The sequence below is a fragment of the Robertmurraya beringensis genome (assembly GCF_042433785.1).
Lineage (GTDB): Bacteria > Bacillota > Bacilli > Bacillales > Cytobacillaceae > Robertmurraya_A > Robertmurraya_A beringensis.
In genome coordinates, this window is the sequence record NZ_JBHLUU010000005.1 from 1 (window position 1) to 57,671 (window position 57,671).

Below are 57,671 nucleotides of genomic sequence, written 5' to 3' on the forward strand. Positions count from 1 at the left end.
CATGTGATGGACCGTGGCTATGTGGATTACAAAAAAATGGACCATTGGGTGGAAAACCGGATTCCATTCGCCATGCGTATCCAAGCTGGGCATAAGGCGAACATGATAAAATCCTATGAAGTTCCCGCTGGCAGTAGGGTTAAGCTAGACGCCTTAGTCGTCATGGGGAGTAGTTTTAGATCCATGGAACAGCCCCTTCGTCTTGTGGAATTCACGGATGAAGAAGGGAAAGAGTACCGTGTAGTAACCAATCGGTGGGATTTGAAAGCTGAAGAAGTAACTGAATTGTACCGGCACCGTTGGATGATTGAACTATTTTTTAAGTGGATGAAACAACATCTACGCCTAGTTAAACTACAAAGTACCCAACCTCAAGGAATCTGGAACCAGATTTTCTTTGCTATGGCGGCGTACTGTGTCACTTTATATGTTAGGTTAGTTGAGAATAATAAGAAGACCACCTGGAAAGTGCTCACCCTTCTTCGCATCCATGCCGAAAGGACATGGGAAAGTTTTCTCAATGAGTTACACCGGTTACCACAAAGAACATCTAAAGGAAGACAAAAGAGCCATCACCCGCCAAATGAAATTGAACTTCATGATGCAGGTGTGGCAATTGTAAAACAGGTGGGGGTAAGTACTAGTTCAATGGCAAAATATAAAAAACAAAGAAAATAACATCCATTTTTTGGATAACTGGGTTCAAATATAACCCCCTTCACTTTTTGGCTCAAAGTCGAAAAATACATCTGTAAAAATTATACATAAAATCCATAAAAAGTAAATCCATTGTATCCTTGTGGATATTTTTGCAATGGTAATGGAAAATCTCCCCTTATTTACCCCGAAAACGGGCTCCATTTTGCGTCTAACCGGAAAAACTCCGCTTATTCAATGGTGGGTTTTACTTTTCCATATATCAATAAGACCTAAAGGAGCAGTCGTTTTTATTTATAAAAAACTCTTGCATTATTTATAGGTATTTTGTAAGATAAGAATCCGTCCTCATTACTAGTGTATTAGTTAATGAGGATGTTTAAAAAATATTTGAAAACAGAAGTTGACTTCTGCGAATCAAGATGATATAGTAATACATGTAGCCGACAACAACGACTTGAAATTAACTTTTGAAAAAAGTTTTTCGTAGAAGTTGACAACGGTGAAAAGATATAGTAAGATGATCAAGTGCTTAATTGAACCTTGAAAACTGAACAAGACAACAACAAACGTCAACGTTAATTCTAAGTTTTAACTTTTTAAGAGCTAATCTTACTCTTTATTGGAGAGTTTGATCCTGGCTCAGGACGAACGCTGGCGGCGTGCCTAATACATGCAAGTCGAGCGGACAAGGAGGAAGCTTGCTTCCTCCTTGTTAGCGGCGGACGGGTGAGTAACACGTGGGCAACCTGCCTATGAGACTGGGATAACTCCGGGAAACCGGGGCTAATACCGGATAATTCTTTTCTACACATGTAGAAAAGCTAAAAGATGGTTTCGGCTATCACTCATAGATGGGCCCGCGGCGCATTAGCTAGTTGGTGAGGTAACGGCTCACCAAGGCGACGATGCGTAGCCGACCTGAGAGGGTGATCGGCCACACTGGGACTGAGACNACATAAAAAGTAAATCCATTGTATCCTTGTGGATATTTTTGCAACGCTAGTGGAGAAATTCCGTCTATTGACTCAAAAAACGTGAAAATGAGGGATTTTGGTCAGCTTAATCGGAAATTCTCCACTTATACACCCTAAAAATAAGCTCCATTCTGTATTTAACCGGAAAAACTCCGGTTATTTGTATTTCGCTTATACGCTATTTATTTAAGTGCATTGATATACAGAAAACCTCATCAGAAATAAAGAAAGTTTGATTTGTAAGAAAAGTATAAATTAGAAAATTTTTATGCTTGATGGCTAGTGAATAAATTGATAGAATATAAGAAATAAAAAGACTATGTGTAACTGGCGAAACGCGGATAACCGCGAGGGAGCACATGGTGTCGTAGCCGTTCGCCTGGGCAGAGGTAAGGGTTATAACCCTTGCCTCTTTTTGTTCAAATTTATAATAAAAAAGGAGAAACAATATGAGCCCAATTACATTAAAAAAAGTGAACCAAATTAAAACATTAAATAATATTGCAGAAAGCGGGTTAAAAGTCTTCCGTAAGGATAACTTTGCAGTCGACAATGACTGTGAAAATCCGGATGCGATCATTGCTCGTAGCTTTAATATGCATTCAATGGATTTCGGTAGTAATTTAAAAGCAATTGCAAGAGCTGGAGCAGGTGTTAATAATATTCCTGTCGACAAATGCACAGAGCAAGGAATTGTTGTTTTTAATACACCTGGAGCAAATGCAAATGCCGTTAAAGAGATGGTTTTAACTACAATAATGGCTTCATCAAGAAATCTTTTTGCTGGTGTGTCATGGACAAAGACCTTAGAAGGTGAAGGGGACCAAGTTCCAAAGCTTGTGGAAGCTGGGAAAAAGCAATTTGTAGGTAAAGAGATTAAGGGTAAAACTTTAGGGGTTATCGGATTAGGTGCCATTGGAGCACTTGTAGCGAACGATGCCATTGCTTTAGACATGGATGTAATTGGATTCGACCCATTCATTTCTGTTGATACTGCTTGGAATTTATCACGTACAGTCCAACGTGCTTTAACCATTGAAGAATTATTTGCAAACGCTGATTATATTACCGTGCACACACCGTTAACGGATGATACAAAAGGAATGTTTAATCAAGCTACATTCAGTATTATGAAACCAGGTGTTCATATTCTAAACTTCTCACGTGGAGAACTAGTGAACGAAATAGATTTGGCAGTTGCACTTGAAGAAGGAATCGTGGGTCAATACATCACAGATTTCCCTAATGAAAATGTACTGAAAATGGAAAACACCATTTGTGTTCCACACCTTGGTGCATCAACAGCAGAATCTGAGGAAAATTGTGCGATTATGGCGGGGCGCCAAATAAAGGACTTTCTTGAGACTGGAAATATTAAAAACTCAGTGAATTTTCCAAACGCTACTCTTCCATATTCAGGTAAACAACGTGTAGCAGCTTTCCACAAAAATATTCCTGGAATGGTTGGAAAGATCACCTCAGCTCTATCAAGCTATGACTTAAACATTGCAGATATGGTGAACAGAAGTAGAGGGGAATATGCCTATACAATGATCGATATTGATAACAATGTAACGAGTGATATTATTCCTCAGTTAGAAGAAAAAATCGGCTTGATTGAAGGTATTGTTACGGTACGTTTTATTTAAATCCTGTTTACAAAAGATGATACAAATCTATGTATCATCTTTTTTTTTGAATAATATCCATTTAAGTTTCATTTAAGTTAGATCGTGTAAAGTGTAATAGATAGTAGTCAAAGGAGGTTTGCCAATTGAATAAAAAACTAGGAAGGGTCCTTATTATCATTTTACCTATTATAAACCTTGGATTTTTGAGTAAAATCATCTATAACCTAGACAATGACAATATCGTAGAAGCTATATCAGCAGCAGCAGAAAGAGGCGTTTCTATTAGAATCATAGCGGATGGGGAAAATACAGAAAACAAAGATAGTAAAGAAATTTTCGATGATTTAGAAGCCCTAAATATACCGATAAAAATTAATACAGATGAAAAAATGCATATAAAACTAACGATATCAGATAACCAAAACGTCGTAACAGGATCCTTTAACTAAACAAAAGACTCTGCAGAAGATAACCAGGAAGTCCTCTTAACCGTAAGTGATTCGGAATTAGCTTCATCAATGAGTGATACATTTAATGAAATGTGGGATAGTGGTGATTTGGAGGAGTGGTAGAAGTAAGGAAAATAAAGTAGTTAAACACCTCTATACCATTCGTATAGAGGTGTTTTTATATTATTGATACCTGTCCCTAAAAGAAGTATCTGCAATCGTTTCTACACTAAATTCACCGTTGCTATACTTTATTACAGAAACACTGCAATTATCATGGTGCGGATAATCACTCATTTTTGTTAATTGCATTAAATAGTTGCCGATTGTCACTCCATGTGAGAAAACGAGTATATTTCCGCCTTCATTTTTGTGCTTGTCGATGATTTCTTTAACGACTGAGGTTGTTCGTGTATAAAGCTGGGAGTAGCTTTCTCCTTCTGGTGCAGCCATATTTAGGTCGTTAAGGGTAAATAATTGTTGGAGTATATTTCCGTACCGCTCGGTGATTTCTGATTCTAATAGTGATTCTAAAACACCAAAGTTCATTTCTTTCAGGCGTGGATCTGTCTTAGTTGGAAGCTTTCGGTGACCAACTGCATACTTGGCTGTATCAATGACCCGTTGGCTTTCACTAGTATACACCGCAGTAAATTCAATATCATCTAGTCCCATTCCTACAGACTTAGCTTGAGTGATTCCGCGTTCAGTAAGCGGGGAATCACAAAACCCTTGCATACGTTTTTCTATATTATATTGAGTCTCACCATGACGTACAAAATAAAGCTTTACTTCTTTTTCAGAGGACAATCTATAACACCTACTTTTTATTGTATTATTGCTTTGTTACCAAGAATTTTACCATACCTACTGAAGAATTGTTAATTTATATAAGGAGAAGGGAAATTTACACCTTTTGGGTTAATTTTTGTACAATAAACATATAATCGTCCTGTCCTAGTTTACTTTCAACTAATACTAAACTTAAAGTTCTTATGTGCTTATATTGACTTACAGTTAGGAGTGAAGAGCTATGCTAAAGTTAATAAAAAACGGAGAGGTCTATGCCCCAAACTATCTTGGTGTAAGGGATATCCTCATTGCTGACGATAAAATTGCTTTTATAGAGGAGCAAATAAACAATCCTACTTCTTTTGTCCCTATCGAAGTGATTGACGCATCTGGTCAACTTATCGTGCCTGGATTTATTGATTCTCATGTTCATATTATTGGTGGTGGAGGAGAAGGTGGATTCAAGACAAGAACCCCAGAAATTATGTTATCTGATATAACGATGTCAGGTGTAACTACCCTTGTTGGTGTACTTGGCACGGATGGTACAACCAGGAGGATGGAAAGCCTTTTAGCAAAGGCACGGGCACTAGATGAAGAAGGTGTTACCTGTTATATCCATACGGGTTCTTATCAAGTACCAGTTAAAACATTAACCTCTAAAATTGAAGACGACCTTATTTTAATCGACAAAATAATAGGTGTTGGAGAAATTGCCATTTCTGATCATCGATCCTCACAGCCTACATTTGAGGAAATAGTAAAAATTGCTACAGCAGCTAGAAATGGCGGGATATTATCTGGGAAAGCAGGGCTTGTAGAAATACATGTAGGGGATGGAGTGGGAAAACTATCATTGCTAGAAGAGATAATTGAGAAAACAGAAATTCCTGCGAGACATTTCCACCCTACTCATATTAATCGTAATAAAGAATTATTTGCTGCAGGGATTACATATGCAAAAAAGGGCGGGTATGTCGACCTGACGACTAGTACCATTCCTCAATTTTTAGAAGAAGGGGAAGTGAAATGTTCGACAGGTTTAAGATTAATGCTCGAAAATGACATCCCTATTAGTAGTATTACTTTTTCATCAGATGGGCAGGCAAGTCTTCCTTATTTTGATGAAATGGGTGAATTTAAAGGGCTAAAAGTGGGGAAAACGGATTCGTTATTCCGGGAGGTAAGGGATGCAGTCTTAAATGAGAAAATCCCTCTAGAGCAAGCAATTACAGTGATTACATCAAATCCAGCCCAAGTTCTCAAACTTTCTCAAAAAGGGAATATTCAAAAAGGGAAGGATGCGGACCTTGTAATTTTAGATAAAGAAACATTAACGATTCAAACGGTCATTGCAAAGGGTCAAATAATGTTGGCCCAAGGCTCTCCTTTAGTGAAAGGGACATTTGAATGAATCCCACAAGTAAAACCTGTACCTAAGTAGGTGCGGGTTTTTTGTTTTCTCAATTTATGTATTCTATACTTTTAAATTCCCAAATAAGTCAATACCTAGAGCAGAAGGAATGGCTTCACGTTCCTCCCTTATTAGCTCACCCCCTATTGTTTACAAAAATCGTATACATGTTTACTTAACGTAAACAACTTGTATACTTTTGTGTTTACATGTATACAAACCCGTATACAACCCGGTCTAATCGTATGTATACGCGTTTGTAGTGGTTGTTTACAACTATGTATACAAAAAGCCATTTGTTTACAAGCTGTTTACAGGTTTACAATTTCATTTCTTTTCAGCAAGGTTCATTGAATAATCTAGTATTTTCCTATACGCTTTAATAGAAAGATACATAGAAATAATCAGCAACTATGAACTATAAATCTATTAAACGAGAAGGGATGATCTATTATGTCAAACTCTAGAATTGCAGCAGTAGATGTTGGAAATGACTCGATTAAAGCGATCTTTGGGGAGAGGGAATATGAAATTAATATGCCTAATATTGTTGCCAGGGATACGGAAGATCGACCGGTCATTGGAATAGAGGAACTGGATAGTAAAAATCCCTTTGATGGCATCCACATTAAAGTGCATTCTCCTGCTCTAAAAGACAATAATGCCATTTACCGAGTAGGCCATCTTGCAACGAAAAGCAACAATGCAACAGAATTAGATCCTGGAAGTAGCAAATCAGAAGAAGACCAAACATTGGTCATGCTTTTTGCTACCTTGGCAATGGATGCGGTGAAAGAAGAGAATTCGGGTATTTTTCCTAGATCCAAACAAGTGATTGATGCCAATTACACGCTTGGTACGGGTCTTCCACTACGTGAAGTAAAGGAAGGAAAGGATGCGGGATACCGTTCGAAATTAGTCGGTTCTGTGCACCAAGTAGAATTTCTTGTCACACCTAAGTATCAAGGGTTAAAAGTAAATATTAAATTTAATGAAGTGAAAATATATCCAGAAGGTTTTGCAGCTTATATTAATCTTGTGATGGATACCCAGCTAAAGATTATTAATAAGGATTTAATTGATAAAAGAATTCTTATTCAGGACATCGGAGGACTATCCACGGATATTGCAGTGATTAAAAATCGTAATGTTGATGATGATAAGGCACAAGGGTTCAATCTAGGCGTTTCTGAATCTCTAGAAGCCATAAGAGAGGAAATAAGAACAAAGCACGGGGTGGAGTTAGATAGTCGTCGTGATGTTGTTGAAATTATTACTAGAAAGAATGATCGCAATCACATTATGGTGAAAGGCAGCCGTACGAGTGTTCATGACATAACAGATCGGATTTTACTAGAGCTAGCAAAAAAACAATACCGTTTGTTAAGGAATATTTGGCAAAAGAACTCTCAAACGGAAATCTGTTATTTTGTTGGTGGCGGTGCACATGTATTAAAGGACTATATTAAGACACTAAATAATAATTTAGATGGCTATAATATTGAATTTTTTGAAGATGAAAAAGAGAGTATTTGGATGATGGCTAATGCCTATTATAAGCTTATTACGGATTATGTAAGGAAAGTCGAGAAGCCAAAGAAAGCCCAAGAACCCGTTAAGAATTCATAGGTGATCATATGAAAAAATTAGCTTCCAATGAAGTGAAGAGGGGCCAAGCAATCTCCTTTCGAATTCCATCTGATACACCTGATCATTTATTAAAGTATTTACAAAAGTTGAAGGAAACCGAAAGAAGAAATTTTTCTAGTAAAATAGCGGAGTTTGTCATGCAGGGAGTTAGCCAGTCTTCGTCTAAGGAGCAGGAAACAATCACGATTCCCATTCCTCATAAATTAAGCAAATCCCAACGAAACTGGTTAAAGCATGAGCATTCAGAGGCTTTGCTTGGAAGTATCATGTACCAACTTTTAACAGATCCTGTTCGAGCCACCGCTTTGCTAGCGTCCTTGAATAGTAATGCTCTTGATATATCGGATGCCTTATATTTACAGGAAGAGGTATCTGATCTTGATGAACATTTGAATGATCCAATTCCTGAAATAGCTGTTTCAAAAGAGCCCGAGGCGTCAGAAGACGATTTGGATGCCTTTAGTTGGGAAAGTATCAGCCAGGAAGAACCAGAAGCAACGGACGAGGACCAAGATTACGAAAATGACCTTGATAGTCTCTTAGGTGACTTTCTCTCAAAAATGAATAAATAGTCATACCATATCCCTTTATCTATATCTAGATGAAGGGATTATTTATTATCCTAAAAAAATTTCCCAGGAAGTATTAACAACCTTTTGCCACTCGAATGATTATATATATCTTGTAATATACTTACTTTGTGTATTAAGATTTCATAATTAATAAGGTCATTGTTTGTATGGAGGAGATACAAGTGAAGCCATTTTTGATTATTACTCAAGTTCTTTATGTCCTATCTTTACTGCCTTGGTTTGTTATTTGGGGTATGTCTTTTATGAGCTTTGATGCTGGCATAGGTCTCTATAATTCTTTATTTGTCATCACTATTACCTTATATCCAGTTGCAGTCATTGTTGGCTCGATTCTTTCTTGGGTATTCCATCGAAAAAGAAAGAATCTTGCTGTTATTTTTAATTTGGTTCCGCTGGTATGGGTCATTGCCTTTGCTGTATTTATGTTATGGGTGTAATAAAACGAGAAGGACGATCATGATGAGGGATGTGCTCATGATCGTCCTTTCGTTCGTTCATCGTATTTGTCCGTTACCAGACATTATAAATTTCACCGTTGTTAAGGCAGGTAAACCCATTGGTCCGCGAGCATGTAATTTTTGAGTGGATATTCCTATCTCTGCTCCAAATCCAAGTGCTCCGCCATCTGTAAACCGTGTGGATGCATTGTGGTATAGGGCGGAAGCATCTACTAAACTCATAAACTTTTTCGCTGTTTCTTTGTTCTCAGTTACAATTGCTTCAGAGTGCTTGGTTCCGTATGTTTCAATATGGTCAATGGCTTCTTCGACGTTATTAACGGTTTTGATGGCTAAATCTAAGCTTAAATACTCGTTTGCCCAATCTTTCTCTGTTGCTGGGACCGCATTGGGAATATAAGTTTGAGCCATTTCATCGCCATGAACAGTAATACCATGTTTATTAAAAATATCAACGAGATGACTCTTGTTTTTGATAAGCCAGTCTTTATGAATAATAGCTGTCTCTAACGCATTACATACAGCAGGACGGTCCGTTTTCGCATTAATGAGTATGTTTAATGCTTTATCAACATCTGCTTCAACATCAATGTATAAGTGGCAGTTTCCAACTCCAGTTTCGAGTACAGGAATGGTTGCTTGATTTACGACCGCATTTATAAGAGAAGCACCACCTCTAGGGATGAGTACATCAATATGTTCCTTCATAGTGAAAAGCTGCTGAGTAGCTTCGCGAGTTGTACTTGCAATGAATTGAACGGCTTCTTTTGGGACCAATGTGTGATCTAGTGCTTCATGCATGACTTGAACGATTGCTTGGTTTGATGATAAAGCAGATGATCCGCCTTTTAATACAATGGAATTACCTGATTTAAGGGCAAGACCGGTGGCATCAACGGTTACATTAGGACGTGCTTCATAGATCATCCCAATAACACCTAATGGAACAGATACCTTTTCAACCAATAAACCATTAGCTAATGTCCAACTTGATAGAATTTTCCCTGTTGGATCTTCTAGTGTAGCTACTTGTCTGAGACCTTCAGCAAATTCCGATATTCTTTCTTTAGAGAGGGCCAGGCGATCCATGTAGGCGGCGTCATAGCCTTTGGCTCGACCCGTATCTAAATCAAGCTGATTTGCCTCTAAAATCACGTTTGTCTTTTTTTCTAATGCATCGGCTAAAACATGTAATACTTCATTTTTTTCTGCAGTTGATAGTTGGCTAAGGACTTTTGCTGCTTTTTTAGCAGCAATGGCTTGCGCTTCGACACTTGTAAATTCTGTAGTTACTGACATATAACTCCTCCTTTTATATGACCACAGGTAGGGATAGTTCTAATTCGCAAACAAAGTGTTCGATTGGAACAACCTCATCATTACTCAATTCTTCACCTATAGAATTCATTATTCGTTCAAGTTCTTCCGTTGAATAATTCACTACACCTAATCCCACTCTTTCGCCCTGGTGGTCTAAGATTCGAATAACAGAACCTTTTTCAAACCGTCCATTCACCTTCTCAATATGGGAGGATAGAATGCTCTGTTTACATTCAACAATAGAGAGTTTTCCGTGTTCGTTGATGAAAATCTCTCCCTTTGGACCGGAGTGAAAGGCAATCCATTGTTTCTTTTGATCTAAATTAACCGTCTCGGTAGAAACTTCGAAATATGTTCCTTTGGCGGTACCTTGAACAGCATCATTTAGTATATTTGAAATGGTGGCTTTACCAAGAAACGTACGAATACCTGAAGCCATAGCAATTTTCACAGCATCAATCTTCGACTTCATGCCTCCTGTTCCAACCACACTTCCGGATCCACCTGCACCTTGTTCAATTTCAGGTGTGATTTCGTATACTTTTTCTAAAAGTTTGGCCTGTTCATTTTTGCGGGGATCTGAATCGTATAGTCCTTCGATATCAGATAAAATAATCAATTGGTCAGCTTCAATTAAACCAGCCACTTTAGCTGATAATGTATCGTTATCACCAAACTTTAACCTGTCGACTGTGACAGTGTCGTTTTCATTAACAATAGGTATAATTCCTCGTTCTAATAATACGTTTAGTGTGTTTCGAACATTGTGATAGTGAGTTTCATCAGAAAAATCACTACGTGTAATTAATATCTGTGAGGCGATATACCCGTGGGATAAGAAAATCTCTGAATAGGCTTCAATTAGTAGTCCTTGCCCAATAGAGGCTGCCGCTTGTTTCTCTGGGAGAGATGTGGGGCGGTTAATGCAGCCTAGTTTACGATACCCAGCCGCCACAGCTCCGGAGGATACAAATACGATTTCATGTCCAGTATCCTTTAAAAGAGCAATCTCATCCGCTAATTTTTCAAGTTTCCGACGACTAATTTCTCCATGTCGACTGGTTAGAGAACTGCTTCCTACTTTAATTACAACCCGTTTCCTGTTTTCAAGGGTCGTCATTTTATCACTCCTGATACAAATTTATCTTTCCTTACTTATTTGTAGTGGATCTAACTAAGAGACTTTCTTTAATCTGCTCGCTGATTTCTTTTGAACGTTTAGCAGCAAACTCAACCGCTTTAGCTATTGCTATTCCTCCACCATTCAGATCTAATGCCTGTAGGCCAGCAGCAGTGGTGCCATTAGGGGAGGTCACTTTTTCTCTCAAAACGGCAGGTGTTTCATCTTGTTCCTGAACCATTCTTGCAGCACCGACAATCGTTTGAGCGATAATTTGCCTGGTGGTTTGTATGTCAAAGCCAGCTTTGGCACCTTGTAATTCCATATGCTCCATTAAATAATAAAAATAGGCTGGGCCACTTCCCGCAAGTCCTGTGAAAATATCCATATTCTTCTCATCAATCTGAAAGACCGAACCGATGCAATTGAGTAACTCTTTCGTTTCATAGACATGAATTTCTGTTGTTTTATGACCTGGGGATATGGCAGTAGTGGATTCACCGATTGCACTTGATGTATTCGGCATCACTCGAACTACTTGCTGGTCATCATGAAGGTTTTGTTCTAGGTATGTTGTTGTAATTCCAGCTAAAATGGATAAAATAAGTTGGTTTGATTTAATTTGGTGTTTTAAATAGTGTAATGCTTGATCCACATCTTTTGGCTTCATGGCCAAAATAAAAATATCTATTTGGTCAAACGGTAAATATTCAAGTTTTATCCCTCTAATTCCATACTTTGATTCAAGTGCAGTTAGCTTTTGAGCATTTGAACGGTTTGTAGCAATAATGTTTTCTGGTGGAATCCTTTCTGATTGAACTAAACCAGCAATCATTGCTTCAGCCATAGAACCTGCACCGATAAAGGCAACTTTCTTATTGTGTAGCATCTCATCTCTCCAATTTTGTTCGTATTTTTGTTCGTAATTTATCTCAGAATTTAATACTAACACGGTGGTTTCCATATTCAAGGGGTTCAAGAAATGTTAGGAGCATTTCTTCCAATTAGTTAGTGTAAGCGTTAATATATGGAGTTGTAGCCTCGAGAAAGCCTCTCAGCATGATATAACGCGTGTCAGTCGTAAATATCAAGATTTTTCTGATATATCAGGGTAAGTTATAACTAAATAAACGAACAAGAAAAAGCTCTCAAGAGAACATTCTCTCCTGAGAGCTTTGATTTTAATATACTCTTTGAATTCTTCCTTCAGACTTGTAGTCGATAGGGGAAGTTAATGATTTAACAAACTTTACGGTCGCGTCTAAATCCACATCTCCCACTTCCATATCGGTAGAAAGCTTTCCAATGCTTGTACTGATATTGCCGTACATATAGTTGTTTACAACTACACTATACTCTTTTGCTGGGTCAATTGGGGTTCCGTCTGGTAAAGTAATGTCCACGACTTTTCCTATTTTTGCCGAATCGTCATATGTGTACGTATACTTGAATCCAGAGATATGATAGTCAAGACCTCTTGTTGTAATTTGTTCATCTAGGATGACACGTAAATCGGCACCACTTAGATTCACTTTGTTCAGGACATTACCAAAAGGCTGAATAGCGAATAGATCACCATATGTGACTTCACCTGCTTCAAGCGGAGAGCGAACCCCACCACCGTTCATTAATGCAAAGTCAGAATCCATGGCCTCTTTCATTCCATCGGCGATTAAGTTACCTAGAGGCAAATCACTATTTTGGCTAGCAACCGTTGGATATCCTTTTTCAAGGGTAGTAAGAGATTGTCCAACCACCTGTGCTTTAATAGGTTCTACCTTTTCTTTGTACTTTTCCATGATGGCAGCAACTTCTGGATCTGGAGTGTACTTATCTTGGTAAACCGTTTTAATTTCAGCTGATTTTTTGAAAATATCTCCTGTGAAAGGGTCGATTTCTAGGTCGACATCAGAGAAAGCAGAGCCGTAAGAATATGCTTGTACAATTAACTTATTGTCTACAACACGATTCACATACTTATGATTGTGAGCGGCAAAAATGATATCAACCTCATCATTTACTTGTTCTGCAATTTTACTGGCATCATATGCATCTGTGTATCCTTCTTGTTCCGCAGGGTTATGGGCAAGAACAACAATCGCTTCTATATCTTGTGCTTTTAATTCAGCTGTGTACTTGTTAATGGCTGCTACTTCATCTGTAATTTGGAGAGTTTCATTGCCTTTTCTAACAATCATAGAAGGAGTTTCTTGAGTAACAACCCCGATCACACCAATCTTTTGTCCACCCGTCTCAAGTACAGTATATGGTTCAGTAATTAACTCATCGTCTCTTGTATCATAAGCATTTGCTGCTACAAGAGGGAAGTTCATTCCGTCATAACCAGGGGTACCGTTTGGATGGTCTCCACCGTTGATGATTCGTTTTAATTCATCAATTCCTTCATCAAACTCATGGTTTCCTAGAGTACCTGCATCAAAGCCGATTGCCTCTAGTACTTCAATTGTTGGTTCATCTTGGAAAAGAGCCGAAATAAGAGGGCTTCCTCCAATCATATCTCCAGCATGCACGATTAATGTATTAGGGTTAGTAGCCTCTTCTTGTTTTAACGCACCAGCGGTATACTCAATTTGTCCAGCCAATGAAGTACCCAATTTGGTTACCGTATCTAGCTGACCATGTAAGTCATTTACACTTAGGAGCTGAACTTTCACTCCACGGTTAAGGTTAATATTAAAAATACCAAATCCACTTGCATCTGTTTTACCAGTATAAGAGAATGGGCTATTTTCACCAATGTATTGCTCTGCCTTTGGTGAAGTGGTAAACGTTACATTCACATCTCCAGAAATAGGTGCGATTGACCAGTTGTTATCAGCTGTTGGTGTAATGACTTTTTCTTCTGAGATATAGTCCATTAAGATTTGACGGTTTTCATCTGCAGAATCAACTACTAGTTCACTGCCCTTTACTCCAGGGAAGTTACCGCCACCACCAGCACGGTAGTTGTTTGTTACAACAATAAATTCTTGTTCAGGGTCAACTGGCTCACCGTTATATTCTAGGTTTATGACACGGCTAGATTCTGGGTTTACTAGATTGCCTTTTGTATCGTACTTAGCAGGCTGTGTTACATCAATTTGATACTCAACTCCATCAATCACATCGAAGTTATAAACAGGGAAGGATGGATTTAAAAGCGATTGTTCCTCTGTTTTGGCTGGATCAATTTGATTGAATTTCCCTGCAGTCATCTCAATCCATTCCTTAACAACCGATCCTTTTACTTTCACAGCCTTTAAAGTGTTGTCGTAAAGGTATAAATCACCAGCGCTACGAATGGTCAAATCGCCTTGCTTAATTTCTGTATATTCTTCAACACCATTTCGTCCTGCTTTAAATGGCGCACCAACAGAAAGAATAGGAAGGTCTTTTAATTCTGGTTTATTTAGACCAATATACTTTTCTACATACCATTTTTGTGCGTTTGTCACCACTTGAATAGAAGGATCATCTTGTACAAGAGCAAAATAACTATAAATATCATCGGTTGTTGTTCCGATAGGAGTGTTAACATATTCAATGGTTGCTTCGTGATCAGCTGTTACTGCTTTTACAATTTTTTCGTCTGGCTTTACTGTATCTATGGCACGTGTAGAAGATTGAGAGTCCGCAACAGACCATTTTCCTTTAATCTTTTGAAGTGTAAGGTCAATAATACCTAGTGCTCCACCACCGTAACCAGCTTGCACAGCTGCAACGCCATTAATGGTTCCTTTTGCATTGTCTACGCCAGGTAGAGGTTGTCCATCCGCACCTTTAAATAATGCATCTAATGAACTAACATCTTTTGCAGGGAATACTTTATGAGTGTGTGAGAATGTAATGGCGTCAATTCCATCAACTTTACTTAGTGCATAGACGGTATCTTCTGAGTTAGCTTCGCTTCCACTAAAGCCAGAGTGAGCCATTGCGATAATCACATCAGCTCCTTCTTCCTTCATCTTTGGTACGAAACGCTCAGCTGATTCTACGATATTTTTTGTAATGACTTTGCCATCTAAGTTTGCTTTATCCCACTCATTAATTTGAGGAGGGACAAAACCGATATAACCGATTTGGATAACAGCTGTTTTGCCGTTTTCATCTTTAACTTTTTTATTAACGATTTTATAAGGTGTATATTTATTTACATCATTGGTTGGATCGTTATCATGATCATCCACATAAACGTTCGCATTAACAAAAGAAAAGTCCGCATCATCATAAACTTCATCAAGATATTCTAAACCGTAGTTAAACTCATGGTTTCCAAGGGTTGCCATGTCATAACCCATTAAGTTCATGGCTTTAATAGCTGGGTGAACTTCTCCGTCCTCTAAAGGATCGATCTTGGCTTTGTAGGTTCCAAGAGGAGTCCCTTGAATGAGGTCACCGTTGTCTACTAATACAGAGTTATCTGCCTGTGCTCGTGCTTCTTTTACAAGAGTTGCCGTTTTTGCTAAACCTAACTTTGGAGCAGTTGCATTTTTGTAATAATCAAAGTCTAATAGATTCGTATGAATATCAGTTGTCTCCATGATTCGAAGTTCAACTTCTGATTGAACTTTTTCAACGGAAGACTTTGCTGCAAGTACATTAGTTGGTATTAACGGTGCTGCGATCATGCTGAGAGCAAGTGTGCTAGATAAAATCTTATTACCTTTCTTTTTGCTTTGCAGTTTCATCGATCCATCCATCCTTATTCTATTATTGAGATATTTAGGGTCTCTAAGGTGTAATATAGCATGGTTATTGTAAAGGTGGTGTTAAAAAATTATTAGGTTTATAAAGTTGATTATATAGTCCTAATTTATAAAATATTCGACAAATTTCTCTTGGATCCATCTACCTTTTAATAAAATAATCTGATGGGTCTATATAATTAGTTTGTTAAAAAATGGTATAAAGTGGAACGGTTGTTCTATTACTAAATTAACTTGACGAGTTGATCATTAGAATTTATAATATTCTGCAAAGAAATGAACGAAGAAGCGATGAGAGGAATTAGTACATCTTGTACATGTGTAAAGAGAGTGGGGTCCTAGGCTGAGAGTCCCTGCCACCGCTGACAGATCGAACCTGTCCTTGAGCAGTTAGCTAAAACTAACCGTTTCCCCTCGTTACGGGGTTTTGAGAGGCATCCTTTTTAAGGTTGCTAAAAAGGTGGTACCGCGGATTAACTCTTCCGTCCTTTTAAGGATGGAGGAGTTTTTTTATTTAGATGGAGAATTTAGAGAATGAGGGATGGAAGTGGCTAAACAGCGCATTGTTGTAAAAATCGGGAGTAGTTCATTAACGAATTCGCATGGTGGTCTATCAAAGAATAAGATCGCCGAGCATGTGGCGGCACTGTCTAAGCTGAAGAAGGAAGGAAACGAAGTGATTCTTATTTCTTCAGGAGCTGTGGCTGCAGGTTTTTCAGTTTTAGGCTATCAGACAAGACCTGTGACCATTGCTGGAAAGCAAGCGGCTGCCGCTGTGGGTCAGGGCTTACTCATGCAAAGCTACTTTGAAGAGTTTGAAAAAGAAGGAATCGTGTCAGCCCAGCTTCTTCTAACAAGAAATGATTTTTCCCAACAAGAACAATACAATAATGCCTATTCCACATTATCTGAGCTATTAAAACGTGGGGTTATACCGATTATTAATGAAAACGATTCGGTAGCGGTAGATGAACTCACATTTGGCGATAATGACATGCTTTCTGCTTTAGTTAGTGGTTTAATTCATGCCGACACGCTCATTATTCTTACGGATATAAATGGCTTGTATGATGGAAATCCACGTAAGGACCCGAACGCTAAAAAGTATAATTTCCTTCCAGAAGTTACAGAGGAAGTTTTAGATGTTGCGGGAGGTTCTGGTTCAAAGGTCGGTACAGGCGGGATGCGTTCGAAGCTTGAGGCAGCCAAAACGGCTTTATCTGTCGGTGTAAAGGTATTTATCGGCAAGGGAGAAGGGACGGATAAGCTATTAGATATCGTTACTGGAAAGGGCGATGGTACCTATATTGGCTATAACCTAGGGACTTCATTAAAAAGTAAGAAACAGTGGATAGGCATTCACTCACAAATTGCTGGGCGAATCGATATTGATTCGGGTGCGGAACATGCTGTCATTCATCAAGGGAAAAGCCTTTTGCCAGCAGGTGTCAAACATGTTGATGGTTCCTTTACGCGCGGTGATGTGGTAGAGGTATGGAATGAAAAAGGTGAGTTAATTGGAAAAGGGCAAATTAATTATACAGTTGATGAACTTTCCAAAATTAAAGGACTTTCAAGTAAAGAAGCAAATATAGTAAATATGCATAATCGGATTGAAGTTATTCACAGAGATAACTGGGTTACTTTTACGAAGGAGAGGAAACAAAGATGACAGAATTATTAGAAAAGGCACGTCTCGCAAGTACTCTAGCAACTAGCTTAGCTCTTTGTACCACCAACCAGAAAAACGATGCATTGCTGCTTATTGCCAATCAGTTAGTAGAGGATACCCCTTTTATTTTACAAGAAAATAAGAAGGATCTTGAGGCTGGAAAGCAAAGCGGGATGGGAGATCACTTACTCGATCGTCTCCAATTAACGGAAGAACGTATTCAAGACATGGCAGAAGGAGTAAGACAAGTAGCTACCTTATCAGATCCTGTTGGAGAGATTCTGGAGGGATGGGATCGCCCAAATGGTCTTCATATTGAGAAAGTCCGTGTTCCTCTTGGAGTTGTCGGAATGATCTATGAAGCAAGACCCAATGTCACGGTTGATGCAGCAAGTCTTTGCCTAAAAACAGGTAATGCGGTGTTGTTGCGAGGAAGTTCATCTGCGATTCATTCAAATAAAGCGATTGTAGCAGTTATTCACCGTGCACTTGAGAAGAGTGAATGTCCAGTGGAAGCGGTGCAGTTACTAGAAGATACAAGCAGAGAAACAGCTTCCCAAATGTTTAAGTTAACAGAGTACCTAGATGTGCTCATCCCTAGAGGAGGAGCAAACCTCATTCAATCCGTTGTAAATAATGCTTCCGTTCCCGTTCTTGAAACTGGGGTGGGGAACTGTCATATTTATATTGATGAAAGTGCTAATCATAAAATGGCCATTGATATTGCCATTAATGCGAAAACTCAGCGTCCATCTGTGTGTAATGCGGCAGAAACGATCCTTGTTCACCAAAAATGGGCAGATCAGCATCTAGAGGATTTAATAAAAGCGTTACAAGAGAAAAAGGTGGAAATACGCGCAGATGAAAAGGCAAGACAAATGGATAAAGATTTACTTCCTGCTACTGAAGAAGATTGGGAAACAGAGTTCTCAAACCTAACAGTAGCGCTTCGAGTGGTATCTCATGTCGATGAAGCAATCAGTCATATTGCTAGCTATGGCTCAAAGCATTCAGAAGCGATCATTTCAGAAACTGCTGAGAATGTAGAGACATTCTTTAATAGAGTTGATGCAGCAGCCCTATATCACAATGCTTCTACAAGATTTACCGATGGCTTTGAATTTGGTTTTGGGGCAGAAATAGGGATTAGTACGCAAAAGCTTCATGCACGAGGTCCAATGGGCTTACCTGCTCTTACCTCTACCAAGTACATTGTTCGAGGAACCGGACAAATAAGAGAATAAAAATAGTCAAAAAGAGAGTAGCAGACTTTTCGAACTACTCTCTTTTTGGTTTAAATTTTTCCCAAAACAAAAGGGTAATTATGGTAGTATATATAGGGAGAACAATCGTATTAACCGAAATGCAATCCTGGTTTAAAGGAGTAAGTATGAAGGAACTTTATACGGAAATTAATAAGAAACTGTATTATTTTACGATAACTGTTGTTATTGCCATTATGTTAATGGGTCTATTAGTAGACAATCCATATTATAGTCAAGATGGATCAGCTTTTTTTCTCCATGCATTATTTCTCACATTCTTTGCTGTTTGTTTATTGTTGTACCCGAGAAATACATCTCATTATTGTCGATTGCTCATCATGATTACATCATTTATGTACTTTTATTCATTATTCTTTTTATATCCTGATACCTGGTCAAACTTTATCTTTTTATGTCTTGTTCCAGCTATATCGATTTTATTTTTTGATCCAAAACTCTTTTACTTTTCACTGGCACTTAATAGTTTTGCGATCCTAATGACGTTCCTATATATCATACTTGTTGATCAAGGTGCTCATTATTCTTATATTCAAGAAGATCTAGTGGGAAATATAATTAATTTTTTTGGTAGTCAAGCCATCATTTACTTTATTTTTTATATTTCCTATGGTCGTTTAAAGAAACAACAACTATATTTTCAACAAATAAAACAGGCAGAGCGTTTGAAGACGACTGGACAACTTGCAGCAGCAGTTGCTCATGAAATCAGAAATCCTTTGACAGTAGTTAAAGGATTTTTACAGTTTTACGAGCAATCCAATGAAGTAGATACTGAGTTGAAGAAACATTTTCATTTAATGGTAGATGAGTTGAATACAGCTGAACAGGTTATATCTCAATTTTTATCGATTGCAAAGCCAGCGAAGGAAAAGGAGCTAGAACCGGTAAATATCAGGCAGGTTCTTCAAAGTGTAACCGATTTGCTCCATTCCTACGGGCTATTACATGATAATCAAATCGAGTTACAAATTGTAGAAGATTCCTATGTCGCAGCTAATACAATTGAGATGAAACAATTATTCATAAATATTATTAAAAATGCAATCGAAGCATCGAATATTGGTGATGTGGTCGTAGTGGCAGCTTCAAAAATAAAGGATATGGTTGAAATTAATATTATTGATTATGGTCAAGGGATGACAGAGAAGGAAATTGAGTCTCTTGGAACTCCATTTTATTCTTTAAAGAGTAAAGGGACAGGACTGGGAATGATGATTTGTTTTAATATCGCAGAGAATTACAAAGGAAAAATAAGCTTCAAAAGTACAAAAGGAAAAGGAACAACCGTTACCATTCGTTTTCCGTCCCTTATATAAACGTCCGAACTCGGGCGTTTTTTTTGTACGCAGTTTTTTAGAAAAGTAGATTGACAGATTTGTATATACAAGTTAGAATGAAAACGTAAACAAAACATGTATATACAAGTTTTCCGAAATGTAAGCGAATTTATTTCCCTTACTTGTTTCATAATAAAATTGTTTGGTAACTTTTTACCAGGGAGGAATACGAATGAGTAATTATACTCAACCAGCAAAAGACTTGCTTGAACATATCGGTGGTAGCGAAAATATTTCCGTTGTTACCCACTGTGTGACAAGAATGCGCTTTGTTTTAAAAGATCCAAAAAAAGCAGATATAGATAAGATTGAGTCCATTAAGCTTGTAAAAGGAACCTTTACTCAAGCTGGACAATTTCAAGTGATCATTGGGAATGAAGTATCGTCCTTCTATAATGAATTTATTAAAATAGCAGGTGTTAGCGATACCTCTAAGGAAGATGCAAAACAAGCAGCAAAGCAGAATATGAACTGGCTTCAAAGAATGATAGCTCACCTTGCAGATATCTTTACTCCATTAATTCCAGCCATCGTTGTTGGGGGGCTTATTCTTGGATTCCGAAATGTAATCGGTGACATCAAAATGTTTGAAGATGGAACAAAGTCTTTAATCGAGATTTCTCAATTTTGGGCTGGAACTCATGCATTTCTATGGTTAATTGGGGAAGCGATCTTCCACTTCTTACCGGTAGGGATTACATGGGCAGTTGCTAGAAAAATGGGAGCAACGCCGATTTTAGGAATTGTATTAGGGATTACGCTTGTATCACCACAGCTATTGAATGCTTATGGTGTGGCAGGTGCAACGGAAGTACCATTCTGGGATTTTGGTTTTGCCAAGATAGACATGATTGGTTACCAAGCACAAGTGATTCCAGCGATTTTAGCAGGTATAGTTCTTTCATTCCTTGAACTAAAACTACGTAAGGTCGTTCCAAATGCGGTTTCCATGATTGTTGTTCCATTCTTTGCCCTAGTACCAACGGTATTAATTGCACATACCGTACTTGGTCCAGTAGGTTGGGCAATTGGTTCTTTCATCTCTGACGTTGTATACTCTGGTTTAACTTCTGCAGTGGGCTGGTTATTTGCAGCTGTATTTGGATTTGCTTATGCACCACTTGTTATTACAGGTTTACACCATATGACGAATGCCATTGATCTACAGTTAATGAGTGAACTTGGTGGAACGAACCTTTGGCCAATGATCGCTTTATCAAATATTGCTCAAGGTTCTGCTGTTCTAGCGATGATTTATATTAACAGAAAGAACGAAGAGGAAAAGCAAGTGTCTATTCCTGCAGCTATCTCTTGTTATCTTGGTGTAACAGAGCCAGCGATGTTTGGTATTAACTTGAAATACGGCTTCCCATTCCTAGCTGCCATGATTGGTTCATTGGTAGCAGCTGTGATCTCGGTAGGAAGCAATGTTATGGCAAACTCCATTGGAGTGGGTGGTCTTCCTGGAATTCTTTCGATCCAACCACAGCATATGTTAACATTCGCTATTGCGATGGTTGTTGCAGTCGTTGTACCATTCATCTTAACGGTTGTATTTGCCAAGATGAATATTGGAAAAGTATCTTTTAAAAGAAAATAATGTCGAGAGGAACAATTCTTTGTTCCTCTTTTACTATTAAATAAGGGCTGGTGCTACAAAGATGACTCAACCTTGGTGGAAAAAAGCAGTTGTATATCAAATTTATCCAAAAAGCTTTAATGATACGACGGGAAATGGTGTAGGAGATATTAAGGGGATTATTGAGAAATTAGATTACTTGGCAACGCTTGGGGTAGATGTGGTTTGGTTAACACCAATATATGAGTCTCCACAGCGTGACAATGGATATGATATTAGTGATTATTTCCGTATCTATGAGCCGTATGGGACGATGGAAGACTTTGATTCTTTATTAAAAGAAGCTCATAACCGCGGGATTAAAATTATTATGGATATCGTTGTAAACCATACATCAACGGAGCATCAATGGTTTATTGAATCGAAGTCTTCAAAGGACAACCCGTACCACGAGTATTATATATGGAAGGATGCGAAAAATGGCGGGGCTCCGACCAACTGGGAGTCAAAGTTCGGCGGAAATGCGTGGCAATATGATGAACAAACCGATCAATACTATTTACACTTGTTTGATGTGACTCAAGCGGACTTGAATTGGGAGCATGAACCGGTTCGTCGAGAAGTTTACGATATGATGAAATTTTGGCTAGATAAAGGGGTGGACGGCTTCCGTTTAGACGTGGTGAATTTGCTCTCTAAGGATCAGCGCTTCTTAGACGATGATGGATCAACCGGTCTTGGAGATGGTCGTAAATTCTATACAGATGGTCCCAAAATTCATGAGTACCTACATGAAATGAATCAAGAGGTATTTTCTCACTATGACATCATGACCGTTGGAGAAATGTCTTCTACTTCTATTGATAACTGTATTAAGTATACAAACCCAGAGCGAAAAGAGTTGGATATGACCTTCAGCTTCCATCATTTAAAGGTTGATTATCCAAATGGAGAGAAGTGGACAAAGGCAGACTTTGATTTCTATAAGCTGAAGCAAATCTTATCTGACTGGCAAGTGGAAATGAATAAGGGTGGCGGTTGGAATGCCTTATTCTGGTGTAACCATGATCAGCCAAGAGTGGTGTCGCGTTTCGGAAATGACAAGGAATATCATAAAGAGTCAGCTAAAATGCTTGCCACAGTCATTCATATGATGCAGGGTACTCCTTATATTTATCAGGGAGAAGAATTTGGAATGACTAACCCCAATTTCACTTCTATTAATGAGTATCGTGATGTGGAGTCATTAAACATCTTTGAGATTCTCAAAGGAAAAGGCATGGCCGAACAAAATATTCTAGATATCTTAAAGCAAAAATCACGTGATAATTCGAGAACACCTGTTCAATGGAATGATGAGGAGAATGCAGGCTTTACAACGGGTACTCCTTGGATTCAACCAGCAGCAAACTACAAAGAGATTAACGCAGAAAAGGCAATGGCCGACCAAGATTCAGTTTTCTATCATTATCAAAAGCTTATCCAGTTAAGAAAAGAGTACGATATCGTGACAGACGGAAATTATGAGTTGCTTTTAGCCAATCATGATGCTATTTTTGCTTATATACGAAACAATGGTGATGAGAAGTTACTAGTTGTGAATAATTTTTATTCCAAAGAAGTAGAGTTTCTATTACCTGAGCAAGTGGATACGGAAGGTGTAACGAGCAAGATTTTATTATCCAACTATGCTGACTCATCAGAAGATATGAAGCAAATGAAATTAAGACCGTATGAGTCTGTTGTGTACTATTTAAAAAAGTAAACTGGAGTTTTTAACATGACAAATAAGTATTTAACGATCCATAACGATATTGTACAGCAAATAGAAGCAGGGAGAATTGCCCCTAATACACTTTTGCCCTCTGAGCATGAGTTAAAGGACCGTTACAATACCTCGAGAGAAACGATCCGAAAGGCACTTAACCTACTGTCACAAAACGGGTATATACAAAAAGTGCGCGGAAAGGGCTCGATTGTCATTAAAAGCACAAAAGTAGATTTTCCAGTATCTGGTCTAGTCAGTTTTAAAGAATTAGCAGATAAAATGGGACAAAAGCCGGTCACCATAGTTCACGAACTGTCGCTAATGAAACCTGATCCATTCATCATGAAGCAGTTAAATTTGTCTAGTAAGGACCAGATCTGGCAAGTATTTCGTGTGAGGGAAATGGGTGGGGAGAAGGTTATCCTTGATAAGGATTATCTGAATAAAAAATTTGTTCCTGCTTTAACAAGAGAAATTTGTGAGCACTCCATTTATGACTATCTTGAAAATGACCTTCAGCTAAGTATCAGCTTTGCGAAAAAAGAAATTATCGTGGAAGAACCGACAGAGGAAGACCGGAAGCTATTAGATTTAGATGGTCATCACAATATAGTGATTATAAAAAATTATGTGTATCTGGATGATGCGAGTTTGTTTCAGTACACCGAATCCAGGCACAGACCAGATAAATTCCGCTTTGTTGACTTTGCGAGAAGAAATCATCTATAAGGCGAACCCGCCTTCTAGTTTTATAGAAGGGTTCCGTTTTCGGTTGCTCTAATGAAAGGACGTATGAATATACGTCTTTTCTTTGTTTAGGTTAACGTTTCTACGTAATTAGATTAACTTGTTAGGTCAAGAGGGTCCGTACTATCGATTGGGGATCACCTGTGCTGATAAACGGAGAAATTCCGTTTAAATTAGAATTTATTAATAAAAAAGGCTAAATAAACGGAGAGATTCCGCCTATTGCCTTGAAAAATTCGAAAAAGGGGGATTTTCCTTTGTATAAGCGAAAAACCTCCCCTTATTTATCCCAAAACGAGCTCCATTCTGCATTTAACCGAAAAATCTCCGTTTATTTTACTATTGATGGTTACTGGATTAAGGACAAGCCCTTGCTTTGTATCGATTACGCTTCCGAATTAATCATATTTACAATTTTTTCGCATATCTCATGAGTGATAAGAGAGTCGTCGATAGATGGGTCTGGTGTAGAATGTGTTTGAACGCATTCAATAAAATGGTCCATAAGCTGGTAAAAACCACGCTTATATAGCGTCGGTTCCCAGTCACCGAATTTTGTTATGCTAACTTCTTTATCATGATATCTGGTTGTTTCTACTAAGCTATTCACGACAAATTTCTGATGCCCACACATATATTCAATGATTTCCTCTGTTACACCACCGTTACGATTCATGATTCCGATGGCTATACAACCATGACCAATTAGCTGGATAACGAGCTGATTTAGTGTGTCACCGCTTCTTACATACTCAACCTTTACATCTTTAACCTCAGTATCCATAAGAAACCGCAGCGTATCAACGACATGGATAAAATCCTCTACTACAAATCTACGTACATAATCAGGAGCTGCAAAGCGATTCTTTTGCATGATAATCAGGTTTGGTTTCCCGTGTTCCTTTAGTTCTTTCACACGAGGGATAAATCGTCTGTTAAAACCCACCATGGCAATTTTCCCCTTGTCCTTAGCTAACCTAACAATTCTCTCTGTTTCATGAAAGTTCATCGATATGGGCTTATCAATGTATGTATGAATCCCATGATCAAGCAACTTTTCTGCTATTTCAAAATGTCCCTCTGTCGCTGTGCTAACAATGGCAGCATCAATTTCTTTTGAAAGTAATTCGTCAATCGTCTTCGCTGTTTCTTGAACACGGTATTTGTTAGAAAGACGATTAAGTGTCTCTACATTTCTCGTACAAAGGACAAGCTCAATTCCTTCTTTTTCAGAAAGAACGGGTATATATGCTTTTTTTGCGATATCTCCTAATCCAATGATTCCAATTTTCATAAAAACTCCTCATTTCTATACTTATAAAAAACCCCACAATTCCTATTGTGGGGCATAAATTCTTAAATCTCAATATCTACACCGATGCTATCAAGTCTTCCAACTTCGCGGATGAAGGCAGCAACTTCTTGGTGTTGTTCATTTATTGTATAGGCTTCAACGGCAGCCACATTTTCGAAGCGAACCATGAGAATGACCTGATATTCTTTACTTTTTTCAGAAAGATTGAATGCAGCTTGAACTTCAACTACTCCAGTAATTACTTTTTCCAATGCTTTAAAGCGTTTGATGACTTCTTCCATTTGTTCCTGTGTTGTTGTTTCAGCGAACTTTAATAATACAGTACGTTGTATCATGTTGAACCTCCTATTAATTACATTTTCTTTTCTTGTATTCTATAATGTTCGAGCATATATATCAATAAATACACGAATTTCCATTTTTACTACAGAAAAGGTGTTCATTCGGCAAAATTATTTTCAAGATGAGACAAAACTAGTCAAAGGGGAAAATTCTCATTCCTAGAAATTAAACTAGTACGCAAATTTCTAGTAGTTTTTACTAGATAGTTATATAGAAAGCTAGTTTTAAGGGAGGAATACTTGTTGAAGATAGCTAAGAACATAAAAAGTATTTTGGGAGTTCTCTTAATTACTCTGTGGATATTTACAACAGCTGTCCCAATTCAAGCGATAGTGAAAAATGATGAGGGGCAATCTTCTGTTACCGTAGACAGTGAGAATGCTTTTATACAGTTTGGAGATGCAAAAATTGCTTCCTATGAGGGAACAATCTCTGATCCATTAAAAGTGGAGGGAGATCTAATGGACCTGAATAATGTGGTGAATCCATCAGTGTTAGCCTACCCGTCCTCCTTAAGCTTTGGATTAGTTCGCCCGGTTGGAAATCAAACGTATAAGATGACCGTTACGTTAACGAACCCAACTAACGAGGAGTTAGCATATACCATTAGCAATGATAAAAATGTAAAAGTGACTGATATGGAAGTAACCATTCCTGCTAAAAAAAGTATGGATATTACGGCAGAAGTGGTGAAACATGGTACTCATGCAAGTGGCCAAGAAGGTACACCAACTTTCGTTAGCGGTTACTTGGATGTAAGCTCATCTGAGGGTAAAATTCGTATTCCATATCAATATGTTATTTATAACCGTTAAAATATATATAAGGAAATTGCCGGGGGGAAGGGCAATCTCCTTTTTCAAAGTTAAGAGATATTATTATTATTATTAAGGTTATGCTGTAAAATTCCCATCATAACTTAGCATAATGGCGGATCTTACTCCATCCATTTCGGAAATATTGTTGATGAAGCTCATGTCATTTTCCCTTACGCGGATTTCATAAGTGACTTCATACTCATTACCTGGCATTACGGATTTTGATTTAATCGTATGCTTTTTCGAATTCTCTGATACGACATGTTCTAATGACTTTTCAATCGAGTGGCCATTGTATCGTACGACTAATAGATATGGATTTTCCACTTTAATACGATTTCCAAAGAAGATTAGAATGGCTCCAATGAGTAGTGAACCAAGAACAGCAAGTGGCACAAAGCCAGCTCCGCTAAGAATACCTACAATAATAGCCCAGAACAAGTAGACGATATCAATTGGGTCTTTGATCGGTGTACGGAAACGAACGATGGATAAGGCACCAACCATACCAAGTGATAATAATACATTAGATGAGATACCGATAATGACTAATGATGTGGCCATTGACATAACAATAAGTGAGATATTAAAGGTGTGTGAATAGATCACACCTGTGAACGTCTTTTTATATACCCAATAGATAAAGAGACCAATGACTAATGATGCGAATAATCCAATTAAGGAATCGACGATTGAAAAGCTGCTCGTTTGTTCAAGAAACTTAGACTTAAAAATATCCTGAAAATTAATTGTATCCATTTTTTATTCCTCCAATGATGTTAACCGAACATACGGCTTATTTGATATTTTGAATAAGTGCCTCTTCGTCTGTCATGAAGCTGAACTAACTGCTTGATGACATCAGGTAAAAACTCATCGTACTTTACTTCTAAAATGACAATACCAGGGGTCGTTTCTACCATTGGTACATCTGGATTTAAAAGATTATTGTTTCGAAAGCTTGTCTTAACGGAGCTATCGAATGTGACTCGGACATTCCCATACTCGTAAATGAAAACCTCTCTCTCATAATCCACAATGGTCACGGGTTTGATTTGTAGGAGATTCATCTGCATATATAAATCTCTCATCAATGGTCGTGAATCATTTTCCATCCAAGCGATGTCACCGATTCTTACCTTTTCGTATTCATCAATGGTCATACGACATTTTTGTTTATAGGTCATATTGTTTCGTTTGCTCTTTTTTTCGAGATTAATGTAGCTCGTGTTATGGTCATACAGACGAACACGGAACTTATCTCGTTCGAAAAAACCTTCCTTCTTTTGTTGAAGCACTTTATTATCAAAATTATCGAAGTATACACTTCGGATTAAGTATTTCCCGTCATTATTAGCGTTTGGGTCAGCCGTCATCACATGCTGTAACTTGCTTCTTAATAAGTAGCAATCCATTTTTGTGATTTCATGCTTAAGTTCATATCTTCCTTGAACGCCATTTAAGGTCATTGCCTTCAACCTGTTCAACTCCTTTATGTTAGCGGCTTGATTCACATTATCGGTGGGCAACCTTAAACAAACCTTAAAAGGGAAATGACAATTGAAATTTTTTGAAAAGGAAAGCTAGTAAAATAGTAGTAATAATTTTTTCCGTTGAGAAACGGAAAAAAGATAGATATAAATGAAATCGCTTTCAATGTAATATGAAATCAACAAGAAGATAACAACACATCTTCTTAATCAAAAGAACTTATCTCTGAATAATTTACTAATAAGCAATAAAACACTTTAGGAGGAATTTATGATGAACATTCTATTATGCTGTGCAGCAGGTATGTCTACAAGTTTACTAGTAACAAAAATGGAAGCGGCTGCAAAAGATCAAGGACTTGACTCAAAGATTTGGGCGGTAAGTGCGGATCAAGTAAAAGCGAACATCGATCAAGCGGATGTACTTCTTCTTGGACCACAAGTTCGTTACCTTTTACCTCAAATGCAACAACTAGGAAAAGAAAAGAATATCCCAGTTGATTCTATTAACCCAATTCACTACGGAATGTGTAATGGTGCAGAAGTATTAAAAACAGCAGTATCTCTAAAAAATAAGTAATTCTATTAAATACTCTATAAGTAGAGAAGGGAATGAAACGTGATGAATAAATTTCTAGGTTTCCTTGAATCAAAGTTTATGCCTTTTGCTGGTAAATTAGCGGCACAAAGACACTTAGGTGCCTTAAAAGATGGAATCATCCTAGCAATGCCAATGATTATTATCGGTTCTGTATTCCTAATCTTAGGTTTTCTACCGATTCCTGGTTATGCTGAATTCATGGCAAGTGTGTTCGGAGATCAATGGTTAGCGAAATTAATGTATCCAACCGATGCGACGTTTAACATGATGGGTCTTATCGCAGCATTCGGTATTGCGTATCGTCTAGCTGAGCGTTATGGCATTGACGCCATTACAGCTGGGGTCATCTCACTGTGTGCGTTCTTACTAGCTACACCTTTCAATGTTCCGTTTACTCCAGATGGAGCAACAGAAGCAATTGCAGTTGGCGGAGCGATTCCAGTTGCATTTATGGGAAGTAAAGGACTTTTCGTTGCGATCTTAATCGGTTTATTCTCAACAGAAGTGTATAACTTCATTCTTAAGAAAAATATCGTTATTAAAATGCCAGATAGCGTTCCACCGGCAGTAAGTAAATCGTTTGTTGCACTTGTTCCTGGTTTTATTGTTATTACTTTTATCTTCGTAGTTCGTTTAGTGATTGAATACTTTGGAATCAGCAGTATTCACGACGTAGTTCAATTAGTACTTGGTAAGCCACTTGGATTATTAGGTGGAAGCTTAATCGGTTCAATTGTTGCCTACATGCTTATTATGATGCTTTGGTCAGCAGGTCTTCACGGAACAAACATCGTTGCAGGTGTACTAAGCCCAGTATGGTTAATGGCTACAGAAGAAAACCAAATTGCGTTCCGTGCTGGTGAAGAATTACCAAATATCTTTACATCACAATTCTTTGAAGTATTCGTCAACATTGGTGGTACTGGTGCTACATTTGGTCTAGCTATGCTCATGCTTTTCTGGGCAAAGAGCCAACAAATGAAGGCGCTTGGTAAATTATCGGCTGGTCCTGGTACATTCATGATCAACGAGCCAATCATTTTCGGTACACCAATCGTAATGAACCCATTACTAATCGTACCATTCTTCTTAACACCAATCGTGTTAATCATTGTGACTTACTACTCTATGAAATTAGGTTTAGTTGCGAAGCCAGCAGGTATTGCAATTCCTTGGACAACGCCGCCAATTATCGGTGGATACCTTGCAACTGGAGGTAAAATTTCAGGAGCGGTTATGCAGGCTGTCAACGTCGTTATCGCTTTAGCTATCTACTTCCCGTTCTTCAGAATGTGGGATAAGATGAAGCAACAAGAAGAAGGCGGAGCAAATAATTCATCTAAAGTGAGCTAATTCATATCAAGACATAAAAACAATTAGTCTCACATGAGTACATGTGAGACTAATTTTATACGGAGGGTTTTAAAATGGCATCTATGGAGGAAACGATATTTCAGATTATTTTACATGGTGGAAATGGGAAGAGCTGCTCAATGGAGGCAATTGCAGCTGCGAAGCGTGGAGACTTTACTGAAGCCCGAGCAAAGTTGCAAGAAGCGGCAGATGCCCTAAACGAGGCACACCATGTTCAAACATCATTAATCCAGGGTGAAATCAGAGGAGAAAAAGTAGAAATCTCTCTATTAATGGTTCACGCACAGGATCATCTCATGAATGCCATTACCATGAAGGATTTAGCAACAGAATTTGTGGATTTATATGAGACGATTAAGTTAGAAAAGGTATCTGGCTAATGATAATAGTCAAAAATGATTAAAGGTGTGGGTTAAAACAATCCATGCCTTTATTTTGTTTTAAAAAAGAAGACCACATATGTGATCTTCTATTTTGGTAATTTCACTTTAAAGGTGGTTCCTTTGTTTTTATTTTGACTTGCCTTGATTGTTCCTTCATGCTGCTTAACAATCCAGTGAGCAATAGATAATCCTAGGCCGACTCCACCCGTTTCTCTTGAACGAGCTTTATCTTCGCGATAAAAGCGGTCAAATATATATTTCATATTTTCTTCCTTGATTCCGATCCCCGTATCACTCACTTCAAATACAATTTTGTGATCTTCTTCATATGTTTTCACACCAATACTATCATTTTCGCCGGTATACTTTAACGCATTATCAAGCAAAATGACAAGAAGTTGATGTAGTCGGACTTCATCGGCTTCCATTTTCATGTCGCAATTCAGCTTAAGCCATAAATGCTTGTCCTGTGATTCCGCAATTTCGATATAAGGAGCACAAACGTTTTTCACAAAGGTATCCACATGAATGGTTTGCTTCACCAGCTGTGTTTCAGCAGAATCCGCACGAGCAAGGGTTAATAAATCAGAAGTAAGCTTCGATAGTCTTCTAGTTTCGGATAAGCTTAGTGCAATATTTTCAAACTTGTTCGCTATTTTCTCCTGAGGGGAAGTTAACAAAAGCTCGAGTTTATTTTGAATAATCGTCAAAGGTGTTCGTAATTCATGTGAGGCATTCTCCACAAACTCAGCTTGCTTTTTCCATGATAGAATAATTGGTTGCATCATCTTTTTCGATAAAATATAACTAGCTGAAATAGAAAGAACGATAAAGACGATAGAAAAAATAATGATTAGCTTTTGGAAATTATTGATGATTGTTTCTTCCGCGTCGGTATTGATCAGTAATTGTACATAGGCCACTTCATCATCTTCGTTTGTATCTTCAAACAGCAAATATCGAAAGTGGTATTGATCGTCTATAGTTATATTGGTTACCGTATCAAGATTGTTTTTATCTAGAGTAAAGTCTTGTAAATAACTTTCGTAAAATAATGATCCAATTTGATCTCCCTCAATAATTTCACCATCTTTATCCCAATTTAAGATAAAAATACGTGGGTTTTTGATTGCCCTTTGGTCGTTATTTGGAGGAGTACGATCGATACTATCTAAAGGTCGGTCTCCATTAGTAATATCTGATAATTCACTCATATGCTTCTCTTTTACCATTAAAAGTTCTTCGTCCGTCTTTTTAAATAAAGTTCCTTGAACCTGGCTGAAAATAATAATTCCAAAAATCGTGAAAATAATCGTAAAAGCAATAAGGTTAAAGATCATAAACTTGAGCTGTTGGCTTCGGAAGATTTTCTCCTTAAACATTTCCTTCACCATCAGAAAGCATATAGCCTAACCCTCGGAAGGTTTTGATATATTGATCATAATCGTATTTTTTTAAGTTTTTACGTAAGTTACTCGCATACACTTCCACAACCGTCGTTGACGTATCTGACTCAAATCCCCATATTCGGTCAAAAATCTGTTCCTTCGTTAAAATTGTATTTTTATTATTGATTAAATACTCAAGTAAATCGAACTGTTTTCCATTAAGTTTTATCACTTCTTCCCCAATTGACGCCGTTTTGTTTTTTAAGTTTAACTGTAATTCTTTAAAGGACAGAATATTTTCTTTAAAGGAGCCAACCGACCGGCGTACCATTGCTTCTAAACGAAGTAAAAGTTCTTCACGATGAAAGGGTTTGACTAAGTAATCGTCTGCACCCACCTTAAATCCTTTGATCTTATCATCTATGCCGTCTTTTGCCGTTAAGATAATCACAGGCGTCGTAATATTCTTCTTTCGGAGTTCCTCAAGTACCTCGTATCCGTTCATATGTGGCATCATGATGTCTAATATAATCACATCAAATATATTTTGTTCCGCTAAGTACAATCCTTCTTCACCATCAAATGCTTGTTCAATCTGAAACATTTCCTTTGTGGTTTCCTTAATTGATTCCGAGAGGACTTTGTCATCTTCTATAATTAATAAATTCAATTTTGTCGCCTCCTTTACCGAATTGTTTTTCATGAGTTAATTAAGTTCGATTATAGGGGCAAATGCGTGAAATGCAAATTATTTCTTGTTTATAAATTTTTTTAAGGTTTTGTTAAGGTTGGACAAACATAATAGGCTTATCAAATCGAAAAGGAGCCAAGTTGATGAAACGAAAATATAAATTTACGAAGTTAATTGCACCTTTATTGTGCACCACATTATTATTTGCCTGCAGCAATACAGAAGAGGAATCAACTTCAAATTCAGGTACAAGTACAGCTACAGAGGTTAATATAGAGAGCTTAAGCACACTAGGAGACAGCGACATACAATCTGTTGTAAGTGGACTTGTTAGCTATAGTGACGATGATCTTTATACAGACTGGGAAAATGAAGAGGTAACGAGTATTCAGTTGAATGGATCAACAGCAACCTATGAAGGATCTGGCGGTGTAGTTGTTTCAGGAAGTACCGTTACGATTAAAACAGGTGGCGTATATGTACTTAGTGGAACATTAGCCGATGGTCAAATTGTTGTAGATGCAGAGGATAACAATACCGTTCGCCTCGTATTAAATGGAGTAGATATTACTAGTAGTTCTTCAGCCCCGATTTATGTGAACAATGCAGAGAAGACAGTCATATCATTGCCTGAAGGAACGGAAAATACCGTCACAGATGGAACACAATATGTGTACGATGATGTAGAAGCAGAAGAACCAAACTCAGCTATTTTTAGTAAAGGCAATTTAACGATTAATGGTGAAGGAAAGCTTGTCGTTGAAGCGAACTTTAATAACGGAATTACAGGGAAAGATGATCTGAAAATTACTGGTGGAAATATCGAAATTACCGCTAAGGATGATGCAATTGTTGGACGGGACCTGCTAGCTATTAAGGATGGAACGTTCACCATCACAGTCGGTGGTGATGGCATGAAAACGACCAATGATGAGGATGCGGAAAAAGGAAACCTTGCGATTGAAGGTGGAACATTTAACATTACGGCAGAAAATGATGGACTTCAAGCCCAAACTTCTCTATATACATTAGGTGGAGACTACACCATTACATCGGGTGGAGGAAGCCCTGAGACGGTGGCAGCAAATGAAAATGCTATGGGTGGAAGAGGCCAAAGTGAATCAACGACTACGACAACAACGACAGAAACAAGCAGTTCAAAAGGGTTAAAGGCAACAGCTGAGCTCGCTATCGCTGGTGGAACGTTTAACATTGATTCACTAGATGACGCCGTTCATAGTAATGGCAACGTCCTTATTGAAGGTGGCGAAATTACAATTGCAACGGGAGATGATGGGATTCATGCGGATTCTTCAGTCTTAACGAAAGGTGGAAATATCACCGTTACTAAGAGTTACGAGGGAATTGAAGGTGGAGTCATTGCAATTGCAGATGGGATCATCGATGTAACGGCAAGTGATGATGGACTCAATGTTGGTGGCGGAGTCGATGGATCCGGCATGGACATGGAGAGCAGCACATCATCGGATATGTTGCTTCAAATCAGTGGTGGGTATGTGTCTGTCAATGCACAAGGCGATGGACTTGATTCGAATGGAAACTTTGTTATGACTGGAGGAATGGCGGTTGTAAGTGGTCCAACAAATTCTGGAAATGGTTCATTAGACTATAATGGGACATTTGAAATCTCAGGAGGATTATTAATTGCAGCTGGTAGCTCTGGAATGGTCCAAGCAAGCTCTGACACGTCTGAGCAAAATGGCATTCTGATGACATACCCAGCAACTCAAAGTGCAGGTACACTAATACACCTAGAAGATAGTGCAGGAAATACAATAGCCACTTTTGCACCAGATAAAGAATATTCTTCTGTATATATCAGCTCGACGGATTTAGCGAAGGACTCTAGCTACACATTATATTCTGGAGGAACTTCAACAGGTACGGAAACAAATGGTTTATACACGGATGGAGAATATAGTGGCGGCACGAAGGTGGTCGAGTTCACCATTTCTGATGTCGTAACCTGGCTGAATGAATCAGGAGTGACAGAAGCCCAAAGCGGTATGGGTGGAATGGGAGGCCGTGGTGGCGGCGGAATGAGAGGCGATGGAGGAACACCTCCTGAAGGAATGGAACGACCAGACAGAGGTACAGCACCAGATGGAGGGACTCCACCAGATCAAAGTACGACCGACCAAAGTACAACAACGGGTGATAGTTTATAAGAACTGGTAAAAGGTAGAAGGGACTCCTTCTACCTTTTTTAACATGGAATATGCCTTTGGTTTTTTACATCATAAAGTCCTTGAGCAGTAAGTTTAATCTCTGGAATGACGGGTAGAGACAAGAAGGAAACCGTTAAGAACGGGTTGAATCCTTCACCTACACCAATTTCTTCGAGTGCAAAGGTTAGCTTATTTAAGCCAGCGTACACTTCTTCATATGTGCCCATTGAAAGAAGGCCAGCAATAGGGAGGTGTAGAGAGGCCAACACTTCTCCATCTTTCACAACCACAAGTCCGCCCTGCATTTCTTTTATTTTTTGAGCAGCAAATAAGATATCAGAGTCGCTTGTTCCAGCGACCACTAAATTATGTGAGTCATGTGCAACCGTCGAAGCAATCGCTCCATTTTTCAATCCTAATCCTTTGACGATTCCTAACCCAATTTCATTGGTGTAATGATGCCTTTCAATGACTGCAAGCTTACATTGATCTTTTACAATAGAAGATTCAAAACAACCTGTATCGTTTACTATCACTTCTTCAATGAGATGATTGGTTACAAGGCTGTTTTTATTGATTTCTATAATATTGGCTTTGTTTTCAGTAATAGGAAGATGTAATGCCTCTTCGGTAAAATCATGAAAACAAACGGTATTAACATATTCAGAAGAGATATCTACTTGCTCATTTTCTGGGAAATAAATTAATTGCCCATGTTCAACCATAAGATTTCCATCTTTAAATACATGGGAGATGCTTACGGATTCTAGATCATCTAGCAGTAAAAAGTCCGCGTCATATCCTGGTGCAATCGCTCCTTTTTCCTGTAAACCAAAGCATTCAGCTGTATTAATGGTAGCTAACTGAATAGCCGTAAGGGGGTCGAGTCCTTCCGAAATGGCTAATCGAACATTGTAATCAATGCTTCCCTCATGCAGGATATCATCAAGATGCTTATCGTCTGTGACAAATAGACAGCGTCTAGCATTTCGTTCATTCACAACAGGAAGCAGCTTCTTTAAATCTCTAGCAACGGTGCCTTCTCGAATCATAAGGTACATCCCGCGGCGCAAACGTGCCATCGCATCTTCTGCCGTGGTACACTCATGGTCGGTACGCACACCAGAAGTCATAAAGACATTAATGTCCATATCGCTCAGACCGGCAGCATGACCATCAATTTTTGCGTTTAACCGCTTGGCTTCATATAGCTTATTTAACATCGACTCTTCCGCATTTTTCACGGCGGGAAAATTCATCACCTCTGCTAAACCGAGCACTCTTGGATGGGAAAACAAGGGGGACAAGTCCTCAATCTCAAGTGTGGCACCCGCTAACTCAAAGCTAGTGGCAGGTACGCAGGAAGGAAGCATAAAGTAAAAATTGAAGGGGAGATTTTCCGATGTATCTAGTAAAAGTTGAATGCCTTTTACACCCAGTACATTGGCGATTTCATGAGGATCGGCAACAATAGTGGTCACTCCTCTTAAAAGCTCAACCTTCGCAAATTCCTTCGGAGATACCATAGATGATTCAATATGAACATGACCGTCCAGAAAAGCAGGGCATACGTATCGGCCGCCTGCATCAAATTCCTTTTTACCAGAATATTGCCCTACACCAACGAAAGCTCCATCTGTAATGGCAACGTCACCTTCATAAATTTCGCCGGTAAATACATCAATAATCTTGCCATTTTTTATAACAAGATCAGCCTCTATTTTCCCTGAGGCTGCTTCAATACGTTGTTTTAGTTTGTTTTTATCCATACTCTCCTCCTAGAGTGTCTATAAGAGACTAGTATTCTGTTTTGTCAGATGATACTTCCCACATTTTAAAAGGTAGATTATACTCGTCAACCGTAATTTGATTCATCATAATCGTTCTATCTTCAATTGGCAAGCTAATTTCTTCATAAATAAAGTGATCATCAAAGCCAATTTTAGCAGCTTCCTCTTTCGTACACGCATAATAGACGGCCTTTGGTCTCGCCCAATAAATCGCTCCGATACACATCGGACAAGGCTCGCAACTTGTGTAAATCTCACAATCTGTCAGTTGAAAGCTGCCTAAATAGGAGCAAGCTTCACGAATCGCTTGAACCTCTGCATGGGCAGTAGGGTCATTGCTGCTGGTGACCTCATTTTTGCCTTTACCGATAATTTCCCCGTCCTTAATCACAATTGCCCCAAAAGGACCACCATGATTACTTAACACATTTTCACACGCTAACTTAATCGCTTCATTCATAAAAAATACTTTTTCCAATAGAATCACCTTTTCTGATGTAGTGAATGATTGATTAAAAAACTAACCTTTGTAAAAAGGTTAGTTTTTTTGGGTTGGAGGGCAAAAGAGGTTTCATATAATTGGTGGGTTTATTTCTGTATTATATGTATGTTTGAATATTCTGTCTGTTATGTTGTGATATTTTTTAACAATAAAAAAGCTCTTACCTGAAAAAGGTAGGAGCAACTTGTCAGATTATTTACGCTGAGTTTATTATAGTGTTTTATAGGTATAAAGAACCAGTTGATTTGAAATACCTAAAATATATTCACATTATTATTTCTGAAAAATAAGGAGTGTAAAAAGGGAATGGATGAATAAAAATAAAATAAGGGAGTAAGAAGAGTTTGCGCTGTTTTAATATAATATTTACCTAACATTACCTAGTGTTAAATTTACATAAAACCTCTTTTTTTTTCATTTTTTTTAGTGTAGAATACTAGTAAATAAGTAATGTTTATCACAGAGTCTTTTTCATTAAATAAGGGCGCGAAGAAATATGACTTGTACGTGGGCACCTGAGTCATATTGAGCGATTGGTGCAACCGACCTTTACAACTACATTCCATTGAATGAGCTGTAAAGGTTTTTTTATCCCCAAATTTAAGAACAAGCTCTCGAAAAAACATAAAAAAATTAAAAGGGGACCTTTCTTCATGTTAAAATCATTAAAGAAGAAAATGAAAGACCAAGCTGGTTTAACGCTAATTGAACTACTTGTTGTTATTGTTATTTTGGGGATTATTGCTGCTGTTGCGATTCCGATGGTTATGAGTCAGAGACAAGAGGCTGAGGATAATACAGATTTACAAAATCTGAAACTTGTTCAAGATGCAGTAAATCGATTTAATGCAGTTGAGGGAGTATGGCCAGGGAGTACAGACGAGGTAATAACTACTACTGAGCTAGTCCCAGAATTTCTAAATGAAATTCCAACAACATGCGCTGATGGAACTACTGCTGCAGAATTTAGAATTGATGGTAATGGTGTAGTTGAGTCTAGCTGTGTAACTACTCCATAGAGAAATAAAAGCTGTCGCGTCTCTGAGACTGTGGCAGCTTTGTTTTTAAGAGAAATCTCTGAAAGGAGCTAAATGAATTGTATATATTTGATTTATTTATTATCTTATTTTCCCTCGTATTCGGTAGCTTCTTCAATGTAGTAGCCATCCGCCTACTAAAAAAAGAATCCATCTCCTACCCACCATCCCACTGTACCTCCTGTAATCACAGGTTAGGTTTCTTTGATTTATTTCCTCTATTTAGTTACCTATTCATTAAAGGTCGTTGTCGTTATTGTAAAGAAAAAATCTCTCCTCTATACCCATTAGGAGAAGCTATGACTGCGATTATATTTTTTGTTGTTTACAAAGAAATAGGGCTTACTTCAGAACTAATTCCTGCCATTCTTTTATCAACATTATTAATTCTTTCTGTTTTAACAGACATCCGTGAAAAATTGATTCTAGATGTGATTACTCTACCAAGTATTGTGGTTCTTGTTATTGTACGTTTCTTCATCGGAGAAGAACCATTTTTAACTTACTTACTAGGCAGTGTAGTTGGTTTCGGTTTGCTCTTGTTGCTAGCTGTTGTCAGCAAAGGCGGCATGGGTGGCGGTGACATTAAGCTGTATGCAGCTATTGGAGTGGTACTCGGTCCAGCACTAACTGTAATGAGCTTGGTTTTAGCCTCGTTTGTAGGAGCCATTGTTGGAATACTATTAATCGCATTAAAAATTGTTAAACGAAAAGAACCGATTGCCTTTGGGCCTTCGATTATGATTGGAACATTAGTGGCTTACCTGTATGGGGAAGAAATTTGGACTTGGTACAGCTCACTACTCCTATAAGGGGCAGATGATATGAACAACGAAAAGGGAGTTACATTAATTGAATTGTTGATCTCTGTTGTTATTGCTGGAATGGTGATTGTACCGTTGCTCCTAATTATGACGGGTTCCTTTACAAGGACAGTGGAGCAAGGGGAAGACACGCAATTGAATTATTATGGTCAACAAATTATGGAGATTATCCGTGAAAAGGGGTATATAAGCGGAACCTCCCCTACACAATATTATTGCCAAAAAGATCAGAGCTGCGGCACCGCTACTATAGCTAACTATGATGCGAAAGTAACAATTACAGTAAATCCGGTTACGTATAGTGCGATTGAGTTCTTTGAAGTAACAGCAAAAATAGTATCAACTGACTCTTCAAGTTTAGAGCTTGTCACGGTGGTGAAAAAGCAATGAGAGATGAAAAAGGTGTAACACTAATTGAATTACTCATTGTCATTTTAATTATGGTAAGTATCTCAGCACTTGCCTTTACCCTGTTTAGCTATGGGACAAAAATGGAACAAGCAGTAGCAAAGGAAAATGAACTCCAGCGTGAGGCTCGTTTTATTATGGAAACGATCTCGAATACGGTAAGAGATGGAAATGAAATAAGCAATAAAATTGTTTACTCTAATGGTGAAATAAAATTAGTATCAGGGACCGTGTTATCTAAAAATGTTAAGAGCTATACGGTTACTGAACAGCTTGTTGAAGGTGGCACGAAAAAAAGGTACAAAGTGACTTTGGTTTTAGAAAAAGGTGATCACGAGTATAAGGTTTCAACAGAAGTATTTAATGATGCGCAAAAAAGAGTAAGGTATTAAGTGGTCGATGGGGGATGAAGATGATACGAAGATTAAAAGGTAACGAGTCAGGAGCAGCATTAATGATTGTTCTCTTTATTGTTGTCCTTGTTAGTATCGTTGGAACAGCCATGTTATCGACCACTACTTATGGTCTTCAAAATGTGGTTAAAACAACGAAGGAACAAGAGGAATTTTATCGGGCTGAAGGTGCAATTGAAATTGTCTTGTCTGAGATGAGTAATTATAAGAACGTTAGTACAGGGAGTAGTGGACCTTTTGCCTATTTAAAAGAGCAGCCAAGTTCCGCCTCTTACCAAATCGGGGGAAAGAACGTTCAAGTGAATATTTCTACTGATCCAGACATAAGTACTATCATTCCAAATTCAAGTAAACAGACTGTTGAAGTAATGATAGAAGCTAGTTATGATAACCACTCAAACATCTCGAGGATAATGTCATTTGATGTGGAGGTTTCTGCTGAAGCTAAAGCAAATACGGAAACCGCCTATAACTATGTTGATGATAGTGCTTTTAAAGATAAAGGGCAGTATAAGATACAAATAGATCAAATTCAGCTGAATATTTACAATAAGATCATTAATGAACTCGGAATTAATTGGAGTTCCTTTACAACGGTACTAGATAAAAAAGAAGTTGAAAAAGGTGACACCTTTGTTTTTCCACCAGGAATTTCAAAGTATAAGGAGATCAGTCTTTCGGGGAATGGTCGAAAGATGATTATCCCGAGTAATTCCATTGTCTTTGCAAAGACGATTGATTTAAGAGGAAGTGGAAACACAGATTCACAATTAGTCATCGAGGGAGCACTAGTTGCTGAGACACTGGATAATAACGGAAACTCAGTGGTTACGGTGAACAGTGGATTAATAGTTAATCACATAAAAGGAACCTCTAAGGCGTTTGAAGTGAATGGAAAAGCGAGCGGAATTAGTTGTTCTCTTTTACCTGTTGCTTGTCAAGTTCTTAACGATTCAAGTTCTTCGACTAAGAACATATCAAACATACAATCAAAAACCATTGAATTCTCAACCGATCGATAGCCAGCAAAAGAAAGAAGGTGCAACATGTTCAATTTCAAGAAAAACAATACATTCTCCGGTATAGACTTTCGCGACACGTATGTTACCCGTGCAAACGTACAAATTCAAAACAACCAACCTGTTTTGCTTGATATAGATGTGATCGATACTAACCATCATATAATAGAAAATTCAAGAATATCCGAGATAAATGGTATAGCTAGTTTGTTGAAGGAGAGGGTGTTGGACAAGCATGTTCATCTGGCCTTTCCAACACAAAACATCATTGTGAGACGAATTACCTCGCTTCCTGATTTAAAGGAAGATGCGCTTGCGAAGCTTCTTCAATACCAAGTAGGGGAAAGTATTCATCTTCCGTTTGAAAAATCTATTTATGATTTTGTGAAGATCGGGACGATTAAGGCGGAGCCAGACGAGCAGATGGATATTGAAAAATTGACGGCTGTGGAGTTTGCTTCTGAGTTAAGAGAGATGGCAACCGATAAAGCGGATATTCTGTTTTTTGCGACATCATTACCGTTATCTGAGGACCTATTGGAAGTGAGTATTCAAGCAGGTTTGAAGCCATTGAGTGCGGAGATTCGCGGGACGGCATTACAGCGATTGATTTCACATACAAACCCTGAGTGGTTGCATGATACCGAGATGGTTGTTGATTTGTCTAAGGAATCCATTGATATTCATATTTTCGCCAACGAGACCATTGCCTTTTCAAGAACCATGACAGTGGGAGCAATGGAGATTGAACAGGAAGATTTATTTTCAACCAGTGATGTGTTGCCCTTTGATGGATTTGTTGAAAATTTAGTAGAAGCAGCTGTGTCCGTGGAAGAATCAGCTCTTTATGAAGAAACGTATATTAACGATGTGGTTACTGAAATAGAGAAAGCACAGAACTTTTTTAGATTCTCATTAAGCAAGGGAAATAGCCATTTTAAACGAGTCATTGTTACCGGGAAAAACGCTTGTCAATTTGTATCTGTCCTATCTGATCGTCTTGAGGTAGAAGTAGCGGATATTGATTTTTCAAAGATTGTCGCGAACAATTTCCATAAAAAAGACCTATTGAATTCAACAAGCGTTGCGATTGGACTAGCTCTTAAAGGAAATGAAACCGTAAAGAAGAAGTGGAAAAAGTAATGGTGGTAGATAGGAGAGATCGTAGTGAACTTTAGCATTGATTTATTGCCACAGGAGAGGAGAAACAGGTTAAATAGATTGCCGTATTTACTGGGTGCAGCAGGCTTGTTTCTTGTGATCTCCGCATTACTCATTATTTTATTTATTATGGTGAAAAGTTCGGTACACGAGCTGGACGAGAAAGTTGCAAAAAGTACGGAAGCGAGAGATACAGTGTTAGCGGAGATTACGGCCCGTCGAACGGGTGTGACAGTATATAATTTCGTATATAAATATAATAAAATTCATGGATTTTTAAGTGGAATTTATAAAAACCCAATAACCATAAAAGAAAATCTATACAAGCTTCTACCCGAAGGTGGTTCTGTCTCCAATTATACCTTTGAAAACACGGGTTCACTGTCCATGACGGTTTTATTTCAAACGAAAGAGGCAGCAGCAACCTACCTTCAGCAGTTGTTAGAGGTGGATTTTGTGACAGAGGCTAAGGTGACTAGTATTAGTTTAAATACGGAGACCAATTTGTACGAAGCATATTTTGAAGCAACTGTCGTGACGTTAGAAGGTGAGCAGCAATGAAATTAGAGAGTTTGCTAAAAGAAAAGATACTAATTATTACGATTGCGATATTGGTTGTGTTTAGTGGAATCTTTTACTGGGCTATCATACGACCACTTGCTGCAGAAAAAGCAGAAAAGGAAGCGGACTTACAAAGAATTGAAGCGGATACGACCAGCTATGAAAAGGTGCTCCAATCGTTAGAGCCACAAACGATGACTGAAGCGGAAAAGCAGGAGTTATTTCAAGGAATTCCTGGACGTCCGAATATAGAGCAGGTCATCAAAGATATTGAAAAAACAGAAGGAGAAACAGGAACATCGGTTTCTACTATCTCTTTCCAAACGGAGTCAGACGAAGAGGCTCAAGCTGAAGTGACAACTACCGCTGATGGAACGGTTGAGCAGGATCAGTGGAGTACATTATTTCCTGAATCGATCTACAAGCTTCTTGAAGGAAGAGTAAGTGAAGTAAAGGAGTTTACGGTTTCCTACAATGATGTTCAAATCTCATTGAATGGCAGTGATGAAGACATCAATGAGTTCGTGGATAAGCTTGAACAGTTGCCGAGAGTGTTTCATATACAGAATGTCACATACTCTTTAAATTCGGAAAAGGGTAATATGGATGCAACTATCTCTGCACGAGTGTTTTATTGTGAAGCCTTTCAACAGGTATTGGAATAACTAATGAACAAAAGGAGAGCAACCGAATGGCACTTAAGCGAAAGCGTATAGGCGATTTGCTTATTGAAACAAATGTAATTACAGACGAGCAATTAATGGATGCCCTGCTTCAGCAAAAAAGTTCTGGTTTGCGTCTCGGTGATCAATTAGTTGCGATGAATATCGTGGATGAAGACACGATTATTCAAGTGCTGGAATTTCAGCTCGGCATTAAAAAAGTGAATTTGTATGAACTTGAGATTGATCGAAAGCTCATTAATATTATAGATGAAGAGTTAGCGAGAAAGTACCAGCTGCTTCCGCTTAGAAAGACGAATGATAAATTGCTAGTGGCGATGGTCGACCCACTCGATTATTTTGCGATTGACGATCTTCGCTTGAGCACCGGCTTCCGGATTGAGCCAGCGATAGCAAAGAGGCATGAAATTCAAGTGGCCTTAAATCGTTACTATGGCATGCAAAAATCGATTGATAAAATGCTTGAGGATATGCCATTAAACGAGGATGACGAAGGCTTTTTAGAAGCTCAGCAGTCGGATGATTCTCCAGTTGCGAAAATGGTGAATCAGCTTTTGAGCCAGGCACTTCAAGTCGGGGCTAGTGATATTCATATTGACCCGCATGAACACGAAACGCTTATTCGTCTTCGTGTGGACGGAGTTTTGCGAACAGAGCGTACCCTTCCGAAGAACATGAACAATGTTCTTGTCTCAAGAATCAAGATTATGTCCAAGCTGAACATTGCTGAAAAACGCCTTCCGCAAGATGGTCGTTTTAAAATGGACATTGATATGAGAAATATAGATTTACGTGTATCGATTCTTCCAACCGTGTTCGGGGAAAAGGTTGTTATGCGTTTGTTGGACACAGGAAACGTTGTTCTCGGAATTGAAAAGCTTGGTTTTTCAGAAAGAAACGAGGCCAATTTCCGAAAAATGATTAATAATGCATACGGAATTATTCTTGTGACAGGTCCTACCGGGTCAGGAAAATCCACCACTCTGTACACGGCTTTGCAAAAACTGAATACCGACGAAGTGAATATCATCACGGTTGAGGATCCGGTTGAATATCAAATTCGTGGAATTAATCAGGTTCAGGTAAAAGCGAATATTGGTATGACGTTTGCGGCTGGTCTTCGCTCCATTCTCAGACAGGACCCGGATATTATCATGCTGGGTGAGATTCGTGATACAGAAACCGCGGAAATTGCTTTGCGGTCAGCCCTAACTGGTCACCTTGTATTAAGTACGCTTCATACGAATGATTCTGTTTCTGCGGTTAGCCGATTGATGGATATGGGAATTGAGCCCTTCCTCGTGTCTTCAGCTGTGACTGGGGTTGTGGCTCAACGTTTAGTTCGAAAAATATGCAAAAATTGCTCTAGTCCATATGAACCGACAATGGAAGAAAAAGAGCTGTTTCAATCAAGAGGAATGGATACGAGCCATTTGAAAAAGGGGAAAGGGTGCTCGGCATGTAATAACTCGGGTTATCGTGGGCGAATGGCTATTCATGAGACGCTCCTGATTGATGATGAGCTACGCAATATGATTACACAGAAAATGCAGGACTCTGCTTATCGTAAGTACGTAAACACAAAAGGCTTCGTATCGATGTTTGAGGACGGACTGGAAAAAGCTGCACAAGGGTTAACAACTTTAGAAGAGGTTTATCGCGTAACGGTAGAATAATGGGGGAAATTCAAGATGATTCAAAAACTATTATTATTCGCATTTCAAAATGGAGCATCGGATTTACACATTACGACGGCAGTTACTCCTATTGTAAGAATCAATGGGAAGTTAAAGAAGGTAGGAAGCCAAGCTCTCACTCCTAACGAAACAGAGGAAATGGCAAGAGAGCTCATGACTCCAGAGCTGCAGGAGCATTTTGACCAAAAAGGTGAAGTTGATTTTTCCTATGCCTTACCGGGAATCTGCCGCTTTCGTGTGAATGTTTTTAGACAGAGAGGCTCTGTGGGGATTGTTTGTCGTGTGATTAATAGTAATGTACCAAACTTTCTTGACCTTCATCTCCCAGACATTATCAAGGTGTTTGCACAGAAGACACAAGGATTATTAATCGTTACAGGACCAACGGGAAGTGGGAAGTCCACGACGCTTGCGTCCATTGTTGATTTTATAAATGAAAATATGAGCAAGCATATTTTAACGCTAGAAGATCCAATTGAATACTTGCACAAGCATAAAAAAAGCATCGTGAATCAGCGGGAGATTGGGTTGGACTCTAATTCCTTTGCGATCGGTTTACGAGCGGCACTACGGCAGGACCCTGATGTGATTCTTGTGGGAGAGATGCGAGATCTTGATACGATTCGTACAGCGATTACAGCTGCTGAAACAGGTCATCTGGTTCTGGCAACTCTCCACACATCCGGTGCAGCCCAAACGGTGGATCGAATCATCGATGTGTTTCCAGCTGAGCAGCAACAGCAAATCCGTACCCAGCTTGCAGGTACTTTAGTGGGGGTTGTCTCCCAACGATTATTGCCTGTTGCCAAAGATGACGGAAGAAGAGCGGCTATGGAGATTTTAGTGAATAATCATGCGGTTGCCAATTTGATTCGCTCTAATAAAATTCATCAAATTCAATCCATTTTGGAAACCAATAAAGCTCTTGGTATGCAAACGATGAATATGTCAGTCAGAGAGCTTGTTCAAAGTGGGACTATTACCAAACAAACGGCTGATGAGTTTATTCCGAATTGGGATGCTCATCAGTAATCATGGACATTACGCGCTATAGGCGGTGAAATCATGCAATTTAAATACAAGGGAATTCACTCCCTTACCGGCAAAGAGCAAAAAGGAAAACTCATGGCTGCCAATCAAGCAGCAGCAGCAGAGGAGCTTGAACGTAGAGGCTTATATATTGCTGAGTTAAAGGAAATAAAAGAATCCATTTTAAATAAGGATCTTAATATAATTATTGGAGCACCTGTAAAAAATCAGGATTTCGTTATTTTTTGCCGTCAGTTAGCTACCTTACTGAATGCAGGAACGCCGATTGTCGATGCCATCAATCTTTTGTCCGAGCAAGTGTCTTCCAAGCCGTTTCAACAAGCGTTAAAGACGATTTATCAAGATGTTCGTTCGGGGACATCACTGTCTAAATCATGCTCACAGTTTCCAAAAATCTTTGACCGTATTTTTGTCAATATGGTGCTTGCCGGAGAAACGAGTGGGGACTTAGAAAATGTCATGAACCGGTTGGCGATCTTTTATGAAAAAGATCGGAAGGTAAAGGAAAAGGTAAAGTCAGCGATGGTGTACCCGATTGCTGTTTCCATTGTTGCGGTGATCGTTGTCGTGATCCTTTTAACAAAGGTTCTTCCGAGTTTATTAAACAATTTATTATCAGTTGGTGGAGAAATTCCTGTTCCGACGAAAATCGTGATGGCCGCGTCTGATTTCTTGATTCATCAATGGTATATCGCCTTAGGCATTGTCATCTTACTAGTAGTAGGTTTTATTGCCACCAAGCGGAATCCAAAGGGACGATATATGCTTGATTTAATCGCATTGAAGACGCCCATCTTTGGGACATTGTTGCAGAAAACGATTTTAGCTCGTGTATCACGAACGATGGCTTCTCTGTTTGCCAGCTCAGTACCGGTGCTCCAAACCTTAACCATGAGTGCAGAGGTGGCGGGGAATTCAGTTGTTGCAAAGGTGCTGGAGGACTCAAAGAATTCATTAAGACGGGGAGAAAGCTTATCCACTCCGTTAGCAAATAGCTGGGTATTTCCTAAGATTACGACGCATATGGTACGAATCGGGGAAGAAACGGGTCAGCTTGATACGATGTTTGAGAAAATTGCCGAGTTTTATGAAGACGATGTGGAGGAAATGTCTACTCGTTTGAGTGCCATTTTAGAGCCGCTTATGATTGCGGTGTTGGGAAGCATCGTCGGGTTAATCGTAATGGCTGCGATGCTACCGATGTTTTCCATCTATGAAAATTTTAAATAACAGCAAACCCCAAAAAAAGCTGACTCACATAGAGTCAGCTTCAACTTTTACGCCACTCGATTCCAATTCGAAATATCTTCTTCAAGCGGTAGATTGTTTGCCCGTGCTTTTTTCGCCGCTCGGAAGAACATGACCACTAAGACCACTGTTCCGATCAACCCACCAATCCATGAAGTATTCATAGAAAGTCTAAATCCAATTTGGGCATTTAATATATACGTGATCACCATTACGAGCATAAAAATTCCTGGTACGAGTGCAATATAGTAGTTCTTTTTCGCGATGTAAAGGTACATGGCTGCCACGAATAAAGCAATAACAGCTGTGGACTGGTTGGCCCAGCTGAAGTATCTCCATAATAAGTTGAAATCCATTTGAGTTAGAACGGCAGATACTGCAAATAATGGGATAGCAATCCATAAACGGTTGCTCAGTTTCTTTTGTGCCACATTGATATATTCAGCGATAATCATACGAGCGCTTCGGAAAGCGGTATCACCAGAAGTGATAGGAAGAACGACTACACCAAGGATCGCTAAAGTACCACCGATTGCACCAAGTAGTGCAGTAGACGCTTGGCTAACAACAGCTCCAGGTCCTCCAGCAGCTAGAACTTCTTGTAATCCTGCATAACCACCATCAAATACGCTCATGGCAGCCGCCGCCCAAATCATAGCGATGACACCTTCAGTGATCATCATGCCATAGAAAATTTTACGGCCTTGTTTCTCATTTTGAGTCGTACGTGAGATGATTGGCGTTTGTGTGGCATGGAAGCCAGAAAGAGCTCCACAAGAGATCGTAAAGAATAACAATGGTAATACTGGTAGATTATCTGGGTGGAAGTTTGTTAATGATAGTTCAGGAATTGGGGCACCTGTGACAATTAACATAATTCCAACACCTAGCGCACTAATTAGTAGCAGAGCTCCGAAATAGGGATATAAACGACCAATCAATTTGTCCACTGGAAGTAAAGTAGCTAAAATATAATAAATAAAAATCGCAACGATAATGATTGATAAGGCAACTTTTCCGTCCATCACAACATGTAATAAGCTAGCTGGAGTGGTGACAAACACAGTTCCAACTAGTAAAAGAAGAAGAACCGCAAATCCATTTACGACGTGCTTCATTACTTTTCCTAAGAAGCGGCTCGCCAGCTCAGGGAGATGAGCTCCTTTGTTTCGGATAGAAATCATACCGGTTAAATAGTCATGAACAGCACCTGCAAAAATACAGCCGATAACAATCCAAATGAAGGCAACCGGCCCGTAAAGAGCTCCTAATATCGGTCCGAAAACAGGTCCTGTACCAGCAATATTTAAAAGCTGAATAAGGGAATTCTTTGGTGTGCTCATCGGCACATAGTCAATGCCATCATTATTCACATACGCAGGTGTGGCACGATCCGCTTTTACCCCAAAGATTTTTTCAACGAATTTTCCATAAGTAAAGTAACCAACGATGAGTAGGGCAATTCCTGCTAAAAAGGTATACAAACTAATTCCCCCTTATAATAGTAATGAATGCGTTTTCAAAAATAATTATAAAAGATAAGAACGTTTGAAAGGGGGATTTTGGACTGAAAAGCAGTTTTCCAACATTATCATGTCGTTAATCTGAATTAACCTGCATGATAAGTAGATAATTAGATTTCGAGTCTTGCTCGGAGTGCTTTCACATAGTTTCTACTTACGGATAAAAGCTCCTTTTTTCCTTCAAGTTCTAGCTGATAAGCACCGTTAAACCATGGAGTTAGCCGCTTGACATAGGTTAAATTCACAAGAAAGCTTTTATGAATTCGGAAAAAGCCAAAGGGAACAAGCCTTGATTCAAACTCTTTAAGAGGGAGCTTGGTGATAAGCTCATGGTCCTCCGTAACCAGCTTCGTACTCTTCTCATCTCTCACAATATAGTAAACTTCCTTTGGATCGATAAATAAAATCTCCCCGTCTGCTTCAATCGCCAGCTTTCCAGAAGTTTTGCTTTGCTCTTTCATTGGGGCCAGCTTTTTTTCTAATCTCAAGATCGTTTCGCGTAGCTGATCCTCATCATAAGGCTTCAGCAAATAATCTAGGGCATCATACCGAAAGGCTTCGGCAGCGAACTCAGGATAGGCGGTAGCAAATACAATATAAGGAGGTTTTTTAAATTCCTTAAGTGCCTTTGCTAACTCCATACCGTTCATACGAGGCATTTCCACATCTAAAAAGATCACATCTGGCTGAAGCTGTAATACCTTCATAAGGGCGGCTTCACCTGATTCTGCTTCCCCAACCACCTGAATGGTTGAAAAGGACTGTAGCAGATGCTTTAGTTCTTCGCGACTGTATGGTTCGTCGTCCACCACCATCACTTTAATAAATGGATCCATTTTCATTCACCTCGCTGATTGGTATTGAAAACTGTATGCTCGTACCTTGTTGTAATATGCTGTTGATTTGTAGGGTTGTTTTTTCACCAAATACAAATGATAGACGACGGTTTACATTGTATAGCGCGACTCCGCTTCCGGTTTCAGATGATATGGGTTGCGCTAATAATTGCTGAATTCTCTCTGGAGGAATTCCTTCGCCATTATCTTCAATGGTGACAAGGATATGTGTTGGTTCTTTTTTAGTCGATATATGGATGTAACAATTCTTCTCTTTATCTTTAAATCCATGCTTAATCGCATTTTCAACAATGGGTTGAAGCGTAAGCGGAGGGATATTTTGCAACAATGTATTTTCGTCTATATCATAGGTGACCGATAATTTATTAACGAATCGTGCTTCCTCAATAGCTAAATAAGCTTTCACATGCTTCAGTTCCTGCTCAAGTGTGGTTAAGCTTTGAGTGGTAACGGACAGGTTTTGGCGTAAAAAATGCGACAGTGAAACGAGTAGCTTGCGTGCCTTCATAGGGTCCAGGCGAATGAGCGACAAAATCGTGTTTAGTGTATTAAATAAAAAATGCGGACTGATTTGTGCCTGCAGAGCTTTGATTTCCGCTTCTTTTGCCAGCTGATACGCACGGTCAACATCCGCTGTTTCTAGCTGGTTACTTAATAATGAACTTAATCCTGATACAAGCTCCATAATCACAGGAGTGATTTCTTTTTCAGAACGAAAATAAAATTTTAACGTTCCGATCGTTTCACCTTGTTGTCGTAATGGCGCAACAACGACAGCACCAAGAGGGCAACTTTTTTCGCGGCAATGGATGGCATTTTTACCAGCAACGATCGTTTCGCCTTTTTGGATAGCAGACTGAGTAATTTGCGTTTGTATAGGGCTCCCGACTTGATGATGATCATAACCAAGCCCCACATGCGCAAGAATTTCTTTCGTATTGGTCATAGAGACCGCACTTGTACGGATTTCATTATGGAGAATATGACAGACGGCTTTTGCTGAATCATGGGACAGTCCATGGCGTAAATGGCTAAGCGTTTTTTCAGCAATACGAAGCGTTTTCTGTGCTTGAATGGCACCCGTTCGCTCCTCTTCATTTATCACACTTTTGATGATGAGCAAAAAGAGTGCGCTTCCAATTCCATTTGCAAGAATCATAGGAACACCGATGATTTCTACAAGTGTCCAAGCTTTTTCAAACGGGCGAGAAATCAGTAATATAATGAGCATTTGAACGGATTCTGCTAGGGCACCGATAAAAAAGGCAGATGGTAATCGAACATGTTTATTTTTGCGGTGAAACAGACCTGCGAGAACTCCAGCAATGATGGCGGCAAGCCCACAAGAAATTCCAGTAAAGCCACCAAGCGTAAACCGGTGGAGACCGGCAATGATTCCTGCTCCAATACCGACCTTATAACCTCCAAGCAACCCAGCAATAACCACGCCTACGACACGTGAGTTCGCAATCGCTTCATCTTGATTCAAACCCGCTGTCCACGAGCTAAAGTGCAAGCTTTCCGTGCTTAATGTTAATCCCGAATAAGTTCCAATAATGCCAAAGAAGCCAAAAAAGAGGATGGCCGTATATTGCTGTTTTCGATCCAGTTGTTCTTGATAAATCATGTCCCGGAAAAAGGGAAACCGTGTTAACACGAACGCAATCGTAACAATAATACCCAACCGTTCGACCATTGTGAGCAATAATTCAAACATGGCGCAAAACCCCTTATCATGATTACTCTTCAACTTATATTTTAGCAGTTTTGTTGGGTGGGGGGCATTTTTATTTTTAGTTGCTGGGGTTTCAGTGCCCGTTGGGGAGGAAAAAGTAGTTAATCAGTAAGATAGGGACGTTCTAATTGCCCGCAGCGACCCAATAAGTCACCAACCGGTCAAATAGCACATCTCTAATTGCCCACAGCAACCCAAAAGGTCACCAACCGGTGAAATAGCGCCTCTCTAATTGCCCGCAGCAACCCAATAAGTCATCAACCGGTCAAATAGCGCCTCTCTAATTGCCCACATCAACCCAAAAGAACACCAACCGGTCAAATAGCGCCTCTCTAATTGCCCGCAGCAACCCAAAAAAATCACCAACCAGTCATATAGACAGCCCAAAAATATAAAAATATGAGGTTTGCGCTTCCGGCATCCTGGGTATTTCATTAAAACAAAAAAGAAGCAGCGGATGGTCAATCATCCACTACTCCTTTTTTGGAATATGATCAAATATTTCCTTTGATTCGAGGCTGTCAACAAAACGGTTGAGCCAGTCATAGTAATCTAGTGCATATTGATATTTTTCAATATCTAACACTGCTGAAGCCTTTACTTCGTCACTGGTTTCTGGATTTTCAACAAGAGCACGAAGCTCTTTCAGTGATCTATTAATAGTAGAGATATTAAGGGAGATGCCTGTTCGCCAGCTTGTGGAAAACAGGGCTGAGAAGGATTCGTACCAGTCGTCTGCGGCTTGGTATAAATCTTTTCTTTCACCTTTCTTCCATACTTTTTCTACCATATTTAGTTCTTGAAGCTGTCTAACAGCTGTGCTCATACTCGTTTTGCTCATTCCAAGCTCGTCTTTCATTTCATCAAGAGTCATTGGCTTTTCACTAAAGTATAACAATCCATACAGTCTTCCTACCGAATGGGTAATTCCGTAAAGACTCATATTTTTAGCCATCGAATCAATAAAACGATCTCTTGCTTTCAATAGTTTGTCTTGTTCATTCAAGATATTTTCACTTCCCTGAGCTTTCTATCTATAGATTATCATATTGAATTTAAAAGTAGAAACCTATTATTTTGGAGGATTCGGGAGCATTCGGGAGGAATTTTAACCATTCTACTGTCTGATTTGTACAGTTAAAACTTTACGAACAATATCTACGGAATATACAGAAATTTCGGCTTTGTTAAACACATGACAATCAAGCTACAATAAAAGGGCAGGAAAACTTCAAACTACTCACTCTCTTCGTTTTTCCTCTTATATACAATACACATCTTATCAATCTATAAATCTATCAAATAAATAGAGAAACAAAAAAGGGGTTATAAAATGAATAAAATTCATGTGAAAAATCTCACGAAAGTGTTTGGCTCGAATCCAAAGGAAGGAGTTAAGCGCTTACAACAAGGGCAGAGCAAAGAGCAAATTTTAAAAGAAACCGGCATGACTGTTGGTGTTAAAAATGCTTCCTTTGAAGTGAAGCCAGGAGAATTCTTCGTTCTTATGGGACTTTCAGGGAGTGGTAAGTCGACATTGATTCGCTTAATCAATCGTTTAATTGAACCGACCAGTGGAGAGGTTCTCATTGATGGTCAAGATATTACGAAAATGAATAAAAACGACCTAATGCAAACAAGAAGAAAAAAATTATCAATGGTGTTTCAAAAGTTTGCTTTGTTTCCACATCGGAATGTACTAGAAAATGTGGCGTATGGTCTTGAAGTACAAGGAGTAGAAAAAAGCGTTAGAGAGGAAAAAGCTCGTAAATCTATTGCGGATGTTGGATTAGAAGGATACGAAAATAGTTTTCCTGATCAACTGAGTGGTGGAATGCAGCAACGAGTGGGGCTTGCGAGAGCTCTTGCGAATGATTCCGATATTCTTCTTATGGACGAAGCGTTCAGTGCACTTGATCCCATTATTCGTAAGGAGATGCAGGATGAGCTTCTTCAGCTTCAGAGTAAGCTTGGAAAAACCATTCTCTTTATCACACATGATCTGGATGAAGCGCTGAAGCTTGGTGATAGAATCGCGATTATGAAAAATGGAGAAATCGTTCAAATTGGAACGGCTGAAGAAATTCTTGAAAATCCAGCGAATCAGTATGTGTACAACTTTGTTGAGGACGTGGATCGCTCGAAGGTACTCATGGCTTCTAATATTATGAAAAAGCCTGATGTCATCACAACATGGAAAGATGGCCCAAGGGTAGCGATGAAGAAGATGGAGGATGCAGGACTCTCAAGTATTTTCGTCGTGGATAAGGATAAAAACTTAAAAGGAATTTTAACGATCGATGCGGCCATCAAGGCCTATAAGGAAAACAAATGGGTGGAAGACGTACTAGAGTCAGATTTCCATACGACTGATCCCACCACTCCACTAAGTGAACTGATTGGTATAGCAGCAGAATCAAGATATCCTATCGCTGTTGTAGAGGAAAACAAGTTAGTAGGAATTATTGTTAGAGTTTCGATCCTTTCGGGACTTGTGTTAGGGAAAGAGCAAAGCGAGGGGATGAAAGAATGAACTACTTTACATTACCGTTAGAGGATTGGACAAATAATTTTGTATACGACTGGTTAATTCCAGTCATGGGTGGCTTTTTTGATTCGGTCAGCTCCATTATCTCTTTTTTCATCAATGGCGTGGCTGATTTATTTCTTATGATTCCGGCTGAAGTCATTGCTATATTATTGATTTTATTAGCTTGGAAACTTGCTGGAAAAGGAATTGCTATTTTTACTTTAATCGGTACTTTATATCTTGGTTCCGTTAACCTGTGGGAAGATGCGATGTTAACCTTGGCCGTTGTGGTTGTAGCAACCGTCTTTTCCATCATCATTGGTTTACCATTAGGGATTTTAACTGCCAAATATGCAGTTTTAGATAAAATTGTTCGTCCAATATTGGACTTTATGCAAACTTTACCGAGCTTTGTGTATTTGATACCGGCTATTCTGTTATTTGGATTAGGTGAAGTTCCAGCGGTTATTTCAACGTTTGTGTTTGCGACTCCGCCAGCGGTTCGTATGACAACCCTGGCTATTAAACAAGTGCCTGAAGATATGGTCGAAGCAGCTAGGGCTTTTGGATCCACTTCATGGCAAATGCTTGTAAAAGTGCAGCTACCTGTTGCTATCCCAACGATTATGGCAGGGGTAAATCAAACGATTATGTTGGCCCTATCCATGGCAGTTATTGCATCTATGATCGGTGCACCTGGTCTTGGTTCAACCGTATTAGCAGGAATATCGAGCGTTAATGTTGGATTAGGTTTGGTTGGTGGATTAGGAATTGTTGTGTTAGCTATTATCCTAGACCGTATTACTCAAGGTTTAGGTAATAAAAATAAAAAATAGTCAAGGAGTGGGGAAGATTGAAAAAACTAAAGGTAAGCTTATTATTACTACTGGCCTTCATTTTACTTGTAGGTTGTAGCAGTGGAGCAAGTACTTCCGGAGAAGCTGGAGAAGACAGCAAAAATGTCACCATTAACTTTGGGGTAACACCGTGGACGAGTACAATCCCACCTACAAAGGTTGCCAAGCTTCTTCTTGAAGACATGGGTTATACAGTTAAAGAAACAAATGCTGATGCTGGTGGAGTATATACGGGTCTCTCAAAAGGGGATCTTGATGTATTTATGGATTCATGGCTTCCAGTCATGCATGCGAACTATATGGAGCAGTTTGGAGATAAACTTGAAGATACAGCAGTAAGTTATACAGATGGAGAGCTTGGTTGGGTCATTCCAACGTATGTTGAAGGAATTGAGTCTGTAGAAGATTTAAAGGGCAAGGAAGATTTATTTGGTGGGAAGGTTTATGGAATTGAAGAGGGTGCAGGAATGAGTGTAACCTCTAAAAAAATGATTGAAGAGTTAGGGCTGGATTTTGAATATGTAGCATCAAGTGAAGGCGGTATGTTAGCTCAAGCACAGCGTATCATGGCGAAAGAAGAGCCTGTTCTTTTCCTTGGCTGGAGACCACATCCAATGTTTGCTAACTATGATTTAAAGGTACTACCAAGTCCAGAAGGATACTTTGATACATCAGAAGTTCACGTGATTACAAACAATGAGTTAAAAGATAAAGCACCAGAAGCATATGAATTATTAAGCAACTGGAGCATGAATGTATCTGATATTGAAAAGATGATTGTTGAAATTGAAGATAATAATCGTGATGCGGAAGAAGTAGCACAGGAATGGATTGATAACCATCCTGATGAAGTAAAAGCAATTAAGGGTGAGTAATTTCTGGTTGAAAGGCTGACAATTCAAAGTCAGTCTTTTTTTGTGAAAAAAAGTGTAGATTTACACCTTGTATACTTGGTATAATATACCTGAAATGGAACTTATAGTGTATTTTAGGGGGATGAATATGAAGTATAGACGTAGAAATACCACGGCTTTCACCGTACTAGCTTACTTTACTTTCTTTGCAGGGGTATTTCTTTTTAGTATCGGTCTTTATAATGCTGATAGCCTTGAACTAAATGAAAAAGGGTACTATATCGCTGTTATGATCTTAGTGGCTGTAGGAGCAATCCTGACACAAAAAGTAACAAGAGACAATGCAGAGGATAACGAAATTCTCGCAGAACAAGAGCGTCATCGTTCACATTCGAATAGTAGTGAGTAAGAAAGGGGGAATGACACTGGTCATTCCCTCTTTTTCCCTAGTTAATAGCCTGTACACTTTTAAAATTTATGAATCTAATGTAAAGAGAATGTAAATAAAACACTGGTTCGCTGACAGTGAATAGTATGTAGAAAGGTGGTTACTTTTTTGGACACTAGCGAGTTAAGACAGATGGTTGAGAGCATTACGGTAAACAATCTAGAAAACCAAGATGTAGAAGTTATCAATAATAGCCCTCTTCAAATGATCGGGAAGGGGCGACAGGGAGCTGTATTTCATTATACCGACGATGTATGTGTCAAGGTATTCGGTAATGAAGAGGATTGTGAGAGGGAGTATGAAGCATTATCTATGGGACAGCATACAGGTTTGTTCCCTAAGGTGTATGATCATGGACCTCTTTTTATTGTTATGGAAACCATTAAGGGAATTGATTTGAGGGAGTACTTACAATCACACCCGTTAACAGAAGAGTTATCAGCAAAACTTATAGAAATGCTGATTATTTTTAAAGAAATCGGCTATGAGAGAATCGATCATCATAAGAGACAAATTTATCTCCAAGCAGATGGCAGCCTTCGGGTAATTGACGTAGCAAGGACGATTTGGCGTGACCGGGTATATCCATATCCTCGCAAACTATTAACCTCTTTAGGAGAAACTCATAGGGAGACATTTCTATCTCATGTAAAGGCTTTTTCTCCAGAGCTTCTCGAGGAGTGGAGCTATTATATGCGCATGGAAGAGCTGGCCAGAGAAATTTACCCTTTGCTATTGGAGAGTGGAAAAACGAAGAAAGTGGTTAAGGATCTTAGTAGTCCGCCTGTTAACGAAGGATGAGAAGGAAAATGCTAACAATCTCGTTAACTTAATGCACAAGGTTTTTAAAGAAGAATGGGTAAAAACAATGTTAGCTAGAGGGCAAAACCCTGATGAAGTGATGCAGAAAATTGACGAGCACTGGGATGCACTAGAGCAGAAACAACAACAACCGGTTGTAGAAGAAGAGTCAAATAAAAGACCAGAAAAAATTGATTTTAGCGAAATCCAACGTATTATTAATGGACTGAATAAGCCAGACAAAAAAGAGAAAGATGACAAGAAAACCAAAGAGGATAAAAAGAAGTTTGAAAAGGCTTCGCCAGCTGAGAAAAGCAAAATGTTAAGACAGGAACTAACCTCCCTATTAATGCAAAAAATCATGGATAACAGTAAAAAGGGCAAAAAGTAAGGAGAGTTATAATGAAAATACTAGTAATCTGGCGTCTACTCACGGTTGGAGGGGTGAATGCTGGGTGGCGTAATCGGGCGATATATTTTAAAAAATATGGCATAGAAACCGAGTTTCTGTATACGACAGATCACGGTGGGATGCATATTATGGAAGATGTAGCTCCTGTTTACTTGACGAAGGACAAAGACACAATAGTGAAAATTATCCAAGATAATCAATATGACGCAGTCATTGTTGTTGATACAAAGGATGCCTTTAAGTGGCTGCAAATGGCCAATTATAACGGACCAGTAATAGTCGAAGCACGTACCCCAGAACTGATTAAACTTACTCCTCATATCCAAAATTTTCACGGCATTGAACCAGTAGCCATCATTGTTCCCTCCCAATACCAAAAAAGGCTTGTGTCCATCCTTATTGAAGGGATTCCAATCGAGGTGATTTATAACGGAATCGACCCAGCTTATTATTACGCACTTAATGAAGAAGAAATCGATTATGATGCAGTGCCTATCCTGCCAAAGGATAAAAA

General features: G+C 38.8%; 53 protein-coding genes, 2 riboswitches and 2 other annotated features (1 of these 57 running past the window's edge). Of the genes, 36 read left to right on the plus strand and 17 right to left on the minus strand.

The annotated features are described in order from the left end of the window. From ACFFHF_RS00450 to ACFFHF_RS00460, 3 genes are all read left to right on the plus strand, one after another. Positions 1–678, plus strand: a 678-nt coding sequence (locus ACFFHF_RS00450; RefSeq protein ID WP_377057368.1) for an IS4 family transposase, incomplete at its 5' end; no start/stop codon positions are given. Between the two features lie 637 nt (positions 679–1,315). After that, positions 1,316–1,676 (plus strand) — a sequence feature (16S ribosomal RNA rRNA prediction is too short). Positions 1,677–1,947: 271 nt separating this feature from the next. Further along, a riboswitch (ZMP/ZTP riboswitch) is annotated at positions 1,948–2,026 on the plus strand. A 57-nt stretch (positions 2,027–2,083) separates the two neighbouring features. After that, positions 2,084–3,283, plus strand: coding sequence for an NAD(P)-dependent oxidoreductase (locus tag ACFFHF_RS00455; protein WP_160547721.1), 1,200 nt, complete (start codon positions 2,084–2,086; stop codon positions 3,281–3,283). Between the two features lie 125 nt (positions 3,284–3,408). Next, complete coding sequence (locus tag ACFFHF_RS00460; protein ID WP_377057369.1) at positions 3,409–3,714, plus strand: phospholipase D-like domain-containing protein; 306 nt, start codon at positions 3,409–3,411, stop codon at positions 3,712–3,714. 183 nt (positions 3,715–3,897) lie between these two features. Here the strand turns inward: ACFFHF_RS00460 and ACFFHF_RS00465 are convergent, their stop codons facing one another. Then, on the minus strand, positions 3,898–4,524 hold the full coding sequence (locus tag ACFFHF_RS00465; RefSeq protein ID WP_160547722.1) for a histidine phosphatase family protein: 627 nt from the start codon (positions 4,522–4,524) through the stop codon (positions 3,898–3,900). 223 nt (positions 4,525–4,747) lie between these two features. Here ACFFHF_RS00465 and iadA point away from each other — a divergent pair, with 223 nt between their 5' ends. The 4 genes from iadA (at position 4,748) to ACFFHF_RS00485 (ending at position 8,600) form a co-directional block, all read left to right on the plus strand. After that, positions 4,748–5,920, plus strand: a complete 1,173-nt coding sequence (iadA, locus tag ACFFHF_RS00470) for a beta-aspartyl-peptidase (RefSeq protein WP_160547723.1) — start codon at positions 4,748–4,750, stop codon at positions 5,918–5,920. Between the two features lie 453 nt (positions 5,921–6,373). Further along, positions 6,374–7,549 (plus strand): Alp7A family actin-like protein, encoded by a 1,176-nt coding sequence (locus tag ACFFHF_RS00475; RefSeq protein ID WP_377057370.1) that lies wholly within the window; start codon positions 6,374–6,376, stop codon positions 7,547–7,549. Positions 7,550–7,557: 8 nt separating this feature from the next. After that, on the plus strand, positions 7,558–8,142 hold the full coding sequence (locus tag ACFFHF_RS00480; protein WP_340906077.1) for a hypothetical protein: 585 nt from the start codon (positions 7,558–7,560) through the stop codon (positions 8,140–8,142). Between the two features lie 182 nt (positions 8,143–8,324). Beyond that, complete coding sequence (locus tag ACFFHF_RS00485; RefSeq protein ID WP_340906076.1) at positions 8,325–8,600, plus strand: hypothetical protein; 276 nt, start codon at positions 8,325–8,327, stop codon at positions 8,598–8,600. A 57-nt stretch (positions 8,601–8,657) separates the two neighbouring features. On the opposite strand, the gene ACFFHF_RS00490 is transcribed toward ACFFHF_RS00485, so the two are convergent. The 4 genes from ACFFHF_RS00490 to ACFFHF_RS00505 all read right to left on the minus strand — a co-directional run bounded on the left by ACFFHF_RS00490 (position 8,658) and on the right by ACFFHF_RS00505 (position 15,749). Continuing rightward, positions 8,658–9,920 (minus strand): glutamate-5-semialdehyde dehydrogenase, encoded by a 1,263-nt coding sequence (locus tag ACFFHF_RS00490; protein ID WP_377057371.1) that lies wholly within the window; start codon positions 9,918–9,920, stop codon positions 8,658–8,660. Between the two features lie 13 nt (positions 9,921–9,933). After that, complete coding sequence (proB, locus tag ACFFHF_RS00495; RefSeq protein ID WP_377057372.1) at positions 9,934–11,061, minus strand: glutamate 5-kinase; 1,128 nt, start codon at positions 11,059–11,061, stop codon at positions 9,934–9,936. 31 nt (positions 11,062–11,092) lie between these two features. Further along, positions 11,093–11,950 (minus strand): pyrroline-5-carboxylate reductase, encoded by an 858-nt coding sequence (proC, locus tag ACFFHF_RS00500; RefSeq protein WP_377057374.1) that lies wholly within the window; start codon positions 11,948–11,950, stop codon positions 11,093–11,095. A 292-nt stretch (positions 11,951–12,242) separates the two neighbouring features. After that, the gene (locus ACFFHF_RS00505) at positions 12,243–15,749 is read right to left on the minus strand and encodes a bifunctional 2',3'-cyclic-nucleotide 2'-phosphodiesterase/3'-nucleotidase (protein WP_377057375.1); all 3,507 of its coding nucleotides are present in this window, start codon (positions 15,747–15,749) and stop codon (positions 12,243–12,245) included. A 300-nt stretch (positions 15,750–16,049) separates the two neighbouring features. Beyond that, positions 16,050–16,260 (plus strand) — a binding site (T-box leader). A gap of 54 nt (positions 16,261–16,314) precedes the next feature. Between ACFFHF_RS00505 and proB (ACFFHF_RS00510) the strand changes: the two genes are divergently transcribed. The 6 genes from proB (ACFFHF_RS00510) to treR all read left to right on the plus strand — a co-directional run bounded on the left by proB (ACFFHF_RS00510) (position 16,315) and on the right by treR (position 24,138). Then, positions 16,315–17,439 carry a glutamate 5-kinase gene (gene proB / locus ACFFHF_RS00510; RefSeq protein WP_377057376.1) on the plus strand — a complete coding sequence of 375 codons (1,125 nt, stop codon included), beginning with the start codon at positions 16,315–16,317 and terminating at the stop codon, positions 17,437–17,439. Further along, complete coding sequence (locus ACFFHF_RS00515; protein WP_160547732.1) at positions 17,436–18,683, plus strand: glutamate-5-semialdehyde dehydrogenase; 1,248 nt, start codon at positions 17,436–17,438, stop codon at positions 18,681–18,683. Before proB (ACFFHF_RS00510) ends, ACFFHF_RS00515 begins: the two co-directional genes overlap by 4 nt. Before the next feature lie 80 nt (positions 18,684–18,763). Next, the gene (locus ACFFHF_RS00520) at positions 18,764–20,041 is read left to right on the plus strand and encodes an ATP-binding protein (protein WP_377057377.1); all 1,278 of its coding nucleotides are present in this window, start codon (positions 18,764–18,766) and stop codon (positions 20,039–20,041) included. Between the two features lie 193 nt (positions 20,042–20,234). Next, the gene (treP, locus tag ACFFHF_RS00525) at positions 20,235–21,662 is read left to right on the plus strand and encodes a PTS system trehalose-specific EIIBC component (RefSeq protein ID WP_377057379.1); all 1,428 of its coding nucleotides are present in this window, start codon (positions 20,235–20,237) and stop codon (positions 21,660–21,662) included. Between the two features lie 61 nt (positions 21,663–21,723). Continuing rightward, positions 21,724–23,406 (plus strand): alpha,alpha-phosphotrehalase, encoded by a 1,683-nt coding sequence (gene treC / locus ACFFHF_RS00530; protein WP_377057380.1) that lies wholly within the window; start codon positions 21,724–21,726, stop codon positions 23,404–23,406. 15 nt (positions 23,407–23,421) lie between these two features. Then, a complete protein-coding gene (gene treR / locus ACFFHF_RS00535) occupies positions 23,422–24,138 on the plus strand; it encodes a trehalose operon repressor (protein ID WP_377057381.1) in 717 nt (238 codons plus the stop codon). Positions 24,139–24,541: 403 nt separating this feature from the next. On the opposite strand, the gene ACFFHF_RS00540 is transcribed toward treR, so the two are convergent. Further along, positions 24,542–25,450 (minus strand): Gfo/Idh/MocA family protein, encoded by a 909-nt coding sequence (locus tag ACFFHF_RS00540; protein ID WP_377057383.1) that lies wholly within the window; start codon positions 25,448–25,450, stop codon positions 24,542–24,544. Between the two features lie 62 nt (positions 25,451–25,512). Then, positions 25,513–25,806 (minus strand): Dabb family protein, encoded by a 294-nt coding sequence (locus ACFFHF_RS00545; protein ID WP_160547737.1) that lies wholly within the window; start codon positions 25,804–25,806, stop codon positions 25,513–25,515. 249 nt (positions 25,807–26,055) lie between these two features. On the opposite strand from ACFFHF_RS00545, the gene ACFFHF_RS00550 reads away from it, so the two are divergent. After that, the gene (locus tag ACFFHF_RS00550; protein ID WP_377057384.1) at positions 26,056–26,628 is read left to right on the plus strand and encodes a hypothetical protein; all 573 of its coding nucleotides are present in this window, start codon (positions 26,056–26,058) and stop codon (positions 26,626–26,628) included. 78 nt (positions 26,629–26,706) lie between these two features. Here ACFFHF_RS00550 and ACFFHF_RS00555 read toward each other — a convergent pair whose 3' ends face one another. Then, entirely contained in the window at positions 26,707–27,390 is a 684-nt protein-coding gene (locus ACFFHF_RS00555; RefSeq protein WP_340906068.1) for a DUF4956 domain-containing protein, read from the minus strand. A gap of 20 nt (positions 27,391–27,410) precedes the next feature. Continuing rightward, positions 27,411–28,109, minus strand: a complete 699-nt coding sequence (locus ACFFHF_RS00560; protein ID WP_377057385.1) for a polyphosphate polymerase domain-containing protein — start codon at positions 28,107–28,109, stop codon at positions 27,411–27,413. A gap of 286 nt (positions 28,110–28,395) precedes the next feature. On the opposite strand from ACFFHF_RS00560, the gene ACFFHF_RS00565 reads away from it, so the two are divergent. The 3 genes from ACFFHF_RS00565 (at position 28,396) to ACFFHF_RS00575 (ending at position 30,476) form a co-directional block, all read left to right on the plus strand. After that, entirely contained in the window at positions 28,396–28,701 is a 306-nt protein-coding gene (locus tag ACFFHF_RS00565; RefSeq protein ID WP_160547740.1) for a PTS sugar transporter subunit IIB, read from the plus strand. Between the two features lie 42 nt (positions 28,702–28,743). Further along, positions 28,744–30,075, plus strand: coding sequence for a PTS cellobiose transporter subunit IIC (gene celB / locus ACFFHF_RS00570; RefSeq protein WP_377057428.1), 1,332 nt, complete (start codon positions 28,744–28,746; stop codon positions 30,073–30,075). A gap of 74 nt (positions 30,076–30,149) precedes the next feature. Further along, positions 30,150–30,476, plus strand: a complete 327-nt coding sequence (locus tag ACFFHF_RS00575) for a PTS lactose/cellobiose transporter subunit IIA (RefSeq protein ID WP_251522890.1) — start codon at positions 30,150–30,152, stop codon at positions 30,474–30,476. Between the two features lie 89 nt (positions 30,477–30,565). On the opposite strand, the gene ACFFHF_RS00580 is transcribed toward ACFFHF_RS00575, so the two are convergent. Further along, a complete protein-coding gene (locus ACFFHF_RS00580) occupies positions 30,566–31,861 on the minus strand; it encodes a sensor histidine kinase (RefSeq protein ID WP_160545956.1) in 1,296 nt (431 codons plus the stop codon). Then, positions 31,854–32,537, minus strand: coding sequence for a response regulator transcription factor (locus ACFFHF_RS00585; protein ID WP_377057386.1), 684 nt, complete (start codon positions 32,535–32,537; stop codon positions 31,854–31,856). The genes ACFFHF_RS00580 and ACFFHF_RS00585 overlap by 8 nt, the downstream gene beginning before the upstream one ends. A 164-nt stretch (positions 32,538–32,701) precedes the next feature. Here ACFFHF_RS00585 and ACFFHF_RS00590 point away from each other — a divergent pair, with 164 nt between their 5' ends. Continuing rightward, positions 32,702–34,747: a carbohydrate-binding domain-containing protein gene (locus ACFFHF_RS00590; RefSeq protein WP_377057387.1), complete on the plus strand. Its 2,046-nt coding sequence runs from the start codon at positions 32,702–32,704 to the stop codon at positions 34,745–34,747. A 38-nt stretch (positions 34,748–34,785) separates the two neighbouring features. Here ACFFHF_RS00590 and ade read toward each other — a convergent pair whose 3' ends face one another. Both ade and ACFFHF_RS00600 read right to left on the minus strand, forming a co-directional pair. Next, positions 34,786–36,516, minus strand: coding sequence for an adenine deaminase (gene ade / locus ACFFHF_RS00595; RefSeq protein WP_377057388.1), 1,731 nt, complete (start codon positions 36,514–36,516; stop codon positions 34,786–34,788). A 28-nt stretch (positions 36,517–36,544) separates the two neighbouring features. Further along, a complete protein-coding gene (locus ACFFHF_RS00600) occupies positions 36,545–37,015 on the minus strand; it encodes a nucleoside deaminase (protein WP_160545952.1) in 471 nt (156 codons plus the stop codon). Between the two features lie 497 nt (positions 37,016–37,512). After that, a riboswitch (cyclic di-GMP riboswitch) is annotated at positions 37,513–37,596 on the plus strand. Between the two features lie 96 nt (positions 37,597–37,692). On the opposite strand from ACFFHF_RS00600, the gene ACFFHF_RS00605 reads away from it, so the two are divergent. The 11 genes from ACFFHF_RS00605 (at position 37,693) to ACFFHF_RS00655 (ending at position 47,122) form a co-directional block, all read left to right on the plus strand. Further along, entirely contained in the window at positions 37,693–38,058 is a 366-nt protein-coding gene (locus ACFFHF_RS00605; protein ID WP_377057389.1) for a competence type IV pilus major pilin ComGC, read from the plus strand. Between the two features lie 77 nt (positions 38,059–38,135). After that, on the plus strand, positions 38,136–38,888 hold the full coding sequence (locus tag ACFFHF_RS00610; RefSeq protein WP_377057390.1) for a prepilin peptidase: 753 nt from the start codon (positions 38,136–38,138) through the stop codon (positions 38,886–38,888). Positions 38,889–38,900: 12 nt separating this feature from the next. Then, positions 38,901–39,290 (plus strand): type IV pilus modification PilV family protein, encoded by a 390-nt coding sequence (locus ACFFHF_RS00615; protein ID WP_377057391.1) that lies wholly within the window; start codon positions 38,901–38,903, stop codon positions 39,288–39,290. After that, positions 39,287–39,700 carry a prepilin-type N-terminal cleavage/methylation domain-containing protein gene (locus ACFFHF_RS00620; protein ID WP_377057392.1) on the plus strand — a complete coding sequence of 138 codons (414 nt, stop codon included), beginning with the start codon at positions 39,287–39,289 and terminating at the stop codon, positions 39,698–39,700. The genes ACFFHF_RS00615 and ACFFHF_RS00620 overlap by 4 nt, the downstream gene beginning before the upstream one ends. A gap of 20 nt (positions 39,701–39,720) precedes the next feature. Continuing rightward, on the plus strand, positions 39,721–40,743 hold the full coding sequence (locus ACFFHF_RS00625; RefSeq protein ID WP_377057393.1) for a hypothetical protein: 1,023 nt from the start codon (positions 39,721–39,723) through the stop codon (positions 40,741–40,743). 24 nt (positions 40,744–40,767) lie between these two features. Next, on the plus strand, positions 40,768–41,883 hold the full coding sequence (pilM, locus tag ACFFHF_RS00630) for a type IV pilus biogenesis protein PilM (RefSeq protein WP_377057394.1): 1,116 nt from the start codon (positions 40,768–40,770) through the stop codon (positions 41,881–41,883). Positions 41,884–41,907: 24 nt separating this feature from the next. Further along, entirely contained in the window at positions 41,908–42,462 is a 555-nt protein-coding gene (locus ACFFHF_RS00635) for a hypothetical protein (RefSeq protein ID WP_377057395.1), read from the plus strand. Then, entirely contained in the window at positions 42,459–43,127 is a 669-nt protein-coding gene (locus tag ACFFHF_RS00640) for a hypothetical protein (protein WP_377057396.1), read from the plus strand. Before ACFFHF_RS00635 ends, ACFFHF_RS00640 begins: the two co-directional genes overlap by 4 nt. 26 nt (positions 43,128–43,153) lie before the next feature. Continuing rightward, positions 43,154–44,821 carry a type II secretion system ATPase GspE gene (gene gspE / locus ACFFHF_RS00645; protein ID WP_377057397.1) on the plus strand — a complete coding sequence of 556 codons (1,668 nt, stop codon included), beginning with the start codon at positions 43,154–43,156 and terminating at the stop codon, positions 44,819–44,821. 15 nt (positions 44,822–44,836) lie between these two features. Beyond that, positions 44,837–45,874, plus strand: a complete 1,038-nt coding sequence (locus ACFFHF_RS00650) for a PilT/PilU family type 4a pilus ATPase (RefSeq protein ID WP_160545942.1) — start codon at positions 44,837–44,839, stop codon at positions 45,872–45,874. Between the two features lie 33 nt (positions 45,875–45,907). After that, positions 45,908–47,122 (plus strand): type II secretion system F family protein, encoded by a 1,215-nt coding sequence (locus ACFFHF_RS00655; protein ID WP_377057398.1) that lies wholly within the window; start codon positions 45,908–45,910, stop codon positions 47,120–47,122. A 47-nt stretch (positions 47,123–47,169) separates the two neighbouring features. Here the strand turns inward: ACFFHF_RS00655 and ACFFHF_RS00660 are convergent, their stop codons facing one another. The 4 genes from ACFFHF_RS00660 to ACFFHF_RS00675 all read right to left on the minus strand — a co-directional run bounded on the left by ACFFHF_RS00660 (position 47,170) and on the right by ACFFHF_RS00675 (position 52,264). After that, on the minus strand, positions 47,170–48,624 hold the full coding sequence (locus ACFFHF_RS00660) for a carbon starvation CstA family protein (protein ID WP_377057399.1): 1,455 nt from the start codon (positions 48,622–48,624) through the stop codon (positions 47,170–47,172). Between the two features lie 149 nt (positions 48,625–48,773). Then, entirely contained in the window at positions 48,774–49,499 is a 726-nt protein-coding gene (locus tag ACFFHF_RS00665) for a LytR/AlgR family response regulator transcription factor (protein ID WP_160545939.1), read from the minus strand. Then, positions 49,483–51,237: a LytS/YhcK type 5TM receptor domain-containing protein gene (locus ACFFHF_RS00670; RefSeq protein WP_377057400.1), complete on the minus strand. Its 1,755-nt coding sequence runs from the start codon at positions 51,235–51,237 to the stop codon at positions 49,483–49,485. The genes ACFFHF_RS00665 and ACFFHF_RS00670 overlap by 17 nt, the downstream gene beginning before the upstream one ends. 490 nt (positions 51,238–51,727) lie before the next feature. Then, a complete protein-coding gene (locus ACFFHF_RS00675; protein ID WP_377057429.1) occupies positions 51,728–52,264 on the minus strand; it encodes a GbsR/MarR family transcriptional regulator in 537 nt (178 codons plus the stop codon). A gap of 324 nt (positions 52,265–52,588) precedes the next feature. Between ACFFHF_RS00675 and ACFFHF_RS00680 the strand changes: the two genes are divergently transcribed. The 7 genes from ACFFHF_RS00680 to ACFFHF_RS00710 all read left to right on the plus strand — a co-directional run. After that, positions 52,589–53,788, plus strand: a complete 1,200-nt coding sequence (locus ACFFHF_RS00680; protein WP_377057401.1) for a quaternary amine ABC transporter ATP-binding protein — start codon at positions 52,589–52,591, stop codon at positions 53,786–53,788. Then, on the plus strand, positions 53,785–54,621 hold the full coding sequence (locus tag ACFFHF_RS00685) for an ABC transporter permease (protein WP_160545936.1): 837 nt from the start codon (positions 53,785–53,787) through the stop codon (positions 54,619–54,621). Before ACFFHF_RS00680 ends, ACFFHF_RS00685 begins: the two co-directional genes overlap by 4 nt. A 17-nt stretch (positions 54,622–54,638) precedes the next feature. Beyond that, positions 54,639–55,517 carry a glycine betaine ABC transporter substrate-binding protein gene (locus ACFFHF_RS00690; RefSeq protein WP_160545935.1) on the plus strand — a complete coding sequence of 293 codons (879 nt, stop codon included), beginning with the start codon at positions 54,639–54,641 and terminating at the stop codon, positions 55,515–55,517. Positions 55,518–55,644: 127 nt separating this feature from the next. Then, positions 55,645–55,905 carry a YiaA/YiaB family inner membrane protein gene (locus tag ACFFHF_RS00695; protein ID WP_377057403.1) on the plus strand — a complete coding sequence of 87 codons (261 nt, stop codon included), beginning with the start codon at positions 55,645–55,647 and terminating at the stop codon, positions 55,903–55,905. A 147-nt stretch (positions 55,906–56,052) separates the two neighbouring features. Continuing rightward, positions 56,053–56,745: a hypothetical protein gene (locus ACFFHF_RS00700; RefSeq protein WP_377057404.1), complete on the plus strand. Its 693-nt coding sequence runs from the start codon at positions 56,053–56,055 to the stop codon at positions 56,743–56,745. A gap of 67 nt (positions 56,746–56,812) precedes the next feature. Beyond that, a complete protein-coding gene (locus ACFFHF_RS00705; protein ID WP_377057405.1) occupies positions 56,813–57,136 on the plus strand; it encodes a hypothetical protein in 324 nt (107 codons plus the stop codon). An 11-nt stretch (positions 57,137–57,147) separates the two neighbouring features. Next, positions 57,148–57,671, plus strand: the start of a protein-coding gene (locus ACFFHF_RS00710; RefSeq protein WP_160545933.1) for a glycosyltransferase family 4 protein. 595 nt of this gene lie beyond the right edge of the window; 524 of the gene's 1,119 nt are visible here — the first part of the coding sequence; its start codon is at positions 57,148–57,150; the stop codon falls past the right edge of the window.

Excerpts from the sequence above, each read along its gene's own strand:
- ACFFHF_RS00455 (WP_160547721.1), top strand. The coding sequence starts at position 2,084 with ATGAGCCCAATTACATTAAAAAAAGTGAACCAAATTAAAACATTAAAT.
- iadA (WP_160547723.1), top strand. The coding sequence starts at position 4,748 with ATGCTAAAGTTAATAAAAAACGGAGAGGTCTATGCCCCAAACTATCTT.
- ACFFHF_RS00475 (WP_377057370.1), top strand. The coding sequence starts at position 6,374 with ATGTCAAACTCTAGAATTGCAGCAGTAGATGTTGGAAATGACTCGATT.
- ACFFHF_RS00480 (WP_340906077.1), top strand. The coding sequence starts at position 7,558 with ATGAAAAAATTAGCTTCCAATGAAGTGAAGAGGGGCCAAGCAATCTCC.
- ACFFHF_RS00490 (WP_377057371.1), bottom strand. The coding sequence starts at position 9,920 with ATGTCAGTAACTACAGAATTTACAAGTGTCGAAGCGCAAGCCATTGCT.
- proB (WP_377057372.1), bottom strand. The coding sequence starts at position 11,061 with ATGACGACCCTTGAAAACAGGAAACGGGTTGTAATTAAAGTAGGAAGC.
- proC (WP_377057374.1), bottom strand. The coding sequence starts at position 11,950 with ATGCTACACAATAAGAAAGTTGCCTTTATCGGTGCAGGTTCTATGGCT.
- ACFFHF_RS00505 (WP_377057375.1), bottom strand. The coding sequence starts at position 15,749 with ATGAAACTGCAAAGCAAAAAGAAAGGTAATAAGATTTTATCTAGCACA.
- ACFFHF_RS00515 (WP_160547732.1), top strand. The coding sequence starts at position 17,436 with ATGACAGAATTATTAGAAAAGGCACGTCTCGCAAGTACTCTAGCAACT.
- ACFFHF_RS00520 (WP_377057377.1), top strand. The coding sequence starts at position 18,764 with ATGGTAGTATATATAGGGAGAACAATCGTATTAACCGAAATGCAATCC.
- treP (WP_377057379.1), top strand. The coding sequence starts at position 20,235 with ATGAGTAATTATACTCAACCAGCAAAAGACTTGCTTGAACATATCGGT.
- treC (WP_377057380.1), top strand. The coding sequence starts at position 21,724 with ATGACTCAACCTTGGTGGAAAAAAGCAGTTGTATATCAAATTTATCCA.
- treR (WP_377057381.1), top strand. The coding sequence starts at position 23,422 with ATGACAAATAAGTATTTAACGATCCATAACGATATTGTACAGCAAATA.
- ACFFHF_RS00540 (WP_377057383.1), bottom strand. The coding sequence starts at position 25,450 with ATGAAAATTGGAATCATTGGATTAGGAGATATCGCAAAAAAAGCATAT.
- ACFFHF_RS00545 (WP_160547737.1), bottom strand. The coding sequence starts at position 25,806 with ATGATACAACGTACTGTATTATTAAAGTTCGCTGAAACAACAACACAG.
- ACFFHF_RS00555 (WP_340906068.1), bottom strand. The coding sequence starts at position 27,390 with ATGGATACAATTAATTTTCAGGATATTTTTAAGTCTAAGTTTCTTGAA.
- ACFFHF_RS00565 (WP_160547740.1), top strand. The coding sequence starts at position 28,396 with ATGAACATTCTATTATGCTGTGCAGCAGGTATGTCTACAAGTTTACTA.
- celB (WP_377057428.1), top strand. The coding sequence starts at position 28,744 with ATGAATAAATTTCTAGGTTTCCTTGAATCAAAGTTTATGCCTTTTGCT.
- ACFFHF_RS00575 (WP_251522890.1), top strand. The coding sequence starts at position 30,150 with ATGGCATCTATGGAGGAAACGATATTTCAGATTATTTTACATGGTGGA.
- ACFFHF_RS00580 (WP_160545956.1), bottom strand. The coding sequence starts at position 31,861 with ATGTTTAAGGAGAAAATCTTCCGAAGCCAACAGCTCAAGTTTATGATC.
- ACFFHF_RS00590 (WP_377057387.1), top strand. The coding sequence starts at position 32,702 with ATGAAACGAAAATATAAATTTACGAAGTTAATTGCACCTTTATTGTGC.
- ade (WP_377057388.1), bottom strand. The coding sequence starts at position 36,516 with ATGGATAAAAACAAACTAAAACAACGTATTGAAGCAGCCTCAGGGAAA.
- ACFFHF_RS00605 (WP_377057389.1), top strand. The coding sequence starts at position 37,693 with ATGTTAAAATCATTAAAGAAGAAAATGAAAGACCAAGCTGGTTTAACG.
- ACFFHF_RS00615 (WP_377057391.1), top strand. The coding sequence starts at position 38,901 with ATGAACAACGAAAAGGGAGTTACATTAATTGAATTGTTGATCTCTGTT.
- ACFFHF_RS00620 (WP_377057392.1), top strand. The coding sequence starts at position 39,287 with ATGAGAGATGAAAAAGGTGTAACACTAATTGAATTACTCATTGTCATT.
- ACFFHF_RS00625 (WP_377057393.1), top strand. The coding sequence starts at position 39,721 with ATGATACGAAGATTAAAAGGTAACGAGTCAGGAGCAGCATTAATGATT.
- pilM (WP_377057394.1), top strand. The coding sequence starts at position 40,768 with ATGTTCAATTTCAAGAAAAACAATACATTCTCCGGTATAGACTTTCGC.
- ACFFHF_RS00640 (WP_377057396.1), top strand. The coding sequence starts at position 42,459 with ATGAAATTAGAGAGTTTGCTAAAAGAAAAGATACTAATTATTACGATT.
- gspE (WP_377057397.1), top strand. The coding sequence starts at position 43,154 with ATGGCACTTAAGCGAAAGCGTATAGGCGATTTGCTTATTGAAACAAAT.
- ACFFHF_RS00650 (WP_160545942.1), top strand. The coding sequence starts at position 44,837 with ATGATTCAAAAACTATTATTATTCGCATTTCAAAATGGAGCATCGGAT.
- ACFFHF_RS00655 (WP_377057398.1), top strand. The coding sequence starts at position 45,908 with ATGCAATTTAAATACAAGGGAATTCACTCCCTTACCGGCAAAGAGCAA.
- ACFFHF_RS00665 (WP_160545939.1), bottom strand. The coding sequence starts at position 49,499 with ATGGATCCATTTATTAAAGTGATGGTGGTGGACGACGAACCATACAGT.
- ACFFHF_RS00670 (WP_377057400.1), bottom strand. The coding sequence starts at position 51,237 with ATGTTTGAATTATTGCTCACAATGGTCGAACGGTTGGGTATTATTGTT.
- ACFFHF_RS00680 (WP_377057401.1), top strand. The coding sequence starts at position 52,589 with ATGAATAAAATTCATGTGAAAAATCTCACGAAAGTGTTTGGCTCGAAT.
- ACFFHF_RS00685 (WP_160545936.1), top strand. The coding sequence starts at position 53,785 with ATGAACTACTTTACATTACCGTTAGAGGATTGGACAAATAATTTTGTA.
- ACFFHF_RS00695 (WP_377057403.1), top strand. The coding sequence starts at position 55,645 with ATGAAGTATAGACGTAGAAATACCACGGCTTTCACCGTACTAGCTTAC.
- ACFFHF_RS00705 (WP_377057405.1), top strand. The coding sequence starts at position 56,813 with ATGTTAGCTAGAGGGCAAAACCCTGATGAAGTGATGCAGAAAATTGAC.